We start from the raw sequence: 51,432 nt of genomic DNA on the forward strand, positions 1-51,432 counted from the left end.
GAGGTTGAGCTTGGTGCTCGATGGTGAGACCTACCAAGCACTGCGGCGTCTGTCTTTCGAGACCGGCCGGACGCACCAAGACATCCTTGATGAAGCTACGCGTGCGTATCTACGCAAGCACGCATCTACGCAGGATTCGGACGAGTGAGCACTGCTAAAGAGCAACTCGACCTCTTTGTGGCGCTCATCGGCGACGTTCCCTTGCGAGACGACAAGGAGATGATGAGCGCGCCCATGGTGTCGATCGCGAAGAGAGGCCAGCGCCGTATCGAATGGGAAGGCCCGAGCGGCCAGCAGGTAGTCATCACCTCAACCGAGGGCGACGACATCGCCACAATATGGGATTTCGATCTGGTGATATGGGCCATTTCGCAGCTCAACGCCGCGGTGGAGCGAGGCGAAACGCCGGCGCAAACGATCTCCTTTCGGCCATATGACCTTATGAAGAGCATTCGCTGGTGCGACAGCATGGGCAGGGTAGGTGGCCGAGAATACGAGCGGTTTAAGGCAGCCATGAACCGCCTGCGGGCAACCCGCATCCGAACGACGATCCGTCGCCATGATCGGAAAGACAGACACGAAGATTTCAACCTGATCTCGGATTTCACCCTCGATGAGATCAAAGATGCTGATGGCCACGCCAAGCCGCTTGGCGCTCAGATGACCATTCCGACATGGATCTACCGGGCCGTAACCGGTAGTCGCAAAGAGGTGTTGAGCATTACACCGCTCTACTTCGACCTCACTTCTGGGCTCGACCGGTTCTTGTATCGGCTTGCCAGGAGGCACGCCGGAAATGGACTCGACAACTCGGATGGATGGGCGTTCTCGTTCCGCGATCTGCATCGACGCTCAGGCTCTCAGATGCGGTATGCCGATTTCGCCAAGGCTCTGCGCAAAGCCATTGCCGCAGAGAAGATCCCCACCTACGAGCTGATCGAGGAGAAAGGTGCAAACGGCGATCCCTTGCTGCGTATGCGCTACCGCCAGCTACTACTATGAGACACGGGTTTTTACTCCCCGGCGCCCCACACGGGTTTTTACTCCCCCATGCCACGGGTTTCTACTCCCCTACTCACGGGTTTCTACTCCCTTAGGGCAGTCATAAGGCTTTGATTTGCTGGAAGTAATTCCGCTTTTGATTCGGCTTAACTTCTTTAACCTATATATTTAACGGAAAGAGTGGAGAGCAGGACCTGTGGACAACTATGCGCCGAGATATGTGGGCATCACTGAGGAACAGGAAATCATTGCAACAGGTCATGATCAGGACAAACTTTACAGGATCGAGAGAGTAGAGGCAGTGCTTCCGGCCAGTTACAAATTCCTGAGAGAATGCGACATGGGCGATGTGTCATGGGAGGCACGAGAGGTTGGCGGAACCCTGATAGCCTGCTTGGAAGACGAGTAAAGAGTCGTCACTTGTTTCAACCCAGCAGAGTTATCACCCGCTCCGCCTGTCGCTGTAGGTAACTTCAAACTTTCAAGAAGCGCGCCGACAGACAGCAGCCAAAGGAGAAGATGTCGGCGCGCTGGCCATCGGTGATCCAGCAGATGACGTGGGAGAATGATCCCCTCAAGAACGGCGCCCCATTGAGGCGCCGTCAGTTCAGCGAAGAAGCTGCCGGGCAAGACGCTCGGCAGTGGCTTGATCGAGGAGCTGCTGTCGAAGCTCGAGAAAGCGTTCGAGACGGTCGTGGACAGCTCGGGCCTCATCGCCCCAGTCAGAATAGGCGGTCACCTCTACCGGAGCCCAGAGCTCGCCATCCTCATCATATCCAACGCGCCGGAGCTCCGTCCTGCTGCCAACGATCTCGAGCGACATGCGTGCTGCAAGACCGTTCTGGAGGGCCTCGAACACGACCATGTCCCGTTCGTCGGTGACTTCGCCGGCCGCAAGCCGCCGCAGCGTTGCGGACAGACTTGTCCGGGGAAGATCTCCTGTCGGGGCGTCGCGCATAGCGGCAACCTGTTCCCCGAGCTCTCGCCCGTGCCGCACCGCGAGGAGCGCTCGGGCTTGAACCTGGAAGTCGTTACATTTCTGATGGGCCATCCTTATCATCTCCTTCTTGGCCGGCGCGCGATCATGCGCGTCAAGACAGCCCCGCTGTGGCGGGGCTGAGGGAGGTGGTCAGGCCGCCGAGAGAATTTCCTCCCAGGCAGGATCGCCCTCCTCGGATGTTGCGAGTGCGATGAGATGTGCACGCAGCATGTCCGTCAGTTCGCAAATCTCCTCGACTGCCGGAGACGCAGGGTCGATCTTTGCGAAGCAGGCAGCTTCGAGGCTTTCCGGCTCGTCGACGCGGTCGAGCGCCAGCAAGCGGTGCAGTTCCACCAGCTCGAGACGCAGGCGACGGGTGAGGCGCGGCGCATCGACCAGCTCCTCGAGCAGGCGGGCGGTGCGCCGGACGGCGGGCTGCTCTCCGAGAAGGCCGGCGGCGCTCACCAGTGCCTCGGCGTGGCCGAGGAGAAACCGCCTGAGCGCGGTCTCCGCTGCCCTGAAAGGGCAGGGGGCGATGGTCGTGATCAGGGACATGGAAACCTCCGTTTCCGAAGCGACGGCGTTCTGTGCCGGTCAATAGAGCCGCTTGGATGGTGCCTTGATTTTCCGGTCTTCCCTTTCTCCAGGGGCCCCGGTCCGGCGCGGTCTCAACCAGAGGACCGCGCCCTACCCGGGTCCCCCCCCTTCGCACTCCATCTTTATCGCTGGCTAACCAGGTTCCTTGATGCGGCAACGCCTCTCGGGAACCCGACGGGTTATGTCTAAGCAGCTTCGCCAGCCGTTATCTCGGCAAGAGAGAACGTCCTTGGAGGTGTTCAAAGGCTTATTGAGGAGGCGATGCAAGGAGATGCTCGGCACGGTCCAGTATCGTCCGGCCCCGGACGTCGAAGCCCGGTGGACCGAACCGTCTCATGAGGGGCACCGGCGACCGCCCAACTGGCTGTCCAAGGCACGGCTGGACACCCCGTTCGAGTTCTCGACCTCTTCCAGCCGCCGATCCATCGCCTGCACGGCGGCGGTTTCGGCGAAGGCGGTGCGGTAGGTTTCCTGCATCGTCCGCTCGGCATGGCCCAGCATGTGCTGCGCGGCCCAGAGCGCGTCGGGACGGCTGCGCCGAATGGCGTCAACGATCAGCGTGCGGATCAGATGCCCGGTCAGCTTCGCCCGAGGCGCATTCTCCGCAACTGGCTCGTCGTAGAGCTGGAAGTCCGCCTCGAGTCTGCGGTTGAGGAAGTTCCTGTGCAGCACGGCGTCCGACAGCGTCAGCAGGTTCATATCCTCGAGCTCGGCTATGCGATCCTCGATCCGCCAGGCGGGCCGGTCGGCCAGAACATGGGCATCGAGCAACGCACAGGTTCCCGGCCAGAGCGCCTCCATCTCCTTGCGGCCTCCGGTCTTCCCCTGCCGCAGGTCGTGGCGCCAGATGCCGTCGGTATCCCTGACAAGCTCGTGCCCGATCCGGGCGTGCCGGAGATCGCCCTGGCGATCGCCCGTATTGACGAGCAGCGCGTAGGCGACCGCCGTCTGGCGCAGGCGCAACGCCGCGGTCGTGTGGGCCGGGAGGAGGGAGGCCTCGGCCTCGGCGTCCATCGCGCGGTGGAGCACATCGCCGAGGCGAAACCGGCGGCGGAACGCGTGCAGCGTCGCGCGCTTGCCGGGTTCCTCGTCGCCTGCCGCTTCCGTGAGCGCGCCCGTAATCTCCTCGAGTGCGGCGAGGCTGTCCCGGTCGAGCAGGCCCGCGCGCAGGAAAAACATGCGCAGACGCTCGAAGTAGTCCGACCCCGTCCGGTAGCTCACCTCCCGCTCGAGGAGCAGATAGCGCTCGAAGACCTCGAAGAGGTCGGGCGAGGGGGTGTCAGGGCACGAGACCCCCTGCCCTTCGGCCCAGGTCCGGCTGACCGCCAGCAGTCCCACGGCACTGACGACCGCGGCACGGGTCTTGGGCTCCAGCGGCCGCAAGGGATTGCCGTAGGGCCGGACCGTCCGGTCGAGCGCTGGCAGCGCCGCCTGCCAGGCTTCCGGCCACTCCGCGGCCGGCAGGCCATTGAGCTGGCTGGCGCGGGGCTTGCGAGGTTTCGCATTGTAACGCGCGTTAAGCCAGGCGTCCCAGCGGCGCGTGACCTCCGCAGCCGGCGCCAGCGGCACCTCGGGAGCGAAGGCCCGGAGTCCGGCCAGCAGCGCCCGGAGACGCGAGCGGGAGGTGCCGACGGCGTCGTAGATCTCGGGCGTCACCAGCTCCGGCGGCAGACCGGCGGCCCGGAGCCGCGCGTAGAAATCCTGCATCGCCGCGGCCATGCCACGGGCAGGGAAGTCCTGCGCCCGCAGGTGGTCCTGCATCCCCGTGACAACCACGGGCGGCACGTCCGGCAGGCGTTCGGGAAGGGCGTCCGCCCGGCGGGTTCGGGAAGAGAGGGTCATGCTGCACTCCGCTTGAGGAAGGCCTCGAGGGTGGGATCGAGGCTTTCGAGAACCTCGCCGAAAAGTTTCGCGGCCGCGGCGCCTTCGCCGCGGGCGTAGAACTTCTCCACGGTCTTCGGGCTGTCGCCGAGAAACGCGGCGACGGTGGCGTAGTCCCCCGGATGGGCGGCGAGCCACAGTGTGGCCGCCACGTGGCGCATCATGTGCGGTTGCAACCCGGGAATGCCGAGCCGGGCCATGCAGCGGTTCCAAATGCGATTGAAGCTCTGGCGCGAAAGCAGGCCGTTCGGGCCTGGCACGAGATGCACATTCGCCTCGGTGTCGATCCCCTTCGCCGCGCACCAGCGCGGCAGGCCCTCGTCGAGCCAGCTCGCGATGACCTCCCATTGCCGCTGCGGGATCTCGCCCTCGATGGGACGGCGGTTCTTGACCCGGCCGCGAGCGATGTCGAGCCATGGGCGGCTCTCGCGGAGCGGCCGCAAGAGTTCGGCACCCGGACCGTCGATGATCAGCCCGTTGAGGTTCTTCGAGCGCACCGACCGTGCCAGTTGCAGCGCCATCAGCGCCGCACCCATCGCAACATGCAACGCTTCGCTACGGGCACGGGCGCCAAGGCTCTCCCAGTTCTCGAAGGCATCCTGTGCTTCGGCGGCGAGCCGGCGGGGGCCGGAGACGATTGCCCGCGCGACTGCCGGGTCGCGCTCCACCAGCTTGATGAATTGCTCGCGCTCGACCGACATCTCGCGCGCCTGGTAGCTGTCGACTTTTTCGTAGCGGGCGTCGTCGATCGCCCAGAGCACCTCCTCGTCATAGCCGTTGCGCCGCGCCAGCGTCTCGAGGGTCGACAGGATGGTGGTGCCGCTGGAGGTGGTCTCCGGATCGAGCAGCACCGCGGAGGCCTGCGCGCGTGCCACGTAAGTGGCCACCGCCCGCTCGATCGTCTCGGCGGTGAAGAGGTCTTCTATCCGCGTAAGCCGGTAGGCGTCCTCGCGATCCTCGCAGGCATGGCGGACAAGCCAGCTCAGCGCGTTGAGATGGCCCTTGCGGCGCGCGTCCACGTTGCGGACCGGCCGTCTTCGCCCCTTGCGTGCCGCGCGCCGGTCGGCGAGCGGGTCCTGCCCGAGCTTGCCGCCGAAGCGATCGCGCTGCTGTCCTTCGCCGCGGATCGCGAGGCGGATGGCGCGGTCACGGCTTTTCAGGAACTCCGGCCCGAACCGGCTCCAGTCGAGCGGTGTGTCGCGGATGCGCGGCAGCGGCCCGATCGGCCCGGTCGGCAGCAGGTCCGCGATCGCCGGATGCCGCGCCCGGTCGGCGATCAGCCGGTTCAGGGCCGCGATCGAGTTGCGAAGCGTTGACGCCTTGTCTGGCGGCGCCGTCTCCAGCGCCTGCGTCACGGTTGCGGTGTCAAGCCGCGCCGGGTGGGTATTACGGCACCGGGCCCGAAGGTTCGCAACCGACTTGGAGAACATGTTCGGCAGCAGGCGAACGCCCTGCTCGTCGAAGGTGTTCTCGACCTCGCACGCATAAGCCTCGAACCGCGCCCACGCGGCGTCCTCGTTCACGGCGGCAACCGGCTGGGCAAGGTGCGCCTTGGCGCTGGAGATGGCGTTGCCGACCCTCTTGACCCAGGCATCGAACGCGCGCTCCTGGTCGCCCGGCGTCGCACCGCGGAACTCCCCGGCCCAGACTATGGTGGCCGCCAGGATGGCCCAAGCCCGCTCGTCGGCCGGAAGCTGCGTCAGCTTCCGGCCGGTCAGTCGGGCCGCCTTCTTCAGCGCCGCATCGTAGACCTTTGCCGAGGCCTCCGAGTAGATCGCCGGAAGCAGCAGGCGCACATCGCTGAGGTTCGAGAGATTGGGAGATTGGGAGAGATTCATCGTTCATTACCTTTGTTGAGTTGTCATTCGGCTCCGGGGCCGTTCATCCGCGACCAGATGAACGGAACGGGGGGCGAAGTTTGGGCCATAAACTTCACCCCCCGTTCGATTCATCGGGCTGTAACCGGCCAGAATTGCAGGATTTGGTGTTCACGCCGGGGCCCGAAGCTCGGGGCGCGGCCGGGTCCTCCCGCGCTGCCTGCCGGCTCCCGTTCGTTTGCCCTGGTCCATGCCGCAGGCGCGGCCTTCACTGCGCCGACCCCTGGTCCCGGCGCGACCGGGGGCGCCAGCGGCGCGCCTGCCAGCGCTCGACTTCCGCCGGGACGAAGCGATAGGCGCGCCCGATCCTGCGACAGGGAAGCAGGCCGGATCTGGCTTGGTCGATGATGCTGCCCGTGGAGCAGGCGCAGAACGCGGCGACCTGATCCTCGGTCAGCAGGTTCCGGCGATAGGCCGCTTCCAGCCCGGCCGGCGGGGGACCGCCCTCGAAGGCAAGGACGTCAGCCCAGACGTAGCGCAGTAGGCCGCCCGCCTGCCGCGGCACGAGCCGGCGGGATTCCTGGGCACGCCAGAAGAAGCTGTCGCTGCCGTGCTGCCAGCGCGCGATCAGACGATCCCGTGTAAGGAGTTCCAGATCGGACGCCTCGGCGTCGAGGTGCCAGGTGAGGGGGTTGTCGAGGTTCATTGTCACTCTCCGTTGCTGTGAACGGAGTGGACAAAGGTAAAAATTGGCCGCTTTCAAAACGGCCCACGCAGATGGCCGGGGGCTGGCATGGCGATGCGGCGTTCGCGCTGCTCAGCCCGCATCGGCGAGGGGAGGCGACGGCGGCCATAGAGCGTTCGGCACCGGTGCCCCCGTCTCAAAGGGCTGCTGCCCAGCCGCGGTTTTCTTGCTGCGAGCCTCAGGCCTCTTTGCGGGTTTCTGCCGTTTGGGGCAGGTTCGGATCGCTTTCTTTCGCGGAAAGATAGGGCTCGAGCCGTGCGGTGAGTTTCTCGATGATCCGGTCCTGCTGTTCCGAGGCGGTTTCAGCACGCGCGATGGCCAGCGCCCGCTCATTTTCCGCAGCCGCGAGTGCCTCACGGGCCTCCTCGACCTGTCGGTTCATGGTTTCGAACTCGGCTTGGATCTTGGAAACCTCATCCTCAAGCCGTGCGATCTCGGTGTCCCGCTCTTCGATATCTCTCGTGAGACCCTTCTTTTCCTGCGCCCAAGCATCCCGGACCTCGTGATGCTGGGCGTCCGCGATCTGCCAGACCCTCTCCCAGAGCCCGCGGACCTCGTCCGGCATATCGGGGATTGCACTGCGGAAAAGGGCTTTCTCTTCACGCTCGGCCCGCCACTCTGCGAGCCTCTTGTTGATCGTGCTGAATGACCCGCCCTTGATGACCTCGCGGACCTCTGCTGCCTTTACTTCGGAAGCAGACTTCTTCGTTGTCTGCATGATCTTCTCGGCAGCCTCACGGACCGCCTCGCGCGTTGCAATTTCCATCTACACCACCTGTATGTATTACGCGTATGTAAAGTGTAATACGCGTAATACATACAGTAAAGTGTAAGAGACTTGCTCGAAGCTGGAAGGTGCTCCTACGCCCTCTTTAACCCGGCAGTAATGAATAACCCCGGGATACATAAGGTTCTTTTTCAGTGAATGAGGATATGACAGGTGCATCCGCACTGATGTCTGGCAAAGTCGAAGCTCGGTAGCATGGGGTAAGGCACTGAAGATTGGGTTCCTGCTTCAGCTGCGCTCCAACCGCGCCAGTAGCTCCCTTCCTAAGTCCTTTGATATTTGGCTATCTCGGCCAAGAAGTCTGATAAGCTCCACAGCCACGTTCTTTGAGCTTGGGTGTAGCTACCATGGAGGAGAGAAGGAACAACGAGCTGTAAAGCAGATGCCTCCATCTGTTCAGTCTGTGGCTCAGATATACCTGGTTCGAGGGTAAGTAGATGCTTGCGACTGATCTTGGCGGCTTCAGCCAGAACCTGCCGCCAGCGATCTTTGCATGAGGACTTTGCCCCCAGCATCATTAGCCCGGGCCGACCTTCTGCCGGAGCTGCATGATACGCTTCAGCCCCGGGAAACAAGAAGTCCGGTTTGTGGCGGTGCTCCGTGATGACCCCTCGCTCATGCAGGATATCAAATGCTCTGAATACCGCTGCCAGGTGGTGCTCAAGGGAGTGCCCCATCCGGGATTTCCGGCGGTTCTGAACGGAGAGCGAAAACTGTAGGAAACCATCTACATCCGTTTCCTCACCGTTCATGAAGCCTTCGCGGAGACGCTCGGAGACGATGCGGCGCTCCAAACGCCGGAACATCGCTTCTTCTTGGTCAAGCCATGCCATCAGGGCCGCATCAGGATCATCTTCCGCCCTCACCTCTGGCATGGTGAGCCGCGCAAGATCTGACATCACGACTGTCGTAGGGAAAGTTAGCCCGAAACGATCGATGATCGTGTCCAGTTTATCAGCCTCGGGTTCTTCAAATTCGATGCCAAGTTCTTCAAGGATGAACCGTGCTGCAAAATCGAGGCGGGGCTCATCCTCAGCGACCTCGCGGGATACGAAGGATCGCCCTTCAGGCCGAATTCCGAACAACCAGAAAAGCTGCTGCTCGCTGGTAGATCCCTCCGGAGCGACAATGAACCACAAGGTTCCGTTCTGATGCTTGGCAAGGAATAGGGTGTCCCCTTCGGTCATTGCCTCTGTGACCGAGTTGGCAGGATAGTAGAGGCGCCATTCAGGAGCGCGAGTAGGATGGTTTTCACGTGCATCGTAATGTGTGGCCCATCCCTCTTCCGAGAACCCCTCCTGATCCTCTCCAAGCCAGACATAAACCGCACCAAAACGGTTGTGTGCCTCACCAAGGAAGTCGGTTCGCATCTTGGCCGTAGTGCCGACTTCGTGCTGGTTCGATCTCCTTGGGTTGGCATCAACGGCAGACAAACGCTTTACGCCGACGCCTTCGAAATAATCACCCAAGTGCCCCCGTTTAATCACCATGTATTTCCATCTCCTGTGCGCTCGATACTAACCAAGACGCACACTGGCTCATCACTATATTCAAAGGCAACCTGGTGCGCCCTTTCATCGCGCACTCCCAGACTATGCCGACCCGCCAGCCAGCTTCTTTTAAGGCCGCTATTTGGCGCTGGTCTCGGGCAACATTCCCGGCAATCTTCTCTTTCCAAAACTCTGTCCGAGATTTCGGAAGCCGGAAGAGGTGGCAGTCGTGTCCGTGCCAGAAGCACCCATGCACGAAGATCGCAGCCCCCCGTTTTGGGAATACCAAGTCGGGACGTCCAGGTAGGTCTTGTCTATGAAGACGGAAACGAAACCCCAGCCGATGCAGCTCTGATCGCAGCAGCAGCTCAGGCTTCGTGTTTTTTCCCCTGATCCCGGCCATCATGCGCGATCGCACTGCCGGCGAGACAATATCCGCCGGCATCAGCCGGTAGCAACCTCTGACAACGGAAGGATTTCTTGGCGGGGCGGCATTTTTTGACCAGCCCTTTCCAAGGCTGTCTCGAGATGGGGCTGCATCAGCCGGGCGACCGCGGAGACAACGGGAACCACGACCGCGTTTCCGAACTGACGGTAGGCCTGTGTGTCGGATACCGGAATGCGGAATGAAGTCTGTCCCGGCTTCTCGAACCCCATCAGCCGGGCACATTCTCGGGGGGTCAATCGCCGGGGGCGATCCCCCTCCTGTGCGATCAGGATCTCCGACCCGTCCTTGTAGTAGCGGGCAGATAGGGTTCGCGCGACATCATTGGGGCCGAAGAGGGAAAACCCGAAACCGTTTCCAGCTTTGGAATGCTTAGCCTTGTAGTCTTGCAGGTAGCGCCACAGGCGCGGCGTCAGAGTATATTTTGGATCGACTTCGGCATCGAGGATTGAGCCGAGTGTTGGCCCATCCCCCTCCGGGACCACCAGATCATCGAAATTGAAAGCAGTCTTTTCTCGGAACCCGACAATAAAGATGCGCTCCCGTTTTTGAGGCACCCAAGGAGCAGAGCTGATAACGCGCTTGCTGACGTTGTAGCCCAGTTCCTTGGTCAGAACATGCATAATAGTGGCGAAAGTCTTGCCACCGTCATGCCGCTCGAGGTTCTTCACGTTTTCCAGCAGGAACGCGGGCGGGCGGTGATGAGCAATGATCTTGGCGAGATCGTAGAAGAGCGTCCCTTGGGTATCGCATAGAAAGCCATGAGGGCGGCCAAGAGCGTTTTTCTTGGAAACACCGGCAATCGAGAAGGGCTGGCATGGGAAACCTGCCAGCAGAACATCGTGTTCCGGGATGGTGGAAGGATCTGCCGCAAAGGGACGAATATCGCCTTCCAACCTATGCTCGCTGTCGGCAGGCTCCGGGAAGTTGGCTGCATAGGTTTCCCGGCTGAAGCGATCCCATTCGGAGGTAAATACGCAACGGCCTCCGATGTCCTCGAACGGCCGCCGGAGTCCCCCGATACCCGCGAACAGATCCACAAATGAGAAACTGGAAGCTGGCCGCTCGCCGCAAGCTGCATCGGCTGCTTCCCTGAGCTTCTCCAACTTGAGCCGGTCGAGGCGTTTGGCTTCCCCTCCCAGATACCTGCGCACACTGCGCTCGCTCATGTCCAGCAGCTCGGCTGTGGCCTCGATATCGAGACCTGCACGATGCATAAGCTCCTCGAAGTTCGCGGGGTTCTCGGCGTTCACTGGAGCTTCCTCTGTGTCATTTTTGGCCAAGTTGTCACGATTGTTCCCGGGCATCAATCGAAAAAGAACATTACGTGAATGGAATTCCGCGAGCTGGCACCTCGGCTATGCCATCCAAGTAGCCCAGCCGCACCGCATGCGAGACCACAAATCCATGAGAGACGCTCCTACCGACCGTAGGCGAACTTCGGTGTCCAGCTCTCGACAAGCTTCTGCTCCTCGTCCTCTTCTTCGCCAAGGTCCTCGGTGAGGTTCTCGGCGGTCAGGACGGTAAGGGTAAACCCGTAGCGGCCAAGGCCGACGATTTCCTCGTCGAGCGCCACCTGAGGGCCTGCAAACCACCTTTCAGCAGTAGTCTCCTCACATGTTTCGCGGCGATCCCGCACGTTGGCGGGACTCCGGTTGAAGGTTCGTGTTGCCGTCTCCGGCAGCAGATCACCCTTTCGAAGAAATCGCAGACGGCCGAGCTTCTTGAAGCTCTCGGAGAGGAACCCGTAGGCGACGTGTTCGCCGCGGCTCACGATCACTGCCATGGGATATGGAGCGCATTCCGCTGCACGGATCGCCGAGGCGGTCAGCGAACATTCCGCATCCTGGGCCAGGCATCGAATACCCGACAAGCCGACGGAAGCAGTGTATAGGCTTTCGCGAACCAGCCTCGACGGCATCAGCAGTCCCGAGGCGAAGTGGTCGGCCTCCACCTCGATAGAGCTGTCGCCTTGCGTGAAACCAGCCCGGGAGAAGTGCACGGGCGCTGTTTTCAAAATCTCTTCCGGATGGCCGTCGAGGAAGTAGTGCCCCAGCTCATGCGCCACTGTGAAACGCCGGAAACCTTCGCTCCGGATGTCAGTGGCATAGATAATCCCGACGCCGTCGTCGTTGAATACGATGCAGCCGCTGACGCCTTCGACGCCCGGCTCCTTTGCCTCTACAAGGATGTCCTCGTTCTCGGCGATGCTGAACGGATTTACGGGGAAGCGGTCAAAGCCATGCTGGAAGGCGATCTGCTCGCCTCTCCTGCGTGCCAACGTCAGCCTGAACTTGCTCACTCCGTGTCCCCGCGCCGCCGCTTCGCCAGCGTATCGATCATCATCTGGATACTCTCGCGATCAGCTTGGCTCAGGTTCTCTTCGTTTCGAAACGCTGTAGTGGCGCCCTTCATATCCGCAGCGCGTCCGAGCAGGTAGTCCGACGAGACTTCGAGAGCTTTGGCGAGAGCTCGAATGTTTGCAAAGGAAGGTTTGCGGCGGCCAGCTTCAAAGTGGCCTATTGCCGCCGGCTGGAGCCCGGCGTGCCGGGCAAGTTCGGCCTGAGTAAGGGCTCGGTTCTCACGAGCGGTGCGCAGTCTCTGTCCGAAAACGGCACCATCTTCCGTAGAGCTTGACACTACGACTCCGTATATGATATCATGTGTAGATAGTAGGATTTTCGCAAGGCCGTCAGGCCCTCTTCTTTAGGGAAGTTTCCTACGGAAACGTCGGGTTTTATACTACTAAACCGACATGCCGTCAAGCAGAACGACTGACGGCCCTTACGGAAGTGCAGAAAAGGCTACAGAATGACTATCCGAAAAAAACGCATTCGAAATATCGAGCAGCATCTTGTGGAGATCGAGCACGGCGCCGATCTACGTCTGGCCGTCGAATTGAGCCCCTCTCAGAAGGAGAAGTTACATCGCCTCGGGTTTCCGGAGCATCCGATCAGTGGCGACACTGTTCTGCCGACAGCGCTTGGACCGGTCAGCCGTCTTAATGCGGACGGAAAATGGATCGCCTGTCGGGATCAAGAGAAAGAGGACCGATACATCCGGACCGTCCGCTGGCGCTGGAAGACATGGGATGGGCAGGAGCATGAGGAGTTCAGGGATATCTACCGCGCGTGCTATCCGCGGATTTTCGAGAACCCGGCTGGTATCGAGCTGAATTACGTTGAGGTAAACGGTGTGGCCTATGCGACCACGTCGCCTTTCAAGAACATGCCAGAAAATCACGATACGATCCGGCATGCTGTGAATCTGCTGCTCGAGCTTTTCGGGGAATGCGACATCCTCACGGTGGATCTTGGCCGCTTTGACCGCCTCCAGGTCCGTCGCCTGTCTTGGAGAATGCTGCCGCCCGGCCAATACCCTTGGTCCCGGATGAAATCCCACCTCGATGAGACCCTGAAGCGCTGCTCTGACAGCACGAGAAGTGTAATTCTCGATCGTCAGAAAACGATCCTCGACCATGGCCCAGATGAGCAATTCGTCGGGACCGGCGGGTTCTCGGATTATATCGCCTACGTCTTTGTTGACCGGGGAATCGTAGTTCTCGAAAGTATCCGCAAAGGGAACGCGATCTACGTCTTCGGGAAAGGCTGGAGCGGCTTCTCGAAGCTGAGTAAGGCGGAGATTCTCGACCAAAACCTGCATCTCGCCCGTATCGTGCACACCGAGGGGTGGAAAGAGCGCCTCGCAGGCCTTCTGAACACCCGGGCTGCGGCCTGACTGATCATCAGCAGAAACACAGAAAGGAGGTGATAGAGATGGCAAGAAATACGGAAGTGACCAGCAAAAAGGCGGCAAGCGCCGCATCCAAGGTGCTGCGCGATCCCAAGTCCAGCAAGGCGGCCAAGTCCGCAGCGGCTTCGGCGCTGACGCAGAGGCCGAACAAGGGCAAGCGATAGACACATGATCCGATCGATCTCGTAAAGGCCAATCTTGGCCGGCCTGTGGATCGCCAAACAGTGCCCATGCTCGCTGGTGAATCCACAGGCACGGTCAGCGGTGGTAAACGACCTTATGCTCGTCTGATGGTATTCGGAGAAACCTGAAACAACCGGGCCAATTCCGAAATCGAGCGGCCCTCTTGGTCTCGCATCCGCTGAACCTCAGCACGACGCTCATTGGACAGGGCGGGAGGCCTACCGCCCACCCGTCCACGTTTACGAGCGGCAGCCAGCCCCTCCTTGGTCCTTTCGGCGATGCGCTCGAGCTCGAACTGAGCGATCGAAGACATGACATGAAAAACCAAGCGTCCGGCTGGTGTCGTAGTGTCGATGTCCTCGGCCAAAGACCGAAAGCCCGCCCCTCTGTTTCGGATCGTCTCGACGATTATCAGAAGGTCTTGGAGCGATCGGCTCAGGCGATCGTATTTCGCGACAACTACAACGTCACCGGGCCGCAGCTGGTCAAGGAGACGGTCGAGTTCCGGCCTATCCAGCTGCGAGCCGGAGATCTTCTCACTGTAGATCCGTTCAGCCCCGGCCGCCTTGAGCGCTTCCACTTGGGCCTCAAGGTTCTGGCCTCCGGTCGAGACCCGTGCGTAGCCCAGGATCATGACGGCCCTCTGTGACCTTCACCGCTATCTGACGCGATTTCTTCAGCGTTATGTGGCACCGACGACGAGGGTGGAACGGGCGGCTTCGATCACATCGTCGGTGACAAGCGACAGTTCGTTGATCCTGAGAATGCGCTCGATCTGAACGAACAGCCGGTGCAGTAGGCGGAAGTTGCCGCCAGTGATCCGGAAAATGGATGCGATGGCCTGCTGGTCGGTGAAGTCGGTATCGTTCAGTTGCAGACCGAGCTTGCGCCAGTGACGGGTGAGCACAAAGGTCAACTCGTCGCCTTTCAAGGGGCGATAATGGTGAGCAAAGCCGATCCGGCTGTAGAGCTGTGGGTAGCGTTCCAGCTTGCGTTCCAAACCAGGCATGCCGATCAGGATGACGCCGATACCGGTGCGGTCGAAGAGGTCGCGGACATGTTCGAGGCTCTGGGTGGAAAGCCGCTCGGCCTCGTCGATGACCAACAATTCGATCCGGTCACGGCGTTGAGGAAGAACTTCTTCGGGGTAAAGCGCCAGATCGATGCAGCCTTCAATGCGGCACATGAGCTGGCGCAGATCATTGCGGACCTCCCGGACGGGACCGCCGACGGTCGGCGTGTAGAAGGCGATGCGCGCCTTGGCGAACGCATCGTAGGCGATTGCATCCGAAGGGTCGCGCGGCCCCCATGTCAGCAACAGCGGCTCGGCCTTGTCCCACTGGGCGAAACGCCTTGCTGACATCGTTTTCCCAACGCCGGCCGGGCCGAAGCAGATGCCGATGTAGCGATGGGTCCGCACGGCGCTGGCGAACTCGGCAAACCGGCGATGCTCTTTCGTGGCAATGAACGTGCCGCTGCGATGCCCTGTCATGCTCATGCTCAGTCATCCGCCCGATAGGTGCGGAGCTTTGGCGCACGACGCTGGCGTGGGGGAGGTCCGGTTTTCTCGCGAGACGACTTTTCGGACAAATACTCGCCCACCACGCTGACCCGCTCATTGATTTGCTGGCGCAAGACACGCCGATGGGCGGCGCGGGCTGTCTGGATATCTTTCAGCGTGACTATCTCGTGGGCATGTTCCGGGCTGATGGCCCGGCACAGGAAGCGGTTCTTGTGAAACACCCGCAGCTCGCCCAGGTCGCGAGGATCATATCGGATGGTCACGCTCTCCCCGACATACGGAGCGAGGATCGGGCTCGTGAAACGTAGCCCCTGGAAATGCACACCGTCGCGCCGCACGAGCCGGGGCTTCGCGGCCATTACCAACAGTAGATCAAGCTCTTCAAGGCTGTCCGGAATCTGCGGCAACCAGCCATCTCCACACCAGGACGCCACCGGTGACAGCCCGGTTTCGCTATGCGGAAGGACGTTGTAGGTGCCGGTGATCCAAGCGCCAATGACAGCGTCCACTTCAGGCAGCGACAGCTTTGGCGGCGTTACCGGCTTCCCGTTCACCACATTGCCAGGCAGTTCGGGTAGAAGCTCGGTGTTCAGGGTGCCGAAGAAACGTTCGATCTTTCCGCGGCCCTGTGGCCTTGCAACGGCGGAATGGACAAGCCGGATGCGCAGGGCAGCCGCCGCCTGGTCGAGATGCTCCGATGTGAAATCGTTGCCGTGATCTACATAGAGGACGTCCGGGATGCCGCAGACCGGCCAGTCCGGGTTCCGCTTGCGCCAGATGGCCTGTCGCAAGGCCAGAGAGGTTTGCAGCGCCGATGGCGCGCCGAGAAACACAGAATATCCGGCGATGGCGCGGGAATGATCATCCATTATCGCGGTGAGCCAGGGGCGTGCCACCTTCCCGTTCGCATCGAGGATCAGGGTGTCCAGCATCGTGTGATCAGCCTGCCAGATCGCGTTCGGCGCGCTGGCCCTGTGCCGGTAGATCAGCTCGAACCGATCCCGATAGGCTGCCGGGCCGTCCTGTGCCAGCGTGACCATCGCTGGATCGAGGGCCCTTATGATGGAATGCACCGTGCCGTAGGACGGAACCGGCCAATCCCTGCTTTCGGCGGCGTGTGCAACGCGCCGGTGGATTGCAGCACAGGACCGTCGGGGTTTGCGTAGCGCCAGCCCTTCGATCAGGGCAATCAGATCGTCGGGTAGCCTGCGTGTGTTTTGGTCCGACCTTTCTTTGCGCTTCAACCCATCCAGGCCCTTCGCCCGATAGCGCGACAGCCATCGTTGTGCCGTCCGGGTCGGGACGCCGGCCGCGCGGGCGGCGGCGGTCAGCGGAACACCTTCGTCAAGATGAGGTCGAAGGACAGCGAACTTGCGCATCGCTTCCTTCACGATCCTCTCCTTTTTTGTCCGATAGGGGATCGTTCACCGGACGCCGGATCATTGATGATCCTCGGTCCAGCGTTTGCGGCAGAAAACGATTCTCATTTGACTGGTCCGGTTATGGTATCATTGGAGGGGCGTCTTGCGTTACACACGACGGCGGCCAGCAGGAAACTCGGCCGATTTCGGCGCAAGGATCACCCATGTCAAAAACCCGCATTGGCTATGCCCGCTGCTCGACCGATAAACAGGACCTCGCCGTGCAGCGGGTAGCGCTACTCGATCTCGATGTGGCGGAAGATCGGATCTATACCGATCATGGGTTGACCGGCACGAACCGGGAGCGGCCAGGTCTGGCCCAAGCACTGGCAGCTGTCCGTGAAGGGGACACGCTTGTCGTGCCGAAGCTGGATCGGCTGGCACGGTCGGTCCCGGACGCCCGGGCCATCGCAGATGAACTGGAAAGGCGCGGCGTCAAGCTGGCACTGGGCGCATCGGTCCATGACCCGACCGATCCGATGGGCAAGATGTTCTTCAACATTCTCGCCACCTTCGCTGAATTCGAGGCTGATCTGGTCAGAATGCGCACCAGGGAAGGCATGGCTATCGCCCGGGCCAAGGGAAGGCTGAAGGGCAAAAAACCAAAGCTATCGGATCGCCGTCAGACGGAATTGCGCCGCATGTATGACACGGGCGATTACTCGATCACCGATCTGGCAGAGCTGTTCGACGTATCGCGGCCGACCGTCTATCGTGTTTTGCAGCGGACACCAGGCGCGAATCCGTCTTCGGCTGCGATATAGCCGCCGTTCGCTGCGCGGCGCATGAACTCACACTCAGCGGACTAACCTGCCGCTCGCTGCGGGCGCTCAGGCAGTGCTGCATCTGCAAAGCCACTGGTAGTTCAGATGAGTAGAAGTCGCTCGCTGTGCCTCGCTTGGACCGCCTGCATTGCGAACTGACGCCGAGGTTCGCGGCACTTCCCTGAACTTCGGATTTTGGCCCATTTCTTTGTAAGCGTGAATTATTACCCGGGGCGTCAAGGCCACTGGCGACGCATCGGGTGCCGCCAGTGGCCGTAGCTCATGGAACTTGTAGTTCGGCGTAGTCCCCCCGGACCCGGAGGGTAACCGTCACGGGCTCTTCGGTCCGGTTCCGCCAGAACCAACCGTGGCTGCCATCGAAGGCGGCGGTCAGGCGTCCGGCCTGACTGGGTGTGGCGCGGCCTTTTTCGTAGCTGACCGTCTCGCCGGCACCCTCGCCATGCGTGTCGAAGTTCAGGACCGATCCATTTGCAGTCCACTCGAACTCCGCTGTCGCGCCTTCGTTCATCGAAAGCTTGAGTTCGATCCCTTCATCCGGTGCGAGCGTATAGGAGGCTTCGTCCGTCCAGGCGATAGACGGGGGTTCGGGGCGCGCGGTGGGCGTGATGGTGGGCGGAGGCGTCGCATCGCTGTCCCAAGCAGTGTCGTCGATGATCTGACCCGGTTGTGGAGTTGCGTCACTGGACGGGCCCTGGAGGGTCGACACGAGGCTGGCGAGCTGCGCTTCGATGGCATCCAGCCGCATGGCGAGATCCGGGCTCGTGGCCTCTGGCTGGCCGGTTGGGATTGCGGCCGAAAGCGCCGCGTCTTCGGCCTCGGCTTCTGCGTAGAGCTGTTGCTTGATCTCGCCCATTTCCGTCAGTCCGAGCAGACGGCCAACTCGGGTGGGGTCGATCCCGTGTTCGGCCGGAAGCCAGAACAGGAGCAGGATCGCACCCGCCGCGGCCGCGGCCCCCAGTGTGGTTCTCAGCAGGCCCGAAGAGCCGGCGTGCAAACCCTCGACAGGAGCGGCGGTCTGGCCGGGCATGGAGTTGGCCTCGTAGCGCAGTGTCGCGCGCAGGGGCGAGACCGCGCTGTCCCGGTCGTCGAAACGATGTTGCATGAAGTATTCCCGTAAATCAGGCGACGAGGAAGCCGGCGATCTGGAACCCCATCAGGGCAAATCCGGCGGTCATCATGAGAGCGTTCGCGGCATAGGCCTGCCGCGCGAAGGAGGGGCTGGCACGCCAGCGCGTCATCACGACCAGGATCGCTGCAAGAGCCAGTAATTGGCCAATCTCGACGCCGAGATTGAAGGCCAGAAGATTGGGCACCAGCCCATCGGGCGACATGTCGTAATCGATGATCTTCGAGGCGAGGCCGAAGCCGTGCAGGAACCCGAAGATCAGCGTCGCGGCCTTTGTGCTCGGCTGGACACCAAACCACACCCGGAAGGCTCCGAGATTGTCGAGCGCCTTGTAGGCGACCGAGAAGCCGATGATCGCGTCGACGATGTAGCTGTTGATGCCGATGTCGAAATAGACGCCCGCCAGCATCGTCGTCGAATGCCCGATGGCGAAGAGGCTCACATAGGTCGAGATCTGCTTCATCCCGTAAAGGAAGAAGATCACACCCAGAAGAAACAGGATGTGATCGTAGCCGGTCACCATGTGCTTGGCGCCCAGATAGAGGAACGGGATGAGATGTGTTCCGGTGGTTTCCTGAATATAGCCCTTGTCGCCAAGGGTGACGGCATGTGCCTGTGCGGCCTGCGAAGAAAGCAACATCAAGGCAGCGGCACAACCGAACAGGCTCAGGGCCTGACTGGTGCCGCTGCGCCGCGACGGGGGGCGCATTGGGGTTTGTCTCATTGAATGTCCTGTTGAGAGGAACTGCCGATTGCGATGGGTCAGACGGCCAAGTCTCTCGGAGGGCGGCGTGGCCTCTCAGGTGTTCGCGCCATCGCAGGCTGCCCGGCACGTGGCAAAGGCAGGGGCATTGGCAGTCGAAGCGACGCCTGCCTATCGGCCAGGATCGCCAGAAGAGGATGATCATGATCCGACGCATCGTGCAGCACCGGCGCGGGGGCCTCGGCATGGGGTGCGGCCGCGACAGTATGATCATCGTTCGTGAGCGACGCGATGATCTGTGCCGCGCCATGAGACGCCGCCACGCCCAAGGGCGCGATCAGCCAAGCCACAAGGCCGATGGTAAGAATGATCCTGCCGAACACCTCGTCTCTGCTCCCCTCGGCCATTCAGGCATCGCGCGCGGTCACGACACTTGCCACATCCCCCCGGGGGGGATACTGAGCTGATATGACAGACCCCCATATCCATGCAACCCATCCCGCCCTGATTACCCGGCTGAAACGTGCCGAAGGCCATCTGCGCCACGTCATAGGCATGCTGGAAACAGGGCGCTCCTGCACCGAGATCGCAACGCAGATGCAAGCTGTCGAACGGGCCATCACGGCGGCGAAGCGCACCTTGATCCACGATCACATCGATCATTGTCTGGGCAATGGAGAAGGTGACCTCGACGAGCTGCGGGCATTGGCGAAGCTGCTGTAGGCCGCCATGCTGAGCGTTCTCGCGAACCGCACCTACCGCCACCTCTTCGCGGCCCAGGTGATCGCGCTCGTGGGCACGGGACTTGCCACAGTCGCCCTTGGCCTGCTGGCTTGGGATATCGCAGGCGACCGGGCCGGCATCGTGCTGGGCACGGCGCTGGCGATCAAGATGATCGCCTATGTGACGCTTGCCCCCATTGCCTCGGCCTTGGCCGACCGCGTGCCGCGCCGGGCCATGCTGATCGCACTCGACCTGTGCCGGGCCATCGTTGCCTTGGCACTGCCCTTCGTGACGGAGGCGTGGCAGGTCTATCTGCTGATTTTCCTGCTTCAGGCCGCTTCGGCTGGCTTCACTCCGACCTTCCAGGCGACCATTCCCGACGTCCTGCCCGGCGAGGCGGACTATACCCGGGCGCTGTCGCTTTCACGCCTCGCCTATGATCTGGAAAATCTGGCCAGCCCGATGCTCGCGGCCGCGCTCCTGACGGTGGTGAGCTTTCCGGTCCTGTTCGGTGGAACCGTCATCGGCTTTCTGGCCTCTGCGGCGCTGGTCATGACAGTGACGCTGCCCACCGCCGTGCCGGGCCCGCCCAGAAGCATCTGGGATCGCACGACCCGAGGCCTGCGCCTCTATCTGGCAACACCACGGTTGCGGGGCCTCCTTGCCCTCAACCTCGCGGTCTCGGCCACGGGCGCCATGGTCATCGTCAATACGGTCGTGATCGTTCAGGCAGGGTTCAGGCTGGCCGAGACGGAGGTCGCCCTGGCGCTCGCGGCGTTCGGAGGCGGCTCGATCGTGGCCGCACTGGCCTTGCCCCGCCTGCTCGATCGCGTGCCCGACCGCCCTGCGATGCTCTGGGGAAGCGGGCTTCTGGTTGCCGGAATGGCGCTCGGGCCGCTTGTGGGCTCGTTCACGGCCCTGATCGCGCTGTGGCTCACTCTCGGCTTCGGTTACAGCCTCGTGCAGACCCCGGCCGGACGCTTGCTGCGCCGCTCGGCGCTCCCCGACGACAGACCAGCCATATTTGCGGCGCAGTTTTCTCTGTCGCACGCCGCTTGGTTGCTCACATACCCGCTCGCGGGGTGGATGGGCGTGGAATTGGGGCTTGATGCGACCTTCCTCGTCATGGCCAGCCTTGCCGGCGCAGGCGTCGTGGCCGCTCTGACGTTCTGGCCCTCGACTGAAGAAGAGGCGCGATCACACACCCACCCGGACCTTGCCCCCGGGCATCCGCATCTCCAGGAGCACGGCACTGCCGATCATCGTCACGCCGTCATGGTCGACGATCTGCATCGTCATTGGCCCCACATCGGCGGACGTTAATTTCCGGGGCCTGCCGGTTCGCTCGAAGACCTCTCGCCCAACGGATAAGGGACAAGTGATTTGCATTCACACGAAGCCTATCGAAGGTCTCGTTCATTGGGGATGGCGTTCAACTGAGGTGCTCCCCGATTTCTGGACAGGATCTGGCGCCTTCTAAGCTACTCTTAGCTCCTGCTGATCGGGTTGAATGGTGGGGTTTCTCTGCCAGTAGACCACTGCTGGCGGCTGGCCGCCATGGGCGGAATGCGGGCGCTTTCGATTGTAGAAATCAATCCAGTTCCTGAGCCCCGCCCCTGCCTCCGAGCCGGTCTCCCAAGCGTGCAGGTAGACGCACTCGTATTTCAAGGTGCGCCAAAGCCGCTCGATGAAGATGTTGTCGAGGTAGCGCCCCTTTCCGTCCATTGAGATGCGGACGCCGGCGCGTCTGAGCAGGTCGCTCCAGGCGAAGGACGTGAACTGGCTGCCTTGATCGGTATTCATGATCTCGGGCAAGCCGAACCGCTGAATCGCTTCGGTCAGCGCCTCGACACAGAACTCGGCCTCCATCGTGTTCGACAGGCGCCAGGCCAGCACTTTTCGGGTGTGCCAGTCCATGATCGCCACGAGATAGAGGAAGCCGCGCCGCATGGGGAGATAGGTGATGTCGGCGCACCAGACTTGGTTGGGCCGCTCCACGCGCAACCCCCTTAGCAGGTATGGGTATCGCTTGTGCCCCTTGGCAGGCTTGCTGGTGTTGGGCTTCTGGTAGATCGGCATGAGGCCCATGAGCCGCACCCGCTTGTCGTCCACTGCGTGGCCGTTCTGCGGGCTTACGCGGCCCCACTGGGGCCACGGTTCCTTGAACTGCGCAGATGCCGGGCCATCTGCCGCACGCCGTAGAACGGCGTTTCGAGGAATTGTTCGTCGATCAGCCGCATGAGGTCGAGGTTCAGCTCGGCCTCCCCGGCTGGCCGGTAGTAGAACGACGATCGCGAGAGCGACAGCAGCCGGCACTGCCGCCCCACAGACAGGGTCGGATGGTCTTGCTCGATCATGCCGCGCCTCACGTCCCGCCCCAGGGCTTGAGCTTTCTGGACAAAAAATCGTTGGCGACCGCCAGCTCACCAATCTTGGCATGCAGCTCCTTCACCTGCGTCTCGTCGACTTCGGGCGCCTTCTTTCCGCCCTGTTCGAAGACCCCTGAAGCGCCCTCGAGCAGCGCCCGCTTCCACTGATGGATAAGCGTGGGATGCACCCCAAATCGGCTCGCCAGCTCGGCGGCCGTCTGTTCGCCTTTCAGGGCTTCCAGCGCGACCTTGGCCTTGAAAGCAGGCGCGTGCTGCTTGCGTTTCGACATCTCTGATCTCCTCGTCGGTGAAGATCAGCAGATGCTCTGGGACCCAAAGCAAGATCACCGTCTTTGTATGGGGCCGCATGACGGAATGGGCGGCACCGTGGAGCCGGCCTGATCCTCGGATAGCCCTGCGTAGTCGCAGTCGCTTTCATTCTGACCGATCGGGCGTCTTGGGACTTCTGCTCAAAGTATCGCACCAGCCCTTCCGCGCATGGTGGAGCTGCGGAAATTGCGGATCTTGCGAAGACCGCGGGTTGCCCGGTCCGCATCCGATCCTTCGGGATGGCAGCGTTGCCCCAATGTGCGGATTGCCCACCTCGGCAAGGCGATCCGGGGCCAGGGATCACGACGAATGAATGCTCCCGCCGAGGGACATCAACACGGACGAGAGCTGGCGCTCGGAGAAGGGTTTTTGCAAGCGGGGCTTGTTCTCGAAAGCGGGTTCGACCACCGAGTAGCCCGTGGAGAAGAAGTAGGGAATGCCCAAAGCCGCCAACCGCTCGGCAATGGGATAGCTGGTCTCGCGGCCGAGGTTGATGTCGAGCATGGCGAGATCGATAGGCTCCTGTTCGACGATCCCCAGGGCCTGCTGCACCCGAGCCGCCGGGCCGACCACAATACAGCCAAGCTCCGAAAGCATATCCATGAGATCCATGCAAACGAGCATCTCGTCCTCCACCACGAGAACACGCAACCCGTTCAGAGCAACCCCGTTCATTGAAGCTGCCCTGGTTCTGGGACGAAGATGTCCCAACTCACCCCGGAGCGGTCCGCTCTCATCTGCACGTCACCCCCCAACTCATGCGCCAAGCCATGCCGGAGCAGATAGGAACCGAAGCCGGACGCGTCGAACGCTTCGACCGGCGGACCGTCCTTTTCGGTCCAGGATATATGCAAGGTGCCGTCTTCCATGGTTCTCCAGCACAGATCGATGTAGCCGGAATCGCCGCGCAGAGCACCATGCCGGGCTGCGTTGGCGACCAGTTCGTGAAATCCCATGCCCAGAGCCAGAGCGACTTTCGGCTCAAGACAAACAGGGGGGCCGTCGAGCCGGGCGCGTGCCTCCCCCTTTGCCTCGCCCAGAAATGGCGCCAAGGCGGTGTGGGCCAGATCCTTCAGATCGACGGCTTGCCAGTTCTGGCGCATGATCAGGCTGTGGCTGTGCGACAGGGCATGCAGCCGCTCCTGGAACGACCGCATGGCCGCTTCCTCTGCACGCCCCCGGAGAGTGCGTTGCGCGATGGACTGCACGGTCGCAAGCATGTTCTTCACACGGTGATTGAGTTCCTGGATCAGGAGTTTCTGGTGCGCCTCCGCCTTTTGCCGGTCCGCGATCTCCCGCTGCGAGGCCTCGAAAAGGGCAGCGTTGTCGATCGCCGCGGCCGCCTGCGCGGCAATCGCGGCCACGATGCGCTCGCTCCGCTCGGTGAATACCCCGATATCCTCATGACCGAAAATCAACGCACCATGGATCGTCCCATTGCACGCCAGGACCGGCACTGAGAGATAGCTTGAAACGGGCAGGTGGCTTTCCGGCATGCCGCGGAACGGGGGGTTGCGCCCGTAGCGCGGATCGCGCCGGATATCCGGGGAACGAACCACGCGACCCTGCGCGAAGGTCGGTTCGAACACGGCCGTATGCCGCGGCTGCGGAAAGGCCGCGAAAGCGTCGCGAGATGCGCCGGACAGCGTATAGAGCTGGAGTGCCTCGCCGTCTCGGATCACGTTGTAGAAGAACGCACCGAATTGAGCGCCCGCCAACTCGGTGGCCGCCTCCGTGACAGCCTGGACGATCTCCTCGAGATCCAGCTTGCTGGCCAGCATGCTGCCGGTCCGATTGAGGATCTCGAGCATGCGGGTTTCTTCTTTCAGCGCCGCGATGGCCGCCTGATCACCTCCTGTCGGGCGCATCTCCAGCACCGTGCCCACTACCTCGCCGCCTTCGCGCACCGGACTGGCGGTATAGATGATCGGGTGGGCCTGACCGCTCCTGTCCTTCAGCACATCGCGCTGTGGCTGCCCGCTGGCGATCGGGAAGCGATCGTGAAGCGACAGATCGGCGTCGTCCTGCCCGACCACGTCCCACAGGGACCGGCCGCGCATTTCATCTTGCCTGTAGCCGGTCAGCGCCTCAGCCGCCCGGTTCAGGAAGATGCAGCAATTCTGGGCATCGAGAAGCAAGAGTGGCTCGCTTGCCCGATCACAGAGCGCCGCCAGGAGCTGGCTCGAAGAAGTATGAGATGTCGTTGTCAAGAATGAACTCTGCCGCTCTGGTTGTCATGGCCTTGTAGACCCCAAGCGCGGGTGAAACTAAGGCCGAAGCCGTTCGTTTCCAATGGCTGTAGACATTCCCGCACATGTGAAGCCTGGCCCGCCTGAACTGCCCGCCATTTGCCGCATCGCTGTCGGTAATTCCGGCTTGCACCGTTCTTCCTCGAAAAGAGATGGTATCTCCGATAACGCTCGGTAGAAGTGGACCGGGTGCTGACAGCCTTGAGCTGTCCGGAAGAGGCGATGATCGAGAAAGATCCCGATATGGACAGAGTCCTCGACCGGATTGCAGGCTGCGGAACCTATGAGTGGCATGTCCTCGAGAACCGGCTTGTCTGGTCCGAAGGACTGACAAAGCTCTATGGCCTTCGCCAACCGCCTTCCGCGGAGCGGAGCTTCCTGCAACTCGTGCACCCCGGGGATCGGATACGGATCGAGGCCGAGATATCGAGCTTTCTGGAGACCGGAGACAGCTACGAGCACGAATTCCGGATTGTCCGTCCCGACGGGCATGTGCGCTACATTCACGACCGTGGCACCATCGAGCGCGACGCCGATGGGCGGGCCCGACTTCTGCATGGCCTCAATGTCGATGTGACCCGGGCGCGCGAGATCCAGGCCATGGAACAGGAGGCCCGCCTCGGCACGGCGCGGGGCATCGGCTTCTACGAGTATGATGTGGCGCAGGCGAAGCCCTGGTGGTCCGAGGAAATGTTTCAGATTTTCGATCTGCCGCCCGAGTGGGATCTCGATCTGGACCGTCTCACCGAAGAACGGGTTCACCCCGAAGACCGCGCTCGCCTGCGCGGCTTGCAGAAGACAGCGCATCGCAGGCTGGGCCCCTTCGAAATCGAGTATCGCTTTTTCCAGCGAGACGGGGAGGTTCGGTGGATCAGGGACCGGGGAGAAACCGTGGGTCCACTGGACCCGGCCAGCGGTCAGGCTTGGCGCATACGCGGCACGATCACCGATATTACCGAGAGCAAGCGGACCGATCCTTCGACCCCGGCAGGCTCGGAAACCTTCCGGCAAGTGATCGAGGGGGCGCCCTTCGGCATCTGCGTGATCGATGCGGAGTTTCGGCTCGTGCAAGTCAGCGCGGGCGGAGCGAAAGCCTTTGGCGGGATCACCCCCCTGATCGGGTGCGATTACCGCGAATTGCTGCGTGCGATCTGGTCCGAGCCCTTCGTGTCGGATGTCATCGCCCGCATCCGGAACACCCTCGATACGGGCAAGACGTATCGCGACCTGCTGGCGCAGGAGCATCGACGCGACCGCGATGCTGATGAAACCTACGCTTGGACTTTGGAGCAGATCCGGTTGCCGGACGGCCTGCCCGGGGTGGCTTGCTATTTCTACGACCTGTCCGACCGCACCGCCCAGGAAGCGGCTTTACGGGAGAGCGAGGAGCGACTGCATCTCTCCCATGAGGCCGCCAACATGGGGGCGTGGGATTTCGATCTCGCCTCAGGCAACGTCGTCTGGACTCCGCTGCTCTACAAACTCCTGGGGCTCGACCCTGCGACGCCGTCCTCGACGGATCTGTTCTTCGAGATGATCCATCCCGATGACAGGGAGACGGTCGAAGCGGAGTTGGTGCGCTCCATCGAAACCGGCGAAAACTTCGATGTCGTGTTCCGGGTCCGGCGGCCCGACGGGGACATTCGCCATATCGCCGGCCGCGGCCGGGTCATCCGGTATGAGGGCGGTCGTCCTGTCAGGATGATCGGCGTCGTCTTCGATGTCACCGAGCGGCATCGCATGGAACGGCAGACCCGCGACAGCGCCGAGCGGCTGCGCCTGGTGCTCGACAACGCCGTCGCCTTCATCGGCACGCTCGATCTCGACGGGCGGATCGTGGAAGCGAACGCGATGGCGCTGGAAACGGGCGGCGTCGGACGTGACGAGGTCATCGGGCAATTGGCTTGGGAGACATATGGGTGGTCCTACGATCCCGAGGTCGCCAGACAACTGCGCGCTTCCATCGCCCGGGCGGCCACTGGCGAGGTCGTGCGCTACGACGCCGTGGCACGCACTCCGGGCGATGGACGCGTGACCGTCGACATGCTGCTGTCACCCATCATCAACGATGATGGAAGCGTGCGGGAAATCGTCGTCTCCGGCTTCGATGTGACCGAACGCGAGAAAGCCAAGGAGCACACCGAGTTCCTGATGCGGGAAATCAATCACCGCGCCAAGAACACCCTCTCGCTGGTTCAGGCGATCGCCCGGCAGATCTGGCAGACCGATGCCGGGGAGTTTTTACCTCGCTTCGAGGGACGGCTGCGGGCGCTGGCGCATTCGCACGACCTGCTCGTCAAGGATAACTGGAACGGTGTTCGCCTCGGAGAGCTGGTGCGCGGCCAGCTGGCGCATTTCGAAGATCTGGTCGGCACGCGCATCCACTTGCAAGGGCCAAGGGCCGCGATCACCGCGGAAGCCGCGCAGACGCTTGGCATGGCGTTCCACGAACTGGCCACGAATGCCGGCAAGTATGGCGCGCTCTCGCAGGAAACCGGTCACGTCGACATCGTCTGGGAAGTCGCCAAGACGGCGAATGGAGACAGGCGACTGACCGTATGCTGGACCGAGCGGGACGGGCCGCTTGTCGAAGCCCCCACCCGCAAGGGCTTCGGAAGCATCGTGCTCGACCGGCTCGTCCAGGGGGCGTTCTCGGGCGAGGTGGAACTCGCCTATCCACCCGAAGGCTTTCGCTGGCGCTTCACCTGCTCGGACGAGTGCCTGATGGACTGATCGAACACAGCTCTTGTCAAGCGCGCCCTCCGTATCGATCGGCTGCGCTTCTCCAAGAGGTCGCTGGTGCCAGCCAACGGCCTTTCGGAAGGGTGTCTTCAAACTGCGGGCGCGGAAGTCACAACTTCCGATCGCTTTCCTTGGTGGGAGTGGCAGGGTCCGGAGAATGATCGGCCGATTTCATCGGCTCCTCAGCAGAAGTGGAGGCGGATGGCGCCGATGGAGTCATCGAAGCCGGTTGGACCGCCTCGCTCCCGCGCGGGGATGCGGAGGCGTCGCGCTTCTGCGGGGTGACTGGCACAGCACCGGAGGCGCTGGGGGTCGGGGAGACACCCGTAGACACCGGCGATGACACTGGACGCGTCGGCTCAACCGGCGGTTCGCCGGGAAGGTCCGAAACCCCGGGTTTGCGATCGGAAACCTGGGTTTCCCACTCCTCCGCAAGATACGCCGCGCGCTCTGCCTTCGTCCGATCGCGGGCCCTTTCGTCCGCGAGCCGGCGAGAAGAAAAGGAACGCCGCCTGGCCGTTTCCTTCGGACCGAAGAACAGCCATGCGAGGCCCACAGCCGTCAGCACCACCCCCATCGGACGCTCGCGAAGCACCCGGCCGAAGCTGTGACCGAACTCGGAGCGGTTCTCTTTCAGATACCCTCCGGCCCGGTTCCAGGCGTCTTCAAAAGTGAAACGGCTCAGGGCTTCGTCGATCGTGTCGTGCAGCTGCTGCCGCTCGGCCGCGATATCGCGTTCGATCTCCTCGGGGGAACGGGTATAGTTTCCAGTGTCGTCAGCCATTGTGCGCCTCCTTCAAAGTCTCGGCGTCTCGCTGAACGTTCCGGACAGTGCGCGTGGGCGCGAGATTGACCAGTTTCAATTTGTTCTTTCCGCTGATCACCAGGACGATCGCGATGATCGCCAGCACGCCGCCGACGATGAGCGCCGACCACCCCGGCCCGACCCCGGCCTCGGTCAACCAAGCCACGAAGGCTGCGGCGAAAACGTTCAGGGACACGAGCAACAGAACCGCGCCTGTCGCAAGTCATCCGATCCGTCCCAGCACAGGCACGGTCTCGAGCAACCAGTAGGAAAAGGCGGTTAGCTGGCTGGTCATCATCGCAAGCCCCATCAGCACCATGACCGCCCCGGCAATCATGTGCAGCCCACGTCCCATGCCGCGGACTCTGCGCAGCCTCGTGCTGACCTGCTGGATGAAGGCCGCGACCAGCACGAAGGGCACGCCGAGCCCGACCGAATAGACCGCCAGAAGCGCCACGCCTTCCCCCATGGTGGCCTGCATGGCGCTCGCCGTCAGGATCGCGCCGAGGATCGGCCCGATGCACGGGGTCCAGCCAAAGCCGAAAGCGAGCCACAGAACATAGCATGGTCGGCAACGGCTACGAGAGCAGCATGCCGGTCTTCGCAGGCATGCTGGCCAAGGCCGAGGTCGAAGCGATCTTCGACTGCCTGAAGTCCGCATGACCCAAGCGCGAGCGCACCCATCAAGAGCGTGTCATCGCGGCCGATGAGGCCGCAGGTGGCCAGGGGTAACGCGCCGGTGCCTTGGCGCTGTCCGCGGCAAGACCCACTCAGCTATGAGAGTCCATCCCATTCTGGTCTGGATCGTAGGGATTTCCTGCCTTCGGATAGAGATAGACCTTCGTTCCCACAGGCACTTTCTCGTAGAGCTCGATGATGTGATCGTTCACCAGACGCGCGCAGCCGTTTGAAACCGCCTGTCCGATCGTCGAGGGCTGGTTGGTGCCATGGATACGCAGGTAAGTGTCACGGCCATCGACGAAGAGATAGAGCGCTCGCGCGCCGAGCGGATTGTCGAGGCCGCCGGGCATCCCTTCCTCCTCGTATTGCTCGTATTTCTTGGGCTCTCGCCGGATCATGGCTGGGGTCGGTTTCCAGCTCGGCCACTCCCTCTTCACCCGCACGATGTAACTGCCGGCATGGTAGAGATCGTCGCGTCCGACTCCGACGCTGTAGCGTATCGCCCGGCCTTCCGGCTGCGTCCAATAGAGCGCGAACTCGTCCGGCATGACGTGGATTTCTCCTGGGGCAATGCCCGGCGCGATCTCGACCTCACGCGGCATGAATTTCTCGGGCAACTCATGGGCCATTCCCAAGCTCGGCACCCCAGCTGCCACGCTGAAACCAGCTGCCGTGGCAAGAAATCTTCTTCGCTGCATCGTGTTGTCCTTTACATTATTTCGCCAGCACCAGCCGGATGGTCGATCCGGTATACCGCTATTATGCCTGCATCAGCCGATCTTCGTGTCCTGCGCGGTGAAGATCGACTGTATGGCTCAACCCGGACGTTACAACCCACAGGCCTTGAGCCATCACATTTGCCAAGGTAGTGCCAGAAGTCGAACAGACCTCACATGATAGGCCACGAACGATGGCAGCCACCAGATCCGCGCGACGTGCCATATTATTGAGCGGGCTGGCCGCTTTCCTGTCTGGCTGTGCCGGGAAGTTTCGGTCATATGACGGACCCCCTGTAACCCGGTTGCGGATTTACAAGGAGCAGCGGCTACTGCTGCTTGACGGGGCGGATGGTGTCTTGAAGACCTACCCCATCGGTCTTGGTTTCGCACCCGAAGGCCACAAGCAGTTCGAAGGGGATGGGCGGACGCCGGAGGGCTCGTATCTGATAGATCGACGGAATCCGAAAAGTCTCTTCCACCTTTCCATTGGGATTTCCTATCCAAATGAGGCCGACATCGCTTTTGCGGAAGCGCTTGGTCGGTCTCCCGGAAAGGACATATTTATCCATGGCGGCCCGAGACCCGGCGTCGACCCCATGGATGTCCGCGACTGGACGGCAGGCTGCATCTCGGTATCGGACCGTCAGATCGAAGAAATCTACTCCATGGTTCGGAACGGGACGCCTATCGACATCTATGCCTGACTATCAGACAACGCGATGGTGATGGCGACGGCTATGACGATGACTTTGAATATCAGGCGCTAATACTTCGGCCGCTGAGACTGCTTTGCATTGCGGGTTGGCGGTAAGGCAGATCGGAAAAGCGTGCCTCTGAATGCCGAGACATCCGGTCGACCAGCATCAACCGGATGATCCGTTTCGACGACTGGCCGACTTCACTCATCCATGCCCATACAACTCGGCGTTCTGATGGGCATGTTCCTCGTGTTCGAACTCCAGACTCGAATGGGAAATGCCAGAACCATCCTTCAGACGGTTCTTAATGTCAGCCTTCACGATTTCGATACGCGCCCAGCCCTGATCGTTCAGCACCACGTGACAATCAAGCGCGACCTCATGCTCCTGCATCTGCCAAAGATGCACATGATGGACATCCAGAACACCATCGGCGTCTCGCATCGTCTGAACGACGGCGTCACTGTCGAGATCGGGCGGACTGCCGAGCATCAGGGTCCGGATCGGGCCGCCGATCTCAGTCAGTGACAGATAAAGGATATACAACGCGATGCCGATGGTGATGGCAGGATCGACCCAACGCAGGTCGTAAAGGAGGATCAACGTGCCGCCGATGATGACCGCAACAGAGGCGAGCGCATCCGAAAGATTATGCAGGAACAGTGCCCGCATGTTCACGCTGCCCTTCTGCATCGAGTAGGTGAGGCCCGCCGTCAGCGCATCGATGATCAATGCGATCCCGCCGAGGATGACGACCGTCCAGCCGCGCACCTCGGGCGGATCGATCATCCGCATGCCGCCTTCGTAGATCAGGTAGAAACCGATGAGAATGAGAGTTGTATAGTTGATGAGAGCGGCCACGATCTCGATCCGCCCATAGCCGAAGGTCATCGTCGAATCCGCGGGCCGGCGCGCGATCTTGCGGGCAACGAAGGCGATGACGAGCGAGGCCATGTCCGAGAAGTTGTGCAGCGCATCCGCGATCAACGCGAGGCTGCCGGCGAATATGCCACCCACGATCTGCGCCACGGTCAGCAGGGCATTGGCCCATATGGCTATGGAAACACGCCGATCCCCGGATTCGGGATCGAGATGCGCGTGGCTGTGATCATGCGGCATGTCCATGCTCCTTTAATAAACTTTTCCTCATGGCACCAATGCCAGGCACCGGGGGAACATCACCATTCCGGATCTTGCGCACTCGCGCGTTCATCCAATAGCGGATCGCATGGCGATACAGCCTCTCCTGGAAACGGCCGATCGCCTGTCTGCGGTTCTCGAAAAAATCGTCGGGTGAAGCGAAGGTTCCAAGATCGCGGGCAACACCGGTTTTCTGGATGTAGGTATCCTTACCGGTTCACCGGACTTGCGGCGCGCCAAGGCGATCCGTGCCGACACCATAGCCACACAGATCATTCTGGTCCGGGAAAGCGGCTCGGATCGCCTGAAGATATGGACTGTCGAGAATGAACCCTTCGAGGTTCAGCCAATCGCCATCCAGTTCGACTTCCACCCAGGAATGAAGGATTTCTGCGGGAGCCCATGGATAGACCGCCTCCGGCACCATGCCACGCTGAAGCGTCTTGTGAATCGTGAACCCGTGCAGCCTGCATGGCATTCCCACACCGCGCAGGAGTGCCATCAACAAGGTGGCCTTGGTATTGCACTGGCCAAAGCCGTCCCGCAGCACGTCGCTGGCCGAAATGTCATCTGCTCGATTGTAGCCGAAGAGAATGTCGTCGCGCACGAAATCGTAGATGGCGCCGATCCGATCGGCTTGCGGCAAACTTGCCCAACCCCGCTCCTCGATCAGGACGGCGATGGCAGGCACTTCGAAATCCAACATCGGGGTGGTCGCCGTCAAGCAGGTGGCAGTTTGCACGAACTCTCTCCACGAATCGTTGGGAGGAGAGGTAACTCCTACAGTGACTGTAGCTTCAAGGCTTTTTCGCTCACGTGCCGCGTGGCGTTGCGAGAATAATCATTGCCCCTGTCAGGCTCACCATCGTCCCGATGAGATCCCACCGATCGGGACGGTGCCCCTCGGCCATCCACATCCAGAGCACCGATGCGGCTATGTAAATGCCGCCATATGCCGCGAAGGTCCGCCCTGCCGTGGACGTCTCGACCTGTGCGAGCAACCATCCGAATAGCGCCAATGAGACCATGCCGGGCAAGAGCCAAAGTGGCGAAGCGCCAAGCCGCCACCAGGCCCAGACGGCGAAGCATCCTGCGATCTCGGCGATGGCGGCCAGCGGATAAACGATGACGGCGTTCAAGTGCCGATGCCCTCGTGGTCCGTCAGGCACTCCGAGTGATCGCGCAGAACTTCGAGCACGCGGCAATCGGCCGCTCGCCCGCCGCTGCATTCCTCGATCATGCGTTCCAGTTCCAACCGCAGCACCTCGAGCCGGGCCACGCGCTGCTCGACCTGCTTGAGCTGGCGCCGGGCGATGGCATCCGCCTCCTCGCAGGAGCGGGCAGGATGATCGCTGAGGTCGAGCAGTTCGCGGATCGCATCAAGCGAGAAGCCAAGCTGCCGGGCGTGACGTATGAAGGACAGGCGGTCGAGTTCGGCATTTCCATAGCGGCGCTGGCCGCCATCGGTCCGCCCCGGTTCGGGCATCAGGCCGACCTGCTCGTAATAGCGGATCGTCTGCACTTTCGTGCCCGTCTTCTTCGCCAGATAACCAATCGTCAGCATCGTCGCACTCCAAACCTATACTCTCCGTAGGTTTGGAGCGACGGATTGGCAAGCTGGTGCCGCAGGATCACAAAATGCTTTGCAAAGTTCACGCGAATAGGGGTTGAACCTCCAGTAGGTCGAGGTTTTAGCAGTGCGCTGACACTTCCGGAATCGGTCCGCCACGGGCCGATAGCACCCCGCATTGGCCCTTCGTAGGAACAAGACAGCACATGACCAGCCATATGGAAAATGACGACCGGTCCGAGATGACGGACCCTTCTGTCGTTTGCGCTCGCTTTTCCCTGCTGGGGCAGCTCAACGCGACCGACATTCCCGTGGTCTCGAGCTACGTCAGCAAGGGTCCGGCATGAGGTTGCGCTATTGGGCCGCGGGGGCTGCGGCACTCGGTGTTTCGACGGGTATCCTTGTATACCCGACCCTGGTTTCGACGGAGTCGGTGCCGCCGGCCCTGACTGTGATCGGTGACTGGGCGCCTGCCCCCATCGCATCACCGCCGATGGCTCAGGACAACCCGGTCGAAGTCTCTGCGGAGCACGACGTTGCACCCGTCGCCATGCCGTTGGCTCTCCCCGAGGTGTTAGTGGCCGAAACTGCCCCGCCGGAGATTGCGCCGTCACACGCTGCATGGTCGCGTGAGATTGCGGCGGGCGAGACACTGGACGCGGTCCTGATGGACGCCGGTCTCAAGGCAGCGGACCGCGCAGAGGTCGCCCTTGCAATGGGTGTCGAATACGACCTGCGCAAGCTCCGCCCCGGTCACGTCGTTTCCGTCATGACGACCGATCTTGGCGCCCCGCAGCGGGTCACGCTGGAGGTCGATGACGGCACCCGTATCGAGGCAACCTTCGGGGATCGATTGGCCACCCGTGTCGTCTCACCGGAGCCCGAGGTCGAGATCGTGGCCGGGCAAGCCGAAGTCGTGACCTCGATTTCCTCGGCGCTTGCGGAGACGGGCATTCCGGCCCGTTTTGCCGTCGATCTCGCGCAGATACTTGGCGGCACGGTGGATTTCCGCCGTGAGCTCAGTGGCGGCGAGACCCTGCGCCTGCTTTGGCGAGAGTCGAGGGTGGAGGACGCTGTCATTGGCGAACCTCGGCTGGCCTTTGCATCTCTGGATGTCGGGGACGCTCTCTACGAGGTGGTCTGGCCCGACGATGAAAGCGGCCGTGCCACCATTTATCTTGATGGAGAGGTGCTGCGGGTTTTCGCCCCGCCCGTGCAAGGCGCGCGACTTTCCTCCGTCTTCGGAAAGCGCACCCATCCGGTTTATGGCAATGTGCGCATGCACACCGGCGTCGACTTTGCCGCCGCTTGGGGGACACCCGTGAATGCCACGGCCCCCGGGCGCATCGCCTATGTGGGCTGGCGCGGCGGCTATGGCCGGGTCGTCGAGATCGCGCATGGCTCAGACACCCTGACCCGCTACGCCCATCTCAGCGAGGTGCCGGACGGGTTGGCGCGGGGGCAGCGCGTCGCCGCAGGCGATACCATCGGCCTCGTAGGTGCCACCGGCACGGCAACCGGTCCGAACCTGCATTACGAGGTGCGTGTGAACGGCCGCCCCACAGATCCGTTGTCGGACGAGCGCCTGGCTCAAGCGACCGATGGGGCCGACGATGCTGGCGAGGCGCTGACCCGCCTCCTGAGCGCGCGGTCCCGGCTCGAAGCCCGCTTGTTACAACAGCCTGAACACGTCGCGACCGGCAGCCTCTGACTGTCTCCATTCCCGCTCGAACAAGGAACTCGATGATGGAGCAGATGTCCCCGCTCGCCCTCGGCGTCGTGGGCAGCCTTCTGGCCGGCGCCATGACTGCGGTCGGTGCAAGCCCAGTGCTGCTTGGCCAGATCCCGTCGCGCGCCACGCGCGACCTTGCACTCGGCTTCGCCGCAGGCGTCATGCTCGCGGCATCGTTCTTCTCGCTGATCATTCCGGCGCTTGATGCGGCCGAGACCCGCTTCGAGAACGACGCGGCACCGGCGGCTATCGCCTGCGCGGCAATCCTCTTAGGAATCGGCGCCGTGGCATGGATGAACGAGCGTTTGCCGCATGAACATTTCAGCAGCGGACGGGAAGGTCCTGAAGCCGCATCCCTCAGGCGGGTCTGGCTCTTCATCTTCGCGATCACGATCCATAATGTCCCGGAAGGCCTCGCAGTCGGCGTGGGCTTCGGGGCCGATGGCCTCTCGGGAGGACTGCCGCTCGCCTTGGGCATCGGTCTCCAGAACGCCCCCGAAGGGCTTGCCGTGGCGGTCTCTCTTCTCGGCGAAGGGTATGACAAGGGCCGGGCCTGGACCATCGCCGCGCTGACCGGCCTCGTGGAACCGATCGGTGGCGCCCTCGGCGCGGGCGTGGTCTCTCTGTCCCAGCCGCTCCTTCCCTGGGGTCTGGCATTCGCGGCGGGCGCAATGATCTATGTCATCAGCCACGAGATTATCCCCGAGACCCACCGCCGAGGACATCAGAACAAGGCGACATTCGGCTTGTCGATCGGCCTCGTCCTCATGCTTTTCCTCGATGTCTGGCTTGGCTGACCGAAACGGGCCAAGGGGCTTGAAGCTACAGCCGCTGTAGGTCGCATATCGGACGCAAACTGGGAATCACGGCGGGGAGAACGCCATGGCGGACGGCGATTTGCGACACTACGAGTGGCGGGTGACGGGCATGGATTGCGGCTCCTGCGCCGCAAAGGTGCGCGGAGCCGTGGGGCGCCTTCCGGGCGTGTCTGAGGTCGATATCGCCCTGATGGCCGAGCGGCTGCGATTGACCCTCGACGAGGGAGAGACCCTTCCGGCACAAGTCGAGACGGCGGTGCGAGCCGTCGGCTTCGGGATCGCGCACAAGGGTGCGGCGCTCGAGAGGCCCGAAGGCGGCTTCGTCCTTCCGAATGAAACTTTTCCTGACATGGTGCAGGAGGACGACGTTCGCGACGAGACCGTAGGGCAACCCGCGGGGCCCGGCGGCACATCCTGGTATCAGACGTCGAAGGGACGGCTGGTGATCGGCACCGGCGGGCTGCTGGCTGTCGCCGCAGCCTCGCACCTGATCATGCCGACCCACGTTTCCAAATGGGCCTTCATCCTCGCGACGCTCCTTGGTCTCGCACCGGTAGCGCGGCGGGCCATCGCCATGCTTCGGACGGGCATGCCCTTTACCATCGAGATGCTCATGACGATCGCCGCCACGGGAGCCCTCGTGATCGGCGAAGCGGAAGAGGCCGCGCTTGTCGTGTTTCTCTTCGCGGTGGGCGAGATGCTCGAAGGTCTCTCCGCCAACAAGGCGCGGGAAGGCATTCGCGCGCTGTCGCGGCTCGTGCCGAAGGTGGCCCTGCTCGAGAGCGGGGAACGCACCCGAGAGGTGCCCGCGCAGGCGCTCCGGGTGGACCAGACCGTGCTGGTCCGCCCGGGAGACCGCGTCCCCTGCGACGGCGAGGTGATCGAAGGGACCTCGGGGGTCGACGAAAGCCCCGTGACCGGCGAGAGCGTGCCGCGTCTCAAGGAGCCGGGCACAGCGGTCTTTGCCGGATCGATCAACACCGAGGCGGCCTTACGCGTGCGGGTGACGAAAGCGGCCCAGGACAACACCATCGCGCGCATCGTGCGTCTCGTTGAGGAAGCCGAAAGCGCGCGGGCCGCGACCGAGCGTTTCATCGACCGCTTCAGCAGGGTTTACATGCCCGCCGTGGTGGGCGCGGCAATTCTGGTCGCTCTGGTGCCACCCCTCGCCTTCGGCGCGGCGTGGCAGGACTGGGTCTATCGTGCCCTTGCCCTGCTGCTCATCGGCTGCCCCTGCGCGCTGGTGATCTCGGTGCCGGCCTCGATATCCTCGGCCCTGTCGACCGGGGCCCGCCAAGGCCTGTTGATGAAGGGTGGCGCCGTGATCGAGACAGTGGCGCGCACGACGCATGTCGCCTTCGACAAGACCGGCACGCTCACGCAAGGACGGCCCCGCGTGACGGATGTGATTGCCCTGTCTGGAAGCGAAGCGGAGTTGCTGGCGCGCGCGGGCGGCGTCGAAAGCGGGGCCAGCCATCCACTTGGCCGGGCGATCTGCGCCATGACCGAGGAGCGCGGCATCGACGCTGCCATGACCAGCGCCGCCAAGGCGCTTCCCGGTAAGGGCGCCGAGGCCGTGATCGATGGCAGGGCGATCTCGGTCGGCTCGCCCCGGCTGGCCGAAGAGCGAAGCGCGATGACCGCCGCAGTGCGCGCCCGGGTCTCGGCCCTCGAGGCTGAGGGCAAGACGGTGGTGCTTGTGCTCGACGATACGATGCCGCTGGGGATCATTGCATTGCGCGACGAGCCGCGGCCCGATGCCTCTTGGGCGATCGCCGAACTCCAGACGCTCGGAATCGAGCCGGTCATGCTCACGGGTGACAATCCCCGCACCGCGCAGGCCATCGCGGGCCAGCTCGGCATCGCGCATCAGGCCGGCCTCATGCCCGAAGACAAGGTCGCCGCCATACGCGACCTGACCTCCGACGCACGGGTGATGATGGTTGGCGACGGCATCAACGACGCGCCGGCGCTTGCGGCTGCGCATGTGGGCGTCGCTATGGGCTCGGGCACCGACGTGGCGCTTGAGACCGCCGATGCCGCGATCCTGCGCGACCGGGTGACAGACGTCCCGGGCACGATCCGGCTCGCGCGCGCGACCATGTCGAACATCCGTCAAAACATCGTCATCGCTCTCGGGCTGAAGATGGTCTTTCTCCTGACCACGATCCTCGGAATCACCGGCCTGTGGATTGCCATTCTCGCCGATACGGGCGCGACCGTGCTCGTGACACTGAACGCGCTACGGCTGTTGTTCTTCCGGCCGGACAAGGAGAACGTTGCAACAGGACATCTCGACCAAGAGATGTTCCGAGCCGACGGAACTGCCCGTGAGGCCGAGGGTATTGCCTCCCGAGAAGCGCAGAACGTGGTATGAGTGGTGATCTTCTGATCTGGATACCGGTGCTATTGGCCGCCGTCTGGGCCGCTCACTGGGGCGCGGAGCATCTGGCGGAGCATCTGAAGAAGCTACGTCAGCAATGGGGTTTCTCGGTGGCCGCTGGCGGTGCCTTCGTCGGCCTCGCCGCAGCCTCTCCGGAGATCGGCATCAACACCACGAGTGCCCTGCGTGGTGTCGGCGATATCGGTCTGGGCGCGCTTCTGGGGTCGAACGTGCTCGCCATTCCCCTGATGGTGCTGACGGCCTACGCCGCCACTCGCAAGAAGCGCATCGAAGGCCATGACGACCACGCAAAACAGCGGCAGGCGCATTTTTTGGAGATCGATCGCCGGGCCGTCACGGTGCAGGCCCTACCCTATTTGGGGATCATCGCGCTCTTCGCCCTGCTGACGCTGCCTGCGCCCTGGCGTGGCCTCCAGCCCCTCGACGGCTGGCTCCTGTTGCTGGGCTATCTTGCCTATGTCACGCAGGCCCTGTTGCGCGGGCGGAGCGATGGCGAAGAGGTCGAGTGGAGTTCGAAGGAAAAGCGGCTGGCGGCGGCCGGTGTCGCGTCCTTGGCCATTGGCGCCTACTTCACCGTCTTCTCGACCGAGAAGATAGTTAGCGCGTTCGGGCTGTCGAAGATCATCGGCGGCCTTTTCATCACCGCTCCCGTGGCGGCACTGCCGGAGATCTTCGCGACTTGGTATGTCGCCCGCAGCGGACAGATCACGTCGGGCGTCACCAGTGTCATCGGCGATCATACCGTGACCATGACCCTGGCCTTCATACCGCTGACGATTGTCGGGATGACGATCAACGATTTCCAGCTGTTCTGGGTCACGCTGAGTTTCGTGGCTCTGATGCCCGCCCTCTACGCCGCCTTCATCTGGTGCGGGCGCAAGGGCTTCCGGCTCTGGCAGGTCCTTACCCTGCCGATGGTCTACGCGCTCTACCTTGTCCTGCTTGTCGTCTGGGTGCAGCCCTTCGGCTCAGGCGGGTAAAGCTTTCATCGTCGCACCGCACCGAATGTGGAAAGTGGAGCCAGAGATGGGCGCACTATTTGCGTAGATATTTCACCAGCGCCAGGATCGCGAGGATCACCAGAACGAGGATCACCAGCCACCAGATTCCCATGCCGACCATCATGCCGCCGTCCATCATGTCTTTTTCCTCGTGCCTAAGCTTTGCCAATACTTGTAAAAACCACTGGCCCACCAACTTCCGGGATAGGCGATAGGTTCAAGCGTTCGGCAGGTGAAAAAAGGGCGAAGCCCCATCGAGAGGCTCCACCCTTTTTCATCAGCAGCAACCGGAACGGCTCTCGGGCTCGGAGACTTTCTGGACGAGATCCGCTGTCTCTGTCCCCTCTGCTTCGCGTGCCACATCGGCCTGCGCTACCACCCCGCAGCACTTGCCCTCACTGTCGATCACGACGGCACGGCGCATCTGGCGCTCCTCCATCTTGTTGCAGCAGGACGAGACCTCTTCTTCTGCCGTCGTGGTGAGCACGTCCGTGGACATGACGTCCGAAACGGCGGTCTCACCGGATTTGCCTTCGGCGACGGCCCCGCAGCAGATGTCGCGATCCGTGACGACCCCGAGCGGTTCGCCAGTATCGTTGAGGACGGGCAAGGCCCCGATGGACTGCTCGACCATCAGCTTCGCCGCTTCCTGAATGGTGGTTTCCCCCTCACAGCAAGTGGGGTTGCTCGTCATGATGTCCTGAACTTGCATGTCTTGCTCCTCTGGCTGAGTGCCGGGACGAACCACCGCGGCCGGGACGACGTTCCATGATTGCCTGGGCGTCGGCTACGGACCGCGGGTTGACGGTCTCGTGAGTGATTTCCACCCGTGCCCGGTAGACAGGTGCCCCGTCCGTTCATAGATCTGTGCCATGCGCCTCTGGCTTCGCCTTGTCTCGCTCTGCCTCTCGCTTGCCCTTCTGGGCGGGGTGATGATGCATGACGCGGCCGGCGCCCGGATGTCGTTCGACATGGCGGCATTGGCAATGACCAATGCGCAGGACGATCCCTGCCCTGCCTGTGATCAGGATGCGAGCGAGCAGCTGGTCTGCGATCTCGACTGCACTGCGCCCTTGCTGTCGACCGAGGCGTCGCCGGAGATCCTGCCGCAGACCGTTGCCGCGCGCAGCATGACACGTTTGGACGATACGGCGCTGCGAACACGTCGACCGGGTTTCGATCCCGCACCTCCACGAACCACCATCCTGAGCTGACCGGCCGCACCTCATAGGTGACGGCCCGGTGATGCCATGCCTGTCCGATCTGGACTGGCAGGCTCTCAACCGACCGACCCCTTCTCAGGATACCTTCCATGACTGCCCTTACCGCACGCGCGCTATCGCGTCGTCGCGTCCTGTCCTCCGGCTTCGCCGTGCTGGGCGCGACGATCCTTACCCCCGGCTTTGCCCGATCGGGCCCCTCGCAGACCTTCGACCTTGCCAATGCACTGGCTTTCGACGGCGCTGCTGTTCTCGCAGCCACGCCCGACGGATTGCTGCGACATGAAGGCGAAAGCTGGACAAAGCTCGGCGATGTGGAGCCGCCCAAAACCCTCTCGACACACCCGTCCCGCCCAGGCGTGATCTACGCGGGATGGCAGGACGGCAGCCTGCGCCGCAGCGATGACAGCGGCGGATGCCGGACTTCCCGGTGCGCCGATCCTGTCCCTCACCATGGCCGCGCATGCACCTGGCACCCTTTATGCCTCTCTCGAAGGCGACGGGCTGTGGCGCAGTGAGGATGACGGCGAGACGTGGGAGTTCGTCATGGACCGCCCCTATCTCGACGATGCCGAGCATGACGTGCTCAGCGTTGTCTCGGTCGCCAATGAGACCGGGATGGGTGGCATCTGGCTCTATGCGGGCACGCGAGCCGGGCTGACGCGGGTGCCGGACTGCTTCTGCCGCTGGCAGGATGTCGTCGCGGGCGACGCGATGGATTCCCTGGTCGCGGGCAACGCGCCCGCCAATGCCGAAACGCTGCCCAAGGGCGAGCCGGTCACGATCCTCACCCTGGCACCCGATACGCCCGAGCACCTTCTCGCGGCGCTGCCATCGGGGCTGTGGCTGTCGACGGATGCCGGGGTGAACTGGGCGCAGGCCACCCCTGACCCCGTCACCGCTCTGGCGGTCGATCCCGTCGACCCGCTGCACGTGCTGACTGCCGATGCCACCGGGCTGCGCGTCTCACGCGACGGCGGAACCACCTGGACCTCCTTCGATCAATCCAAGGACAGCTGACATGAACCGCAAGCTTCTCACGGGCTCCGCCCTCGCCTTGGTCGCCGCTTCCGCTATCGGCATCGCGACCTTCACCACCGCCGAAACCGACGTCGTGGGCGACACGCCGAGCGAAGCCACCGAAGCCACCGTCCCTGCCGCGCGACAGATGACGATCTGGCGCGATCCGAACTGTGGCTGTTGCGACGCCTATGCCGATTACATGGAGGAGAACGGCTACCACGTGACGCGGATCGACGACCGCGACTTCGACAAGCGCTCGATCGAGGCGGGTGTGCCCGAGCAGGGCCTCGGCTGCCACCTGGCGCAGGTGGACGGCTACTATGTCAGCGGGCTGGTCCCGGCCGAGATCGTGGAACGCCTGACCACGGAGCGTCCCGAGATCACCCGCATCACCCTGCCCGGCATGCCGATGAACGCCCCCGGCATGGCCGGCAAGAGCGGCCCGCTCAAGACCTACGCCTTCGCAGGCGACGACATCACCGTGTTCTCGGATGAGTGAATGCATGGAGGGCATGATGTCGATGATGAGCGGGCCGATGATGGGTGCCATGATGGCCGGAGGCGGGCTCATTCTCCTGCTGGTGCTGACCCTGACCGTGCTGAGCCTGATGGCGCTGGTCAAATTCCTGAGGAGTCTGCGATGAAACGCGGCCTGACATTGGGGATCGTCTCCGGCCTGGTCGGCGCTGCCGCGATTGCGGCGGTGGCGCAGGGGCTGCTGGAGGAGGACGCAGAAGCACCCGAGCAATCGCAGGAGATCGCAGGGCTCTCCATTCTCGGGGAGCCGGTCACGTCCGACATGGTCGACCAAGGGGGCGAGATCTATGCCGAGAGCTGCGCCGCCTGTCATGGCGCAAAGCTCGAGGGTCAGCCGGACTGGCGCCGCCGGACGGAGGACGGGCGCATGCCCGCGCCGCCGCACGACGACAGCGGCCATACCTGGCACCATGCCGACCGGGACCTGTTCACGATCACCAAGCATGGCGTCGGCGCGGTGGTGCCGGGCTACGAGAGCGACATGCCCGCCTTCAAGGGGCTGCTGAGCGACGACGAGATCAAGGCCGTGCTGGCCTATATCAAGACCAGCTGGTCCGAGCGCGAGCGCGGCTTCCAGGCCGAGGTTTCCGCCGGCGCCGAGGGCAAACCATGAGCGCGGCGGAACAGGAACCGCGCAAGCGGCCCCGTGGTCGGGTATTAGTGCTCCTTCCGGCAGCGCTGTTCGCAACACTCGCGGCGGCGTTCTACTGGGGCCTGATGAACTCCGACGACCGGCTGCCCTCGGCCCTGACCGGCAAGGCGGTTCCCGAGTTCGACCTGCCTCCCATCGAGGGCCGCGTCGACGGCCTGTCCACTGGGGACCTGCAAGGCGAGGTGTCGATCGTCAATGTCTGGGCCTCGTGGTGCGTGCCTTGCCGGATCGAGATGCCGCTTCTGGTCGAGCTGGCCGCGCGGGCCACGGTCCCGATCCACGGCATCAACTACAAGGATGCGCCGGATGCGGCGCTTCGTTTTCTCGACGAGACGGGCGATCCCTACACCCGCATCGGAGCCGACCGCTCCGGGCGCGCCTCGCTCGACTGGGGGGTCTACGGGCTTCCGGAAACCTTCGTCATCGATGCACGCGGCCGCGTTGCCTACAAGCATGTCGGCCCGTTCGACCGCCGCTCGCTGGAAGAAGAGATCCTGCCGGTCGTGCGCCGGCTTCAAACGGAGAACACGACATGAGCGAACGAGCGACGAACGCGATCGCGGCATTCCCCGCACGCCGGTTTCCCGGCCTGGGCAGGCGTGGATGGATGCTGGTGGCGCTGGCCGTCATCGGCACCGGCATGGCCCTGAACTGGGGCTGGCTCACCGCCATAGGTGCAGCCCCTCTGATCCTGAGCTTGGCCCCCTGCGCCGCGATGTGCGCGCTGGGGCTCTGCATGCGCGGGGGCTCGTCCGCCTGCGCCAACAAGACCGATCCGGCAAGCAAGCCGGACGTTTCAACTGACTGAACCCCACTCCGAAAGGACAAGACATGAAGATCACCACCAAGTTCGGCGGCGCCATCGCTCTCTCCCTGATCGCTTTCGCGCCAATGGCCTATGCCCAGGACACCACCCCGGCAGAGCCGCAGGAAACAACGAAGGAAGGCGGCCACATGGGCGGCGATATGGCCGGAATGCAGGGCATGTCCGGCATGGAAGGCATGGAAGGCATGGAAGGCATGATGCCGATGATGATGAAGCACATGCAGGCCTGCATGGAGATGATGGAGACGATGAACACCCACATGCAGGACCACCACGACCAGGCCGATCAAGCCGATCAGGGCTGACCGAAGGCGCGCCCGGGTTTCGGCCCGGGCGCGCCAAACAGAAAGACAGACAGATGCCCCCTTCCTCTCCCGACAGCTTTCACAAGCGGCTGCGCGTCCTCCTTTGGAGCGGAGCCGCCGTCTTCACCTTTGCCACCGCCGGACTTCTGGTCCTGCGAGATCAGGCCGAGCCTGCACAGGTCGTCTACAGCGGCGAGGCGGACATCCGGTCCGACTTCGAGCTTGTCGACCACACGGGACGCCCGGTCACCGAGGCGGATTATGCCGACCGCTGGCAGCTCGTGTTCTTCGGCTTCACCAACTGCCCCGATGTCTGCCCGACGACGCTGGCCTACATGGCCACCACCCTCAACCTGCTGGGCGAGGACGCGGACCGGGTCGCGCCGCTCTTCATCACCGTCGACCCCGAACGGGACACGCCCGAGGTCATGGCGGACTACGCCGCGAACTTTCACCCCCGGCTGGTGGGGCTGACGGGAAGCCCTGCCCAAGCCGCGGCGGCCGCGCAGAGCTTCAAGGTCTATCACGAGCACATGGCGGACGCGCAGGCACCGGACGGATACACCATGGCTCATGCCGGGCACATCTACCTGATGCGCCCCGACGGCCGGTTCGAGGCCGTTTTCCTCAAGGGGGATCAGCCGCCTGAAGATCTCGCCGAGGAAATCGAGATGCGTCTGGACCAGGAAGGGCGCAGCTGATGCGACACGCAATCCTCATCTTCATGATGGCTACCATGCTTGGCTCGCCAGCCTTGGCCGATCACCCCGGGGAGCGGCTGAACGAGGTTACGGCGGAAAAGGAACCGGGCTTCGAGGCGATCTTCAGGCCCGGACCCGATCTCGACCTCGTCACCCCGGATGGGGAAACACTCGGCCTGAAGGACTTCGCGGACCGCATCTTCCTGGTCAATTTCCGACCGGCCTCCTGCACCGAGGCCTGTGACGCCCAACACCGGCAGCTGGAGAAGACCGTTACCTCGCTCAATGCGAGCCCCATGCGCGATATGGTCGGCTTCGTGACCGTGGCCGAGGACGCCGCGGACATCGACACGCTCGATGCCGAGAACTGGTCGATTGTGCGGTCGCAGGGCAGCCTCGAGGATCTCGAGGCGCGGCTCGCTGCCGTCTCAGAGCGCCCGAGCGATGATCCGATGCTCTTTATCTTTGACCGGCAGGGCCGCCAGGTCGGCATCTTTCATGGAACCGATTTCGAGCCGCTCAACCTCCTCATGCATATCAACGGGCTGACCAACGCGCATCCGCAACCGGAGCCCGAAAGCTTCCTCGACAAGGTATTGGGGTGGTTCGAATGACGGTGGCGACGTCGGCGCGCTTCGCGGCAGCCCCGGACTGGCTGGGGGTTCTGCGGCGCTATTTCCTGTTTTCTCTCATCGGCCATCTGCTCTGGGAGGTGGCCCACATCCCGCTCTATACGATCTGGACCGAGGGCAGCGCCAGCGAGATCATCTTTGCTATCGTGCACTGCACGGGCGGCGATCTGATGATCGCCTTCAGCACCCTGCTCGTGGCGCTGTTCCTGTTTGGACGGTCAGAGTGGCCACGGCAGCGGTCGATGCCGGTGCTTCTGGCCGCCGTAGCGATGGGGGTGGGCTACACCATCTTCAGCGAGTGGCTGAACATCGTCGTGCGGGAGGCCTGGGCCTATCGCGACATCATGCCGGTGATCCCGGTCATCGATGCGGGCCTGACGCCGTTCCTGCAATGGCTCGTCGTGCCCACGGCGGCCTATCTCGGCGCCACGTCCCCGCGCGCGTGGCGGAGATGAGCCATGCCTGACATCCAGACTCTCGGCCTTCTCGCCGCGCTTCTGGCCGGCACGGTGTCCTTCCTGTCGCCTTGCGTCCTGCCGCTGGTGCCCGGCTATGTCTCCTACATCGCCGGGAGCACGGGGCCGGGCAAAGCGCCGAGCCGAGCCGCCATGATATGGCTGAGCATCTGCTTCGTGCTGGGATTCTCGACGATCTTCATCGCGCTTGGCGCCTCCGCCACCGCGCTCGGGCAGGCCCTGCTGCGCTGGCGCTTCGAGTTGAACATCCTTGGCGGGGCGATCGTCGCGCTGTTCGGTCTGTTCATGCTGGGCGCGGCCCGTATCCGTGCGCTGGAGGGCGACCTGCGCTTCGATCTCGACATTCCCGGCGGGCAGCCCATGGCGTCCTATGTCCTCGGCCTCGCCTTCGGCTTCGGCTGGACCCCGTGCATCGGGCCAATCCTCGGCGCGATCCTCACGGCAAGCGCCATGCAGGCCACTATGGGGGAAGGCGTGGCGCTGCTCGCGGTCTACTCCGTCGGACTCGGCGTGCCCTTCGTGCTGGTCGCAGCCTTCATCCAGCAGGCCGGCACGAGGCTGCGCAGGGTCCGCGGCATGGGGCGCGGGCTGCACAGGATCGCCGGGGCGGTCATGGTGCTGATGGGGCTCGCAATGATGACCGGCCAGCTGACCGTCTTTTCCTACTGGTTGCTCGAGACCGTGCCCTTGCTGGGCCAGATCGGATGACCCGCGAGAGATTTCAGAATCATGGAGATGCATGATGAGACATGACGACCATACGGAGCACGACCTGCCCGGCGACCGCACCGCAACCGATCCCGTTTGCGGCATGTCGGTCGATGTCGAGACCGCGAAGCACGTCTCCGAGCACGCGGGCGAGACCTTCTATTTCTGCTCGGCCAAGTGCCGCGAGAAGTTCGACACAAGGCCCGAGATCTTCCTCAATCCGGCGCTAAAGGCCTCGCCGCCTGAGCGCGAAGACGTCATCTACACCTGCCCGATGCATCCCGAGATCGAGCAGATCGGTCCCGGCTCCTGCCCCATCTGTGGCATGGCGCTCGAGCCCAAGGGCATTCCCATGACCGAAGGCCCGAGCGAGGAATATATCGACTTCCGCCGCCGCTTTGTCCTGGGCGCGGTGCTGACCGTGCCGCTGGCGGTGATCGCGATGGGGCGGCACTTCGCACCGCACGCCTTCGCCATCATTTCCGCGCCCATGCTCGACTGGATCGAGCTGATCCTCGCCACGCCGGTGGTGCTGTGGGCGGCGCTGCCGTTCTTCGAGCGCGGCTGGGCCTCGGTCAGGAGCCGCAATCTCAACATGTTCACGCTGATCGCGCTCGGCGTCGGTGTCGCCTATGTCTACTCGGTCGTGGCCACCGTCGCGCCGCAGCTCTTCCCGCCGCAGTTCCGTGGCCACGAGGGCGAGGTCGGCGTCTACTTCGAAGCGGCGGCGGTGATCGTCACCCTGGTGCTGCTGGGCCAGCTTCTGGAACTGCGCGCGCGTGAGCGCACCGGCGGGGCGATCCGCGCGCTTCTGGACCTCGCGCCCGAGACCGCGCGGCTCGTGGATGAGCGCGGCGAACGCGACGTGCCGCTCGACATGGTCCGCTCGGGTGATCGGCTTCGCGTGCGACCGGGCGAAAGCGTGCCGGTCGACGGCGTGGTGGTCGAGGGCCGCTCGACCATTGACGAAAGCATGATCACCGGCGAGCCGATCCCGGTCGAGAAGGCCGAGGGCGATCCGGTCACTGGCGGCGCACTGAACCAGACCGGCAGTTTCGTGATGCGTGCCGAGAAGGTCGGCGCCGAGACCATGCTCAACCGCATCGTCGCCATGGTGGCCGAGGCGCAGCGCAGCCAGGCGCCGATCCAGAAGCTCGCCGACAAGGTCTCGGGCTACTTCGTGCCCGCCGTGGTCGGCGTGGCGATCCTCGCCTTCGTGGTCTGGAGCCTGTTCGGCCCTGACCCGGCCATGGCCTTCGCGCTGGTCTCGGCGGTCTCGGTGCTGATCATCGCCTGCCCCTGCGCGCTCGGCCTCGCCACGCCGATGTCGATCATGGTGGGCGTCGGCAAGGGCGCAGGCCACGGCGTGCTGATCAAGAACGCCGCCGCGTTGGAGCGCTTCGCCGCCGTCGACACGCTGGTGGTGGACAAGACCGGCACGCTGACCGAAGGGCGCCCGGCGCTGGTCGAGGTGGTGGCCGAAGGCGTGCCCGAAGACGAGCTTCTGGGCCTCGTCGCCGCGCTTGAGGCGCAGTCCGAACATCCGCTGGCCCGCGCCATCGTCGAGGGCGCCTCCGCGCGCGGCATCACCCTGCCCGAAGGCGCAAGCTTCGACAGCATCACCGGCAAGGGCATCTCGGGTCGGGTCGCGGGTCGCGGTGTCGCGATCGGCAACGTCGCGATGATGCAAGAAGCGGGTGCCGACACCGCCGCCCTCTCCGAGCGGGCGGATGCCGCGCGGCGCAAGGGGCAGACGGCGATCCTCGTCGCCGTGGACGGGCGCGCCGCCGGCCTCGTCGCCGTGGCCGACCGGATCAAGGAGACGACGCCCAAGGCCATCAAGGCGCTGCATGACGAGGGTCTGCGCATCGTCATGCTGACCGGCGACAACGAGGTGACGGCCCGCGCCGTGGCCTCCGATCTCGGCATTGACGAGGTGATCGCCGAGGTGCTGCCCGCCGACAAGCAGGCGGCGATCCGGCGGCTGCAATCGGAGGGGCGCGTCGTGGCGATGGCCGGCGACGGGGTGAACGATGCGCCCGCATTGGCGGCCGCCGATGTCGGCATCGCCATGGGCACCGGCGCCGACGTTGCGGTGGAGAGTGCCGGTATCACGCTGGTGCGCGGCGACCTGACCGCGCTGGTGACCGCCCGCCGCCTAAGCCGCGCAACCATCCGCAACATTCGACAGAACCTGCTCTTCGCCTTCCTCTACAATGGCCTCGGAGTGCCGGTCGCGGCAGGCGTGCTCTACCCCTTCACCGGGATGATGCTTTCCCCGGTCATCGCGGCCGCTGCAATGAGTCTGTCCTCGGTCTCGGTGGTGGGAAACGCGCTCAGGTTGCGTGCGGCAGAAGTCGGATTCGGGGAATAGCTCCAATATCTCGTTCTAAGTCGCGTCACCTTCGTCCTACGAAGAGGATTCCCGCATCACCGCTCGGAGCTGCGGCTGTGGTAGGCGGATCAGAAGAAGGAGCCTTCATAGGCCATCACCACCTTGTCGATCCCCATCTGTGCGACTGCCGGGTCTTTGCCGCAATCGCAGTGAGCTTAGGCCCGACGGTCGTGCAGATTGGCAGCGGAGCTGTATCGGACTCTATAAGGCAGCGGTCTCTAACCGCTTCGACACCGTGCACACGACGCTGGAGCTGGAATGTGCTCGGTATCCCTGCGACGCACTCTCCGAGTTCGGCGGTCGAGGGCATGACAAAGCGCCGGGCAGATGAGCGACGCCGGTGTTTGGTCCGTGGAGGGGAATATCCGGGCAGTTCTGCTCCGCACTATTTTCGCAGCTGCTCCTGGTTGTATCCGATAACCCGTCTTATCGGATACTAAAGTTCGGTGGGTCCACCCAGAACATGGCCGGCGATCTCGTTCGTTGTTGGGCCGGCTATCTGGCCGTTTCTGGAGCGAGGTCAGGCGGCGCTCGCCTTCACCTTGATCTTCACCTCGCTAACCGGTCGACCGAGGGCATGGGCAATCAGCATCCGGTGGCTTTCGATGATGTCTTCTTCCGAGATCTCCAGCGCGTCCTCGTCGATGGCAATCGTCTCGATTTTTCCCATTGCCGCGAGGCCGACCTGCACCCGGTTCGACCACCATTCGAACCGACTTTCCCAACCCTTGCGCCCGGTGATGAACCGACCGAGCTGGAGCGCCTGAAGTTCCCGCATGACCGAGATCACATCGGAGCGCGTGAGCATGAACTCCTCTTCAATATTGGCGATGCCCCACTTCGTTCCCTCACGCTCAGCGACATCGACATCCGTGGTCTCGGTGTTGCGTTTGCCCTCCGACAGCCAGCCGAGCATAGCGCGCGCCGCTTCGTTCTCATTCGCCAACTTGCGCAGGGCCTTCGCCGTCGATTTGGAGTCCGTCATCCCTCCACTCCTTTTGTCTCTTATCAATCATTTCAGCAGTAAAATGTGTATGGCGGAAGCCATCGTCACGCAACCCCTTTGTGCTCTTATAATATATTAAAGTAAAATGGCGTGATGATCTCTGTTGCGCGCAGACAAGGCCGTATCGGAAAGGCCGGCGATACGCGCCGCCGCGGCCGTTAAGTAGGACCCCGGCTCTACCGGGGTCCTGCCTTGCCTCAGGCCATCAGGGCGCGGCGGAGTGTCGCCAGGATGTCTTCCAAGCGGGCACCAGACCAGCGCAGGTGCGCGTCGAACGGAGCCGGCCCCGGCATACCCCAGGCCGTTTCGGACCGGCAGCGGCCCGGGATTATGTGCAGGGTCTCGAGCAGGACCTCGAGACAGACATGGGCTTCCTCGAGCAAGTCCCGGAGGTGCTCGTTGGTAAAATCCGGGTCGAGATGCAGCTGGTCCAGCGCTGCGAGCGCAGCGGCCCCTTGGGGTCGTCCGGCTTGGGCGAGCACGCGGCCGAGCGTCACGCGCTCGGCGTCGAGCCAGGCGCCGAGGCGGTGCAGGGCGATTTCGGGGATGGATGTCCCCGGAACGGGTGCGGCGGTAACGGGAGTGAAGACGATCGAGTTCATAAGGAACCTCCAGTCGGAGTGTCCGGGGCATTGCGCCCAAGGGCCGCGTCGGAAAGGACGGCGAGATCGCCGCCGCGGCCGTCAAGACGAGGCGCCACGACAGCGGGCCCCGGAAGTCCGCCGGGGTTGCCATCCCGACGGTCGAACTGAATATTGGCCGCCCGCACCGATGACGAAGGAAAAATATGGCCCTATGCCGTTTCAGTGCTTTTTACTGTAAGCGACTTGCAGGCCCCGGGTCACTCGCGACCGATCGTGCACAAATTTGTAAATGCGTATCTACGCATGCACATACGTTTGCACGCAGGTGCGTATGCGCATGCGTAGATACGCACCTGCGTGCTTGACTGCGCTGCTGGAACTACGCAAAGTGGCCCCATGAAAACGATGACGATAGCAATGCAGAAAGGTGGAGCCGGCAAGACGGCTCTGAGCCGCAACTTGGCAGCCCTTGCGGCCACGGAGGGGCAGCGCGTCCTCTTGGTCGATCTCGACCCGCAAGGCACCACCAGAAGGTGGCTCACGCGCCGCCAGGTGGATCACCCCACCATGCTCGATGACGACCCGGAGCCGGGCGATCTGCCGGCAATCCTGCCGCGCCTGAGCAGTCATTTCGACCTGGTGGTGATCGATACCCCGCCGCAGGTGCCAGGATGGATGCAGAACGTGATGGGCGCCTCTGACTTGGTGGTAATTCCGAGCCGGGCCAGCACTGATGACTTGGACGCGATCGGCCCAACAATCGGCGCAGCAAGTAAGGCAGGGGTGCCATTCGCGTTCGTCATGACGATGGTCAATCCTCAGGCGCGCCTTACAGATGCTGCCGCAAGGGAGCTTGCCCAGCATGGCCGCGTAGCCCCCGTCAATATCAACAACCGCATCGTCTATGCCGAGATGGGCGGGGCCGGGCAGAGCGTCATCGAGGCGAACAACCCGGACGCGCTCGCCGAGATGCAGCGGCTATGGCAGTATCTGAAAGGGGTGATGTGATGGCAAAAAGTTTCAGTCTGTCAGGCTTAGTAGATACCGAGGCGAAGACTCCCGATCAAAAAGGGCAGGGGGCTCGCACGCGCTCCAAACCGAAGGCGGCGCCGAAACCGAAGCCGGCACCCACCCCTGTGTCGCCGAGCAA

The 51,432-nt window shown here is 63.0% G+C and carries 53 protein-coding genes and 4 pseudogenes; 28 read left to right on the forward strand and 29 right to left on the reverse strand.

All coding sequences use genetic code 11. From position 1 onward, the window contains the following. Positions 1 to 144 precede the first annotated feature (144 nt). Positions 145 to 1,002: a replication initiator protein A gene (locus ACRAQ3_RS17155; protein WP_432256607.1), complete on the forward strand. Its 858-nt coding sequence runs from the start codon at positions 145 to 147 to the stop codon at positions 1,000 to 1,002. Between the two features lie 646 nt (positions 1,003 to 1,648). Further along, positions 1,649 to 2,122, forward strand: coding sequence for a hypothetical protein (locus ACRAQ3_RS17160; protein WP_432256608.1), 474 nt, complete (start codon positions 1,649 to 1,651; stop codon positions 2,120 to 2,122). 9 nt (positions 2,123 to 2,131) lie between these two features. Here ACRAQ3_RS17160 and ACRAQ3_RS17165 read toward each other — a convergent pair whose 3' ends face one another. The 10 genes from ACRAQ3_RS17165 to ACRAQ3_RS17210 form a co-directional block, all read right to left on the reverse strand. Then, positions 2,132 to 2,536, reverse strand: a complete 405-nt coding sequence (locus tag ACRAQ3_RS17165) for a hypothetical protein (RefSeq protein ID WP_432256609.1) — start codon at positions 2,534 to 2,536, stop codon at positions 2,132 to 2,134. A gap of 375 nt (positions 2,537 to 2,911) precedes the next feature. Next, entirely contained in the window at positions 2,912 to 4,420 is a 1,509-nt protein-coding gene (locus tag ACRAQ3_RS17170; protein WP_432256610.1) for a hypothetical protein, read from the reverse strand. Next, positions 4,417 to 6,297: a hypothetical protein gene (locus ACRAQ3_RS17175; RefSeq protein WP_432256611.1), complete on the reverse strand. Its 1,881-nt coding sequence runs from the start codon at positions 6,295 to 6,297 to the stop codon at positions 4,417 to 4,419. Before ACRAQ3_RS17175 ends, ACRAQ3_RS17170 begins: the two co-directional genes overlap by 4 nt. 247 nt (positions 6,298 to 6,544) lie before the next feature. Then, the gene (locus ACRAQ3_RS17180) at positions 6,545 to 6,982 is read right to left on the reverse strand and encodes a helix-turn-helix domain-containing protein (protein WP_432256612.1); all 438 of its coding nucleotides are present in this window, start codon (positions 6,980 to 6,982) and stop codon (positions 6,545 to 6,547) included. Between the two features lie 217 nt (positions 6,983 to 7,199). After that, complete coding sequence (locus ACRAQ3_RS17185) at positions 7,200 to 7,787, reverse strand: DNA-binding protein (RefSeq protein ID WP_432256613.1); 588 nt, start codon at positions 7,785 to 7,787, stop codon at positions 7,200 to 7,202. A 284-nt stretch (positions 7,788 to 8,071) separates the two neighbouring features. Then, on the reverse strand, positions 8,072 to 9,298 hold the full coding sequence (locus ACRAQ3_RS17190; RefSeq protein WP_432256614.1) for a type II restriction endonuclease: 1,227 nt from the start codon (positions 9,296 to 9,298) through the stop codon (positions 8,072 to 8,074). Continuing rightward, positions 9,288 to 9,743 (reverse strand): very short patch repair endonuclease, encoded by a 456-nt coding sequence (locus ACRAQ3_RS17195; protein ID WP_432256615.1) that lies wholly within the window; start codon positions 9,741 to 9,743, stop codon positions 9,288 to 9,290. Before ACRAQ3_RS17195 ends, ACRAQ3_RS17190 begins: the two co-directional genes overlap by 11 nt. Then, positions 9,743 to 10,996 carry a DNA (cytosine-5-)-methyltransferase gene (gene dcm, locus ACRAQ3_RS17200; protein ID WP_432256616.1) on the reverse strand — a complete coding sequence of 418 codons (1,254 nt, stop codon included), beginning with the start codon at positions 10,994 to 10,996 and terminating at the stop codon, positions 9,743 to 9,745. Before dcm ends, ACRAQ3_RS17195 begins: the two co-directional genes overlap by 1 nt. Positions 10,997 to 11,163: 167 nt before the next feature. Next, positions 11,164 to 12,045, reverse strand: coding sequence for an ImmA/IrrE family metallo-endopeptidase (locus ACRAQ3_RS17205; protein ID WP_432256617.1), 882 nt, complete (start codon positions 12,043 to 12,045; stop codon positions 11,164 to 11,166). After that, a complete protein-coding gene (locus ACRAQ3_RS17210) occupies positions 12,042 to 12,383 on the reverse strand; it encodes a helix-turn-helix domain-containing protein (protein ID WP_432256618.1) in 342 nt (113 codons plus the stop codon). The genes ACRAQ3_RS17205 and ACRAQ3_RS17210 overlap by 4 nt, the downstream gene beginning before the upstream one ends. A 171-nt stretch (positions 12,384 to 12,554) precedes the next feature. Between ACRAQ3_RS17210 and ACRAQ3_RS17215 the strand changes: the two genes are divergently transcribed. Next, entirely contained in the window at positions 12,555 to 13,481 is a 927-nt protein-coding gene (locus ACRAQ3_RS17215; RefSeq protein ID WP_432256619.1) for a hypothetical protein, read from the forward strand. Positions 13,482 to 13,519: 38 nt separating this feature from the next. Next, positions 13,520 to 13,660 carry a hypothetical protein gene (locus ACRAQ3_RS17220; protein WP_432256620.1) on the forward strand — a complete coding sequence of 47 codons (141 nt, stop codon included), beginning with the start codon at positions 13,520 to 13,522 and terminating at the stop codon, positions 13,658 to 13,660. A 113-nt stretch (positions 13,661 to 13,773) separates the two neighbouring features. Here the strand turns inward: ACRAQ3_RS17220 and ACRAQ3_RS17225 are convergent, their stop codons facing one another. The 3 genes from ACRAQ3_RS17225 to ACRAQ3_RS17235 are packed head-to-tail and all read right to left on the reverse strand — an operon-like array spanning position 13,774 to position 16,580. Next, positions 13,774 to 14,313, reverse strand: coding sequence for a recombinase family protein (locus tag ACRAQ3_RS17225; RefSeq protein WP_432256621.1), 540 nt, complete (start codon positions 14,311 to 14,313; stop codon positions 13,774 to 13,776). A 48-nt stretch (positions 14,314 to 14,361) separates the two neighbouring features. Beyond that, positions 14,362 to 15,177 (reverse strand): AAA family ATPase, encoded by an 816-nt coding sequence (locus ACRAQ3_RS17230; RefSeq protein ID WP_432256622.1) that lies wholly within the window; start codon positions 15,175 to 15,177, stop codon positions 14,362 to 14,364. A 2-nt stretch (positions 15,178 to 15,179) separates the two neighbouring features. Beyond that, on the reverse strand, positions 15,180 to 16,580 hold the full coding sequence (locus ACRAQ3_RS17235) for a Mu transposase C-terminal domain-containing protein (RefSeq protein WP_432256630.1): 1,401 nt from the start codon (positions 16,578 to 16,580) through the stop codon (positions 15,180 to 15,182). A gap of 206 nt (positions 16,581 to 16,786) precedes the next feature. Between ACRAQ3_RS17235 and ACRAQ3_RS17240 the strand changes: the two genes are divergently transcribed. Beyond that, positions 16,787 to 17,386 (forward strand): recombinase family protein, encoded by a 600-nt coding sequence (locus tag ACRAQ3_RS17240; RefSeq protein ID WP_432256623.1) that lies wholly within the window; start codon positions 16,787 to 16,789, stop codon positions 17,384 to 17,386. A 280-nt stretch (positions 17,387 to 17,666) separates the two neighbouring features. Here the strand turns inward: ACRAQ3_RS17240 and ACRAQ3_RS17245 are convergent, their stop codons facing one another. Both ACRAQ3_RS17245 and ACRAQ3_RS17250 read right to left on the reverse strand, forming a co-directional pair. Beyond that, positions 17,667 to 18,509, reverse strand: a complete 843-nt coding sequence (locus ACRAQ3_RS17245; RefSeq protein WP_432256624.1) for a hypothetical protein — start codon at positions 18,507 to 18,509, stop codon at positions 17,667 to 17,669. A 16-nt stretch (positions 18,510 to 18,525) separates the two neighbouring features. After that, positions 18,526 to 19,173 (reverse strand): HupE/UreJ family protein, encoded by a 648-nt coding sequence (locus ACRAQ3_RS17250; protein ID WP_432256625.1) that lies wholly within the window; start codon positions 19,171 to 19,173, stop codon positions 18,526 to 18,528. 531 nt (positions 19,174 to 19,704) lie between these two features. Here ACRAQ3_RS17250 and ACRAQ3_RS17255 point away from each other — a divergent pair. Further along, a complete protein-coding gene (locus ACRAQ3_RS17255) occupies positions 19,705 to 19,959 on the forward strand; it encodes a metal-sensing transcriptional repressor (RefSeq protein WP_322338296.1) in 255 nt (84 codons plus the stop codon). A 6-nt stretch (positions 19,960 to 19,965) separates the two neighbouring features. Continuing rightward, entirely contained in the window at positions 19,966 to 21,282 is a 1,317-nt protein-coding gene (locus ACRAQ3_RS17260) for an MFS transporter (protein WP_432256626.1), read from the forward strand. A gap of 153 nt (positions 21,283 to 21,435) precedes the next feature. Here ACRAQ3_RS17260 and ACRAQ3_RS17265 read toward each other — a convergent pair. The 3 genes and pseudogenes from ACRAQ3_RS17265 to ACRAQ3_RS17275 all read right to left on the reverse strand — a co-directional run bounded on the left by ACRAQ3_RS17265 (position 21,436) and on the right by ACRAQ3_RS17275 (position 24,868). Then, positions 21,436 to 22,618 (reverse strand): annotated as a pseudogene (locus ACRAQ3_RS17265) (IS3 family transposase). Between the two features lie 340 nt (positions 22,619 to 22,958). After that, positions 22,959 to 23,333: a response regulator gene (locus ACRAQ3_RS17270; protein ID WP_432256627.1), complete on the reverse strand. Its 375-nt coding sequence runs from the start codon at positions 23,331 to 23,333 to the stop codon at positions 22,959 to 22,961. Then, positions 23,330 to 24,868: a sensor histidine kinase gene (locus tag ACRAQ3_RS17275; RefSeq protein WP_432256628.1), complete on the reverse strand. Its 1,539-nt coding sequence runs from the start codon at positions 24,866 to 24,868 to the stop codon at positions 23,330 to 23,332. The genes ACRAQ3_RS17270 and ACRAQ3_RS17275 overlap by 4 nt, the downstream gene beginning before the upstream one ends. Before the next feature lie 261 nt (positions 24,869 to 25,129). Here ACRAQ3_RS17275 and ACRAQ3_RS17280 point away from each other — a divergent pair, with 261 nt between their 5' ends. After that, entirely contained in the window at positions 25,130 to 27,640 is a 2,511-nt protein-coding gene (locus tag ACRAQ3_RS17280; protein ID WP_432256629.1) for a PAS domain-containing protein, read from the forward strand. 118 nt (positions 27,641 to 27,758) lie between these two features. Here the strand turns inward: ACRAQ3_RS17280 and ACRAQ3_RS17285 are convergent, their stop codons facing one another. The 4 genes and pseudogenes from ACRAQ3_RS17285 to ACRAQ3_RS17300 form a co-directional block, all read right to left on the reverse strand. Further along, complete coding sequence (locus tag ACRAQ3_RS17285; RefSeq protein ID WP_432256579.1) at positions 27,759 to 28,433, reverse strand: DUF3618 domain-containing protein; 675 nt, start codon at positions 28,431 to 28,433, stop codon at positions 27,759 to 27,761. Continuing rightward, a pseudogene (locus ACRAQ3_RS17290) lies at positions 28,426 to 28,662 on the reverse strand (phage holin family protein); the annotation flags it as partial. The gene ACRAQ3_RS17285 and the pseudogene ACRAQ3_RS17290, both read right to left, overlap by 8 nt. A gap of 15 nt (positions 28,663 to 28,677) precedes the next feature. Further along, a pseudogene (locus tag ACRAQ3_RS17295) lies at positions 28,678 to 29,016 on the reverse strand (cytochrome c biogenesis CcdA family protein); the annotation flags it as partial. Between the two features lie 208 nt (positions 29,017 to 29,224). Beyond that, positions 29,225 to 29,833 carry a L,D-transpeptidase gene (locus tag ACRAQ3_RS17300; RefSeq protein ID WP_432256580.1) on the reverse strand — a complete coding sequence of 203 codons (609 nt, stop codon included), beginning with the start codon at positions 29,831 to 29,833 and terminating at the stop codon, positions 29,225 to 29,227. 212 nt (positions 29,834 to 30,045) lie between these two features. Here ACRAQ3_RS17300 and ACRAQ3_RS17305 point away from each other — a divergent pair, with 212 nt between their 5' ends. Beyond that, positions 30,046 to 30,558, forward strand: coding sequence for a L,D-transpeptidase family protein (locus ACRAQ3_RS17305; protein ID WP_432256581.1), 513 nt, complete (start codon positions 30,046 to 30,048; stop codon positions 30,556 to 30,558). A gap of 198 nt (positions 30,559 to 30,756) precedes the next feature. On the opposite strand, the gene ACRAQ3_RS17310 is transcribed toward ACRAQ3_RS17305, so the two are convergent. The 4 genes and pseudogenes from ACRAQ3_RS17310 to ACRAQ3_RS17325 form a co-directional block, all read right to left on the reverse strand. Continuing rightward, positions 30,757 to 31,671 carry a cation diffusion facilitator family transporter gene (locus ACRAQ3_RS17310; RefSeq protein ID WP_432256582.1) on the reverse strand — a complete coding sequence of 305 codons (915 nt, stop codon included), beginning with the start codon at positions 31,669 to 31,671 and terminating at the stop codon, positions 30,757 to 30,759. Further along, a pseudogene (locus ACRAQ3_RS17315) lies at positions 31,661 to 32,398 on the reverse strand (transglutaminase-like domain-containing protein). Before ACRAQ3_RS17315 ends, ACRAQ3_RS17310 begins: the two are co-directional and overlap by 11 nt. Before the next feature lie 106 nt (positions 32,399 to 32,504). Then, positions 32,505 to 32,831, reverse strand: a complete 327-nt coding sequence (locus tag ACRAQ3_RS17320; protein WP_432256583.1) for a YnfA family protein — start codon at positions 32,829 to 32,831, stop codon at positions 32,505 to 32,507. Next, positions 32,828 to 33,256 carry a MerR family transcriptional regulator gene (locus tag ACRAQ3_RS17325; protein WP_432256584.1) on the reverse strand — a complete coding sequence of 143 codons (429 nt, stop codon included), beginning with the start codon at positions 33,254 to 33,256 and terminating at the stop codon, positions 32,828 to 32,830. Before ACRAQ3_RS17325 ends, ACRAQ3_RS17320 begins: the two co-directional genes overlap by 4 nt. A 212-nt stretch (positions 33,257 to 33,468) precedes the next feature. Here ACRAQ3_RS17325 and ACRAQ3_RS17330 point away from each other — a divergent pair, with 212 nt between their 5' ends. The 5 genes from ACRAQ3_RS17330 to ACRAQ3_RS17350 all read left to right on the forward strand — a co-directional run bounded on the left by ACRAQ3_RS17330 (position 33,469) and on the right by ACRAQ3_RS17350 (position 39,196). Further along, the gene (locus ACRAQ3_RS17330) at positions 33,469 to 33,609 is read left to right on the forward strand and encodes a hypothetical protein (protein ID WP_432256585.1); all 141 of its coding nucleotides are present in this window, start codon (positions 33,469 to 33,471) and stop codon (positions 33,607 to 33,609) included. After that, positions 33,606 to 34,973 carry a M23 family metallopeptidase gene (locus ACRAQ3_RS17335; RefSeq protein ID WP_432256586.1) on the forward strand — a complete coding sequence of 456 codons (1,368 nt, stop codon included), beginning with the start codon at positions 33,606 to 33,608 and terminating at the stop codon, positions 34,971 to 34,973. Before ACRAQ3_RS17330 ends, ACRAQ3_RS17335 begins: the two co-directional genes overlap by 4 nt. Before the next feature lie 35 nt (positions 34,974 to 35,008). Beyond that, positions 35,009 to 35,791 (forward strand): ZIP family metal transporter, encoded by a 783-nt coding sequence (locus ACRAQ3_RS17340; RefSeq protein ID WP_432256587.1) that lies wholly within the window; start codon positions 35,009 to 35,011, stop codon positions 35,789 to 35,791. 85 nt (positions 35,792 to 35,876) lie between these two features. Further along, the gene (locus ACRAQ3_RS17345; RefSeq protein ID WP_432256588.1) at positions 35,877 to 38,189 is read left to right on the forward strand and encodes a heavy metal translocating P-type ATPase; all 2,313 of its coding nucleotides are present in this window, start codon (positions 35,877 to 35,879) and stop codon (positions 38,187 to 38,189) included. Further along, on the forward strand, positions 38,186 to 39,196 hold the full coding sequence (locus ACRAQ3_RS17350) for a sodium:calcium antiporter (protein ID WP_432256589.1): 1,011 nt from the start codon (positions 38,186 to 38,188) through the stop codon (positions 39,194 to 39,196). Before ACRAQ3_RS17345 ends, ACRAQ3_RS17350 begins: the two co-directional genes overlap by 4 nt. Before the next feature lie 298 nt (positions 39,197 to 39,494). On the opposite strand, the gene ACRAQ3_RS17355 is transcribed toward ACRAQ3_RS17350, so the two are convergent. Next, positions 39,495 to 39,929, reverse strand: a complete 435-nt coding sequence (locus ACRAQ3_RS17355; RefSeq protein WP_432256590.1) for a CBS domain-containing protein — start codon at positions 39,927 to 39,929, stop codon at positions 39,495 to 39,497. 160 nt (positions 39,930 to 40,089) lie between these two features. On the opposite strand from ACRAQ3_RS17355, the gene ACRAQ3_RS17360 reads away from it, so the two are divergent. The 13 genes from ACRAQ3_RS17360 (at position 40,090) to ACRAQ3_RS17420 (ending at position 48,671) form a co-directional block, all read left to right on the forward strand. Beyond that, entirely contained in the window at positions 40,090 to 40,431 is a 342-nt protein-coding gene (locus ACRAQ3_RS17360) for a hypothetical protein (RefSeq protein ID WP_432256591.1), read from the forward strand. A 408-nt stretch (positions 40,432 to 40,839) separates the two neighbouring features. After that, entirely contained in the window at positions 40,840 to 41,457 is a 618-nt protein-coding gene (locus ACRAQ3_RS17365) for a WD40/YVTN/BNR-like repeat-containing protein (RefSeq protein ID WP_432256592.1), read from the forward strand. Position 41,458: 1 nt separating this feature from the next. Then, positions 41,459 to 41,959, forward strand: coding sequence for a DUF411 domain-containing protein (locus ACRAQ3_RS17370; RefSeq protein WP_432256593.1), 501 nt, complete (start codon positions 41,459 to 41,461; stop codon positions 41,957 to 41,959). Between the two features lie 16 nt (positions 41,960 to 41,975). After that, positions 41,976 to 42,104 carry a hypothetical protein gene (locus tag ACRAQ3_RS17375; protein ID WP_432256594.1) on the forward strand — a complete coding sequence of 43 codons (129 nt, stop codon included), beginning with the start codon at positions 41,976 to 41,978 and terminating at the stop codon, positions 42,102 to 42,104. Beyond that, positions 42,101 to 42,610 (forward strand): c-type cytochrome, encoded by a 510-nt coding sequence (locus tag ACRAQ3_RS17380; RefSeq protein WP_432256595.1) that lies wholly within the window; start codon positions 42,101 to 42,103, stop codon positions 42,608 to 42,610. The genes ACRAQ3_RS17375 and ACRAQ3_RS17380 overlap by 4 nt, the downstream gene beginning before the upstream one ends. Before the next feature lie 47 nt (positions 42,611 to 42,657). Next, positions 42,658 to 43,185 (forward strand): DsbE family thiol:disulfide interchange protein, encoded by a 528-nt coding sequence (locus tag ACRAQ3_RS17385; RefSeq protein ID WP_432256596.1) that lies wholly within the window; start codon positions 42,658 to 42,660, stop codon positions 43,183 to 43,185. Then, the gene (locus tag ACRAQ3_RS17390) at positions 43,182 to 43,457 is read left to right on the forward strand and encodes a hypothetical protein (protein ID WP_432256597.1); all 276 of its coding nucleotides are present in this window, start codon (positions 43,182 to 43,184) and stop codon (positions 43,455 to 43,457) included. Before ACRAQ3_RS17385 ends, ACRAQ3_RS17390 begins: the two co-directional genes overlap by 4 nt. A 23-nt stretch (positions 43,458 to 43,480) precedes the next feature. Next, positions 43,481 to 43,780, forward strand: a complete 300-nt coding sequence (locus tag ACRAQ3_RS17395) for a hypothetical protein (RefSeq protein WP_432256598.1) — start codon at positions 43,481 to 43,483, stop codon at positions 43,778 to 43,780. Between the two features lie 53 nt (positions 43,781 to 43,833). Next, entirely contained in the window at positions 43,834 to 44,481 is a 648-nt protein-coding gene (locus ACRAQ3_RS17400; RefSeq protein ID WP_432256599.1) for an SCO family protein, read from the forward strand. Further along, complete coding sequence (locus ACRAQ3_RS17405) at positions 44,481 to 45,095, forward strand: SCO family protein (protein ID WP_432256600.1); 615 nt, start codon at positions 44,481 to 44,483, stop codon at positions 45,093 to 45,095. Before ACRAQ3_RS17400 ends, ACRAQ3_RS17405 begins: the two co-directional genes overlap by 1 nt. Further along, complete coding sequence (locus tag ACRAQ3_RS17410) at positions 45,092 to 45,568, forward strand: hypothetical protein (protein ID WP_432256601.1); 477 nt, start codon at positions 45,092 to 45,094, stop codon at positions 45,566 to 45,568. Before ACRAQ3_RS17405 ends, ACRAQ3_RS17410 begins: the two co-directional genes overlap by 4 nt. A gap of 3 nt (positions 45,569 to 45,571) precedes the next feature. Then, a complete protein-coding gene (locus tag ACRAQ3_RS17415; RefSeq protein WP_432256602.1) occupies positions 45,572 to 46,297 on the forward strand; it encodes a cytochrome c biogenesis CcdA family protein in 726 nt (241 codons plus the stop codon). Positions 46,298 to 46,328: 31 nt separating this feature from the next. Then, positions 46,329 to 48,671, forward strand: a complete 2,343-nt coding sequence (locus ACRAQ3_RS17420; RefSeq protein ID WP_432256603.1) for a heavy metal translocating P-type ATPase — start codon at positions 46,329 to 46,331, stop codon at positions 48,669 to 48,671. A gap of 541 nt (positions 48,672 to 49,212) precedes the next feature. Here the strand turns inward: ACRAQ3_RS17420 and ACRAQ3_RS17425 are convergent. Both ACRAQ3_RS17425 and ACRAQ3_RS17430 read right to left on the reverse strand, forming a co-directional pair. Beyond that, positions 49,213 to 49,677: a hypothetical protein gene (locus ACRAQ3_RS17425; protein WP_432256604.1), complete on the reverse strand. Its 465-nt coding sequence runs from the start codon at positions 49,675 to 49,677 to the stop codon at positions 49,213 to 49,215. A gap of 218 nt (positions 49,678 to 49,895) precedes the next feature. Further along, positions 49,896 to 50,300 (reverse strand): hypothetical protein, encoded by a 405-nt coding sequence (locus tag ACRAQ3_RS17430; RefSeq protein WP_432256605.1) that lies wholly within the window; start codon positions 50,298 to 50,300, stop codon positions 49,896 to 49,898. A 378-nt stretch (positions 50,301 to 50,678) separates the two neighbouring features. Between ACRAQ3_RS17430 and ACRAQ3_RS17435 the strand changes: the two genes are divergently transcribed. Further along, positions 50,679 to 51,290 (forward strand): AAA family ATPase, encoded by a 612-nt coding sequence (locus ACRAQ3_RS17435; protein ID WP_432256606.1) that lies wholly within the window; start codon positions 50,679 to 50,681, stop codon positions 51,288 to 51,290. Positions 51,291 to 51,432 lie beyond the last annotated feature (142 nt).

This window comes from Limimaricola sp. AA108-03, assembly GCF_050847355.1.
Taxonomy (GTDB): domain Bacteria; phylum Pseudomonadota; class Alphaproteobacteria; order Rhodobacterales; family Rhodobacteraceae; genus Limimaricola.

Excerpts from the sequence above, each read along its gene's own strand:
- ACRAQ3_RS17165 (WP_432256609.1), bottom strand. The coding sequence starts at position 2,536 with ATGTCCCTGATCACGACCATCGCCCCCTGCCCTTTCAGGGCAGCGGAG.
- ACRAQ3_RS17170 (WP_432256610.1), bottom strand. The coding sequence starts at position 4,420 with ATGACCCTCTCTTCCCGAACCCGCCGGGCGGACGCCCTTCCCGAACGC.
- ACRAQ3_RS17175 (WP_432256611.1), bottom strand. The coding sequence starts at position 6,297 with ATGAATCTCTCCCAATCTCCCAATCTCTCGAACCTCAGCGATGTGCGC.
- ACRAQ3_RS17180 (WP_432256612.1), bottom strand. The coding sequence starts at position 6,982 with ATGAACCTCGACAACCCCCTCACCTGGCACCTCGACGCCGAGGCGTCC.
- ACRAQ3_RS17185 (WP_432256613.1), bottom strand. The coding sequence starts at position 7,787 with ATGGAAATTGCAACGCGCGAGGCGGTCCGTGAGGCTGCCGAGAAGATC.
- ACRAQ3_RS17190 (WP_432256614.1), bottom strand. The coding sequence starts at position 9,298 with ATGGTGATTAAACGGGGGCACTTGGGTGATTATTTCGAAGGCGTCGGC.
- ACRAQ3_RS17195 (WP_432256615.1), bottom strand. The coding sequence starts at position 9,743 with ATGCCGGCGGATATTGTCTCGCCGGCAGTGCGATCGCGCATGATGGCC.
- ACRAQ3_RS17215 (WP_432256619.1), top strand. The coding sequence starts at position 12,555 with ATGACTATCCGAAAAAAACGCATTCGAAATATCGAGCAGCATCTTGTG.
- ACRAQ3_RS17220 (WP_432256620.1), top strand. The coding sequence starts at position 13,520 with ATGGCAAGAAATACGGAAGTGACCAGCAAAAAGGCGGCAAGCGCCGCA.
- ACRAQ3_RS17225 (WP_432256621.1), bottom strand. The coding sequence starts at position 14,313 with ATGATCCTGGGCTACGCACGGGTCTCGACCGGAGGCCAGAACCTTGAG.
- ACRAQ3_RS17230 (WP_432256622.1), bottom strand. The coding sequence starts at position 15,177 with ATGAGCATGACAGGGCATCGCAGCGGCACGTTCATTGCCACGAAAGAG.
- ACRAQ3_RS17235 (WP_432256630.1), bottom strand. The coding sequence starts at position 16,580 with ATGCGCAAGTTCGCTGTCCTTCGACCTCATCTTGACGAAGGTGTTCCG.
- ACRAQ3_RS17240 (WP_432256623.1), top strand. The coding sequence starts at position 16,787 with ATGTCAAAAACCCGCATTGGCTATGCCCGCTGCTCGACCGATAAACAG.
- ACRAQ3_RS17245 (WP_432256624.1), bottom strand. The coding sequence starts at position 18,509 with ATGCAACATCGTTTCGACGACCGGGACAGCGCGGTCTCGCCCCTGCGC.
- ACRAQ3_RS17250 (WP_432256625.1), bottom strand. The coding sequence starts at position 19,173 with ATGTTGCTTTCTTCGCAGGCCGCACAGGCACATGCCGTCACCCTTGGC.
- ACRAQ3_RS17255 (WP_322338296.1), top strand. The coding sequence starts at position 19,705 with ATGACAGACCCCCATATCCATGCAACCCATCCCGCCCTGATTACCCGG.
- ACRAQ3_RS17260 (WP_432256626.1), top strand. The coding sequence starts at position 19,966 with ATGCTGAGCGTTCTCGCGAACCGCACCTACCGCCACCTCTTCGCGGCC.
- ACRAQ3_RS17270 (WP_432256627.1), bottom strand. The coding sequence starts at position 23,333 with ATGAACGGGGTTGCTCTGAACGGGTTGCGTGTTCTCGTGGTGGAGGAC.
- ACRAQ3_RS17280 (WP_432256629.1), top strand. The coding sequence starts at position 25,130 with ATGATCGAGAAAGATCCCGATATGGACAGAGTCCTCGACCGGATTGCA.
- ACRAQ3_RS17285 (WP_432256579.1), bottom strand. The coding sequence starts at position 28,433 with ATGGCTGACGACACTGGAAACTATACCCGTTCCCCCGAGGAGATCGAA.
- ACRAQ3_RS17300 (WP_432256580.1), bottom strand. The coding sequence starts at position 29,833 with ATGCAGCGAAGAAGATTTCTTGCCACGGCAGCTGGTTTCAGCGTGGCA.
- ACRAQ3_RS17305 (WP_432256581.1), top strand. The coding sequence starts at position 30,046 with ATGGCAGCCACCAGATCCGCGCGACGTGCCATATTATTGAGCGGGCTG.
- ACRAQ3_RS17310 (WP_432256582.1), bottom strand. The coding sequence starts at position 31,671 with ATGCCGCATGATCACAGCCACGCGCATCTCGATCCCGAATCCGGGGAT.
- ACRAQ3_RS17325 (WP_432256584.1), bottom strand. The coding sequence starts at position 33,256 with ATGCTGACGATTGGTTATCTGGCGAAGAAGACGGGCACGAAAGTGCAG.
- ACRAQ3_RS17330 (WP_432256585.1), top strand. The coding sequence starts at position 33,469 with ATGACCAGCCATATGGAAAATGACGACCGGTCCGAGATGACGGACCCT.
- ACRAQ3_RS17335 (WP_432256586.1), top strand. The coding sequence starts at position 33,606 with ATGAGGTTGCGCTATTGGGCCGCGGGGGCTGCGGCACTCGGTGTTTCG.
- ACRAQ3_RS17340 (WP_432256587.1), top strand. The coding sequence starts at position 35,009 with ATGGAGCAGATGTCCCCGCTCGCCCTCGGCGTCGTGGGCAGCCTTCTG.
- ACRAQ3_RS17345 (WP_432256588.1), top strand. The coding sequence starts at position 35,877 with ATGGCGGACGGCGATTTGCGACACTACGAGTGGCGGGTGACGGGCATG.
- ACRAQ3_RS17350 (WP_432256589.1), top strand. The coding sequence starts at position 38,186 with ATGAGTGGTGATCTTCTGATCTGGATACCGGTGCTATTGGCCGCCGTC.
- ACRAQ3_RS17355 (WP_432256590.1), bottom strand. The coding sequence starts at position 39,929 with ATGCAAGTTCAGGACATCATGACGAGCAACCCCACTTGCTGTGAGGGG.
- ACRAQ3_RS17360 (WP_432256591.1), top strand. The coding sequence starts at position 40,090 with ATGCGCCTCTGGCTTCGCCTTGTCTCGCTCTGCCTCTCGCTTGCCCTT.
- ACRAQ3_RS17365 (WP_432256592.1), top strand. The coding sequence starts at position 40,840 with ATGACAGCGGCGGATGCCGGACTTCCCGGTGCGCCGATCCTGTCCCTC.
- ACRAQ3_RS17370 (WP_432256593.1), top strand. The coding sequence starts at position 41,459 with ATGAACCGCAAGCTTCTCACGGGCTCCGCCCTCGCCTTGGTCGCCGCT.
- ACRAQ3_RS17375 (WP_432256594.1), top strand. The coding sequence starts at position 41,976 with ATGTCGATGATGAGCGGGCCGATGATGGGTGCCATGATGGCCGGAGGC.
- ACRAQ3_RS17380 (WP_432256595.1), top strand. The coding sequence starts at position 42,101 with ATGAAACGCGGCCTGACATTGGGGATCGTCTCCGGCCTGGTCGGCGCT.
- ACRAQ3_RS17390 (WP_432256597.1), top strand. The coding sequence starts at position 43,182 with ATGAGCGAACGAGCGACGAACGCGATCGCGGCATTCCCCGCACGCCGG.
- ACRAQ3_RS17395 (WP_432256598.1), top strand. The coding sequence starts at position 43,481 with ATGAAGATCACCACCAAGTTCGGCGGCGCCATCGCTCTCTCCCTGATC.
- ACRAQ3_RS17400 (WP_432256599.1), top strand. The coding sequence starts at position 43,834 with ATGCCCCCTTCCTCTCCCGACAGCTTTCACAAGCGGCTGCGCGTCCTC.
- ACRAQ3_RS17405 (WP_432256600.1), top strand. The coding sequence starts at position 44,481 with ATGCGACACGCAATCCTCATCTTCATGATGGCTACCATGCTTGGCTCG.
- ACRAQ3_RS17410 (WP_432256601.1), top strand. The coding sequence starts at position 45,092 with ATGACGGTGGCGACGTCGGCGCGCTTCGCGGCAGCCCCGGACTGGCTG.
- ACRAQ3_RS17415 (WP_432256602.1), top strand. The coding sequence starts at position 45,572 with ATGCCTGACATCCAGACTCTCGGCCTTCTCGCCGCGCTTCTGGCCGGC.
- ACRAQ3_RS17420 (WP_432256603.1), top strand. The coding sequence starts at position 46,329 with ATGATGAGACATGACGACCATACGGAGCACGACCTGCCCGGCGACCGC.
- ACRAQ3_RS17425 (WP_432256604.1), bottom strand. The coding sequence starts at position 49,677 with ATGACGGACTCCAAATCGACGGCGAAGGCCCTGCGCAAGTTGGCGAAT.
- ACRAQ3_RS17430 (WP_432256605.1), bottom strand. The coding sequence starts at position 50,300 with ATGAACTCGATCGTCTTCACTCCCGTTACCGCCGCACCCGTTCCGGGG.
- ACRAQ3_RS17435 (WP_432256606.1), top strand. The coding sequence starts at position 50,679 with ATGAAAACGATGACGATAGCAATGCAGAAAGGTGGAGCCGGCAAGACG.